Source organism: Vibrio sp. EJY3 (assembly GCF_000241385.1).
Lineage (GTDB): Bacteria > Pseudomonadota > Gammaproteobacteria > Enterobacterales > Vibrionaceae > Vibrio > Vibrio natriegens.
On sequence record NC_016614.1, the window covers coordinates 862923 to 920593 of the forward strand.

At 43.6% G+C, this 57671-nt stretch carries 51 protein-coding genes and 1 pseudogene (1 of these 52 only partly in view); 32 read left to right on the forward strand and 20 right to left on the reverse strand.

Annotated features, from left to right (window positions below; genetic code table 11):
* Nucleotides 1-47: 47 nt before the first annotated feature.
* Together VEJY3_RS19785 and VEJY3_RS19790 are read right to left on the reverse strand one after the other, a co-directional pair.
* Nucleotides 48-1751: an FAD-dependent oxidoreductase gene (locus VEJY3_RS19785; RefSeq protein WP_014234194.1), complete on the reverse strand. Its 1704-nt coding sequence runs from the start codon at nucleotides 1749-1751 to the stop codon at nucleotides 48-50.
* Nucleotides 1752-1813: 62 nt separating this feature from the next.
* Nucleotides 1814-1999, reverse strand: a complete 186-nt coding sequence (locus VEJY3_RS19790) for a DUF2892 domain-containing protein (RefSeq protein ID WP_014234195.1) — start codon at nucleotides 1997-1999, stop codon at nucleotides 1814-1816.
* A gap of 177 nt (nucleotides 2000-2176) precedes the next feature.
* On the opposite strand from VEJY3_RS19790, the gene VEJY3_RS19795 reads away from it, so the two are divergent.
* The 5 genes from VEJY3_RS19795 (at nucleotide 2177) to VEJY3_RS19815 (ending at nucleotide 7833) form a co-directional block, all read left to right on the forward strand.
* Nucleotides 2177-2485, forward strand: coding sequence for a metalloregulator ArsR/SmtB family transcription factor (locus VEJY3_RS19795; protein WP_014234196.1), 309 nt, complete (start codon nucleotides 2177-2179; stop codon nucleotides 2483-2485).
* Between the two features lie 72 nt (nucleotides 2486-2557).
* On the forward strand, nucleotides 2558-2977 hold the full coding sequence (locus VEJY3_RS19800; protein WP_014234197.1) for a YeeE/YedE family protein: 420 nt from the start codon (nucleotides 2558-2560) through the stop codon (nucleotides 2975-2977).
* 10 nt (nucleotides 2978-2987) lie between these two features.
* Complete coding sequence (locus tag VEJY3_RS19805; protein ID WP_014234198.1) at nucleotides 2988-3443, forward strand: YeeE/YedE family protein; 456 nt, start codon at nucleotides 2988-2990, stop codon at nucleotides 3441-3443.
* A 29-nt stretch (nucleotides 3444-3472) separates the two neighbouring features.
* Nucleotides 3473-6781, forward strand: coding sequence for an efflux RND transporter permease subunit (locus VEJY3_RS19810; RefSeq protein ID WP_014234199.1), 3309 nt, complete (start codon nucleotides 3473-3475; stop codon nucleotides 6779-6781).
* Entirely contained in the window at nucleotides 6778-7833 is a 1056-nt protein-coding gene (locus VEJY3_RS19815) for an efflux RND transporter periplasmic adaptor subunit (RefSeq protein ID WP_014234200.1), read from the forward strand. The genes VEJY3_RS19810 and VEJY3_RS19815 overlap by 4 nt, the downstream gene beginning before the upstream one ends.
* A gap of 52 nt (nucleotides 7834-7885) precedes the next feature.
* Here the strand turns inward: VEJY3_RS19815 and VEJY3_RS19820 are convergent, their stop codons facing one another.
* Nucleotides 7886-8758 (reverse strand): endonuclease/exonuclease/phosphatase family protein, encoded by an 873-nt coding sequence (locus tag VEJY3_RS19820; protein ID WP_014234201.1) that lies wholly within the window; start codon nucleotides 8756-8758, stop codon nucleotides 7886-7888.
* Nucleotides 8759-9067: 309 nt separating this feature from the next.
* Between VEJY3_RS19820 and nrdD the strand changes: the two genes are divergently transcribed.
* Together nrdD and nrdG are read left to right on the forward strand one after the other, a co-directional pair.
* Nucleotides 9068-11188, forward strand: a complete 2121-nt coding sequence (gene nrdD, locus VEJY3_RS19825) for an anaerobic ribonucleoside-triphosphate reductase (protein ID WP_014234202.1) — start codon at nucleotides 9068-9070, stop codon at nucleotides 11186-11188.
* A gap of 80 nt (nucleotides 11189-11268) precedes the next feature.
* A complete protein-coding gene (nrdG, locus tag VEJY3_RS19830; protein ID WP_014234203.1) occupies nucleotides 11269-11739 on the forward strand; it encodes an anaerobic ribonucleoside-triphosphate reductase-activating protein in 471 nt (156 codons plus the stop codon).
* A 96-nt stretch (nucleotides 11740-11835) separates the two neighbouring features.
* On the opposite strand, the gene VEJY3_RS19835 is transcribed toward nrdG, so the two are convergent.
* Nucleotides 11836-13221 (reverse strand): MATE family efflux transporter, encoded by a 1386-nt coding sequence (locus VEJY3_RS19835; protein ID WP_014234204.1) that lies wholly within the window; start codon nucleotides 13219-13221, stop codon nucleotides 11836-11838.
* 158 nt (nucleotides 13222-13379) lie between these two features.
* Here VEJY3_RS19835 and VEJY3_RS19840 point away from each other — a divergent pair, with 158 nt between their 5' ends.
* The 3 genes from VEJY3_RS19840 to VEJY3_RS19850 all read left to right on the forward strand — a co-directional run bounded on the left by VEJY3_RS19840 (nucleotide 13380) and on the right by VEJY3_RS19850 (nucleotide 16266).
* Nucleotides 13380-14234 carry an AraC family transcriptional regulator gene (locus VEJY3_RS19840; protein ID WP_014234205.1) on the forward strand — a complete coding sequence of 285 codons (855 nt, stop codon included), beginning with the start codon at nucleotides 13380-13382 and terminating at the stop codon, nucleotides 14232-14234.
* Nucleotides 14235-14391: 157 nt separating this feature from the next.
* A complete protein-coding gene (locus tag VEJY3_RS19845; RefSeq protein WP_014234206.1) occupies nucleotides 14392-15579 on the forward strand; it encodes an amino acid aminotransferase in 1188 nt (395 codons plus the stop codon).
* Between the two features lie 12 nt (nucleotides 15580-15591).
* Nucleotides 15592-16266: a RimK/LysX family protein gene (locus tag VEJY3_RS19850; RefSeq protein WP_014234207.1), complete on the forward strand. Its 675-nt coding sequence runs from the start codon at nucleotides 15592-15594 to the stop codon at nucleotides 16264-16266.
* 65 nt (nucleotides 16267-16331) lie between these two features.
* Here VEJY3_RS19850 and VEJY3_RS19855 read toward each other — a convergent pair whose 3' ends face one another.
* Entirely contained in the window at nucleotides 16332-16868 is a 537-nt protein-coding gene (locus tag VEJY3_RS19855) for a hypothetical protein (protein ID WP_014234208.1), read from the reverse strand.
* 257 nt (nucleotides 16869-17125) lie between these two features.
* Here VEJY3_RS19855 and VEJY3_RS19860 point away from each other — a divergent pair, with 257 nt between their 5' ends.
* The 4 genes from VEJY3_RS19860 to modC are packed head-to-tail and all read left to right on the forward strand — an operon-like array spanning nucleotide 17126 to nucleotide 21196.
* Nucleotides 17126-18577 carry a cobyric acid synthase gene (locus VEJY3_RS19860; protein ID WP_014234209.1) on the forward strand — a complete coding sequence of 484 codons (1452 nt, stop codon included), beginning with the start codon at nucleotides 17126-17128 and terminating at the stop codon, nucleotides 18575-18577.
* A gap of 59 nt (nucleotides 18578-18636) precedes the next feature.
* On the forward strand, nucleotides 18637-19398 hold the full coding sequence (gene modA, locus VEJY3_RS19865; RefSeq protein ID WP_014234210.1) for a molybdate ABC transporter substrate-binding protein: 762 nt from the start codon (nucleotides 18637-18639) through the stop codon (nucleotides 19396-19398).
* Between the two features lie 2 nt (nucleotides 19399-19400).
* The gene (gene modB, locus VEJY3_RS19870; RefSeq protein WP_014234211.1) at nucleotides 19401-20090 is read left to right on the forward strand and encodes a molybdate ABC transporter permease subunit; all 690 of its coding nucleotides are present in this window, start codon (nucleotides 19401-19403) and stop codon (nucleotides 20088-20090) included.
* On the forward strand, nucleotides 20087-21196 hold the full coding sequence (gene modC, locus VEJY3_RS19875; protein ID WP_014234212.1) for a molybdenum ABC transporter ATP-binding protein ModC: 1110 nt from the start codon (nucleotides 20087-20089) through the stop codon (nucleotides 21194-21196). Before modB ends, modC begins: the two co-directional genes overlap by 4 nt.
* Nucleotides 21197-21270: 74 nt before the next feature.
* Here the strand turns inward: modC and VEJY3_RS19880 are convergent, their stop codons facing one another.
* Complete coding sequence (locus VEJY3_RS19880) at nucleotides 21271-21708, reverse strand: DUF3069 domain-containing protein (RefSeq protein ID WP_014234213.1); 438 nt, start codon at nucleotides 21706-21708, stop codon at nucleotides 21271-21273.
* A gap of 184 nt (nucleotides 21709-21892) precedes the next feature.
* Here VEJY3_RS19880 and VEJY3_RS19885 point away from each other — a divergent pair, with 184 nt between their 5' ends.
* A complete protein-coding gene (locus VEJY3_RS19885; protein WP_014234214.1) occupies nucleotides 21893-22852 on the forward strand; it encodes a diguanylate cyclase in 960 nt (319 codons plus the stop codon).
* 109 nt (nucleotides 22853-22961) lie between these two features.
* On the opposite strand, the gene VEJY3_RS19890 is transcribed toward VEJY3_RS19885, so the two are convergent.
* On the reverse strand, nucleotides 22962-24224 hold the full coding sequence (locus VEJY3_RS19890; protein WP_041170404.1) for a GGDEF domain-containing protein: 1263 nt from the start codon (nucleotides 24222-24224) through the stop codon (nucleotides 22962-22964).
* Nucleotides 24225-24468: 244 nt separating this feature from the next.
* Between VEJY3_RS19890 and VEJY3_RS19895 the strand changes: the two genes are divergently transcribed.
* From VEJY3_RS19895 to VEJY3_RS19935, 10 genes are all read left to right on the forward strand, one after another.
* Nucleotides 24469-24825: a late competence development ComFB family protein gene (locus tag VEJY3_RS19895; protein WP_014234216.1), complete on the forward strand. Its 357-nt coding sequence runs from the start codon at nucleotides 24469-24471 to the stop codon at nucleotides 24823-24825.
* A gap of 74 nt (nucleotides 24826-24899) precedes the next feature.
* The gene (locus VEJY3_RS19900) at nucleotides 24900-25181 is read left to right on the forward strand and encodes an HlyU family transcriptional regulator (RefSeq protein WP_014234217.1); all 282 of its coding nucleotides are present in this window, start codon (nucleotides 24900-24902) and stop codon (nucleotides 25179-25181) included.
* Between the two features lie 439 nt (nucleotides 25182-25620).
* Nucleotides 25621-27177 carry a Re/Si-specific NAD(P)(+) transhydrogenase subunit alpha gene (locus VEJY3_RS19905; protein ID WP_014234218.1) on the forward strand — a complete coding sequence of 519 codons (1557 nt, stop codon included), beginning with the start codon at nucleotides 25621-25623 and terminating at the stop codon, nucleotides 27175-27177.
* Nucleotides 27178-27186: 9 nt separating this feature from the next.
* Nucleotides 27187-28563 (forward strand): Re/Si-specific NAD(P)(+) transhydrogenase subunit beta, encoded by a 1377-nt coding sequence (gene pntB, locus VEJY3_RS19910; RefSeq protein ID WP_014234219.1) that lies wholly within the window; start codon nucleotides 27187-27189, stop codon nucleotides 28561-28563.
* 192 nt (nucleotides 28564-28755) lie between these two features.
* Nucleotides 28756-30174 carry a sensor histidine kinase VxrA gene (vxrA, locus tag VEJY3_RS19915; RefSeq protein WP_014234220.1) on the forward strand — a complete coding sequence of 473 codons (1419 nt, stop codon included), beginning with the start codon at nucleotides 28756-28758 and terminating at the stop codon, nucleotides 30172-30174.
* Nucleotides 30149-30817, forward strand: a complete 669-nt coding sequence (gene vxrB / locus VEJY3_RS19920; RefSeq protein WP_014234221.1) for a response regulator transcription factor VxrB — start codon at nucleotides 30149-30151, stop codon at nucleotides 30815-30817. Before vxrA ends, vxrB begins: the two co-directional genes overlap by 26 nt.
* 6 nt (nucleotides 30818-30823) lie before the next feature.
* Nucleotides 30824-31705: a DUF2861 family protein gene (locus tag VEJY3_RS19925; protein ID WP_014234222.1), complete on the forward strand. Its 882-nt coding sequence runs from the start codon at nucleotides 30824-30826 to the stop codon at nucleotides 31703-31705.
* Nucleotides 31706-31764: 59 nt separating this feature from the next.
* Nucleotides 31765-32892, forward strand: coding sequence for a conjugal transfer protein TraF (locus VEJY3_RS19930; RefSeq protein WP_014234223.1), 1128 nt, complete (start codon nucleotides 31765-31767; stop codon nucleotides 32890-32892).
* A gap of 42 nt (nucleotides 32893-32934) precedes the next feature.
* The gene (locus VEJY3_RS25060; RefSeq protein ID WP_014234224.1) at nucleotides 32935-33099 is read left to right on the forward strand and encodes a YoaH family protein; all 165 of its coding nucleotides are present in this window, start codon (nucleotides 32935-32937) and stop codon (nucleotides 33097-33099) included.
* Nucleotides 33100-33967: 868 nt separating this feature from the next.
* Nucleotides 33968-34360 (forward strand): universal stress protein, encoded by a 393-nt coding sequence (locus VEJY3_RS19935; RefSeq protein ID WP_014234225.1) that lies wholly within the window; start codon nucleotides 33968-33970, stop codon nucleotides 34358-34360.
* A 76-nt stretch (nucleotides 34361-34436) separates the two neighbouring features.
* On the opposite strand, the gene VEJY3_RS19940 is transcribed toward VEJY3_RS19935, so the two are convergent.
* The 7 genes from VEJY3_RS19940 to VEJY3_RS19975 form a co-directional block, all read right to left on the reverse strand.
* Entirely contained in the window at nucleotides 34437-34658 is a 222-nt protein-coding gene (locus tag VEJY3_RS19940) for a hypothetical protein (RefSeq protein ID WP_014234226.1), read from the reverse strand.
* A gap of 379 nt (nucleotides 34659-35037) precedes the next feature.
* Nucleotides 35038-35259 (reverse strand): hypothetical protein, encoded by a 222-nt coding sequence (locus VEJY3_RS19945; RefSeq protein ID WP_014234227.1) that lies wholly within the window; start codon nucleotides 35257-35259, stop codon nucleotides 35038-35040.
* A gap of 569 nt (nucleotides 35260-35828) precedes the next feature.
* On the reverse strand, nucleotides 35829-36155 hold the full coding sequence (locus tag VEJY3_RS19955) for a helix-turn-helix domain-containing protein (RefSeq protein ID WP_041170407.1): 327 nt from the start codon (nucleotides 36153-36155) through the stop codon (nucleotides 35829-35831).
* Between the two features lie 364 nt (nucleotides 36156-36519).
* Nucleotides 36520-36831 (reverse strand): stress response translation initiation inhibitor YciH, encoded by a 312-nt coding sequence (gene yciH / locus VEJY3_RS19960; RefSeq protein WP_014234230.1) that lies wholly within the window; start codon nucleotides 36829-36831, stop codon nucleotides 36520-36522.
* Between the two features lie 4 nt (nucleotides 36832-36835).
* Complete coding sequence (locus tag VEJY3_RS19965; protein WP_014234231.1) at nucleotides 36836-37216, reverse strand: DUF3319 domain-containing protein; 381 nt, start codon at nucleotides 37214-37216, stop codon at nucleotides 36836-36838.
* A gap of 114 nt (nucleotides 37217-37330) precedes the next feature.
* Nucleotides 37331-38320, reverse strand: coding sequence for a D-alanine--D-alanine ligase (locus VEJY3_RS19970; RefSeq protein WP_014234232.1), 990 nt, complete (start codon nucleotides 38318-38320; stop codon nucleotides 37331-37333).
* A gap of 149 nt (nucleotides 38321-38469) precedes the next feature.
* Nucleotides 38470-39039, reverse strand: a complete 570-nt coding sequence (locus VEJY3_RS19975; protein ID WP_014234233.1) for an SPOR domain-containing protein — start codon at nucleotides 39037-39039, stop codon at nucleotides 38470-38472.
* A gap of 243 nt (nucleotides 39040-39282) precedes the next feature.
* Between VEJY3_RS19975 and VEJY3_RS19980 the strand changes: the two genes are divergently transcribed.
* Complete coding sequence (locus VEJY3_RS19980; RefSeq protein WP_014234234.1) at nucleotides 39283-41916, forward strand: bifunctional acetate--CoA ligase family protein/GNAT family N-acetyltransferase; 2634 nt, start codon at nucleotides 39283-39285, stop codon at nucleotides 41914-41916.
* A 113-nt stretch (nucleotides 41917-42029) separates the two neighbouring features.
* On the opposite strand, the gene VEJY3_RS19985 is transcribed toward VEJY3_RS19980, so the two are convergent.
* The 3 genes and pseudogenes from VEJY3_RS19985 to VEJY3_RS19995 form a co-directional block, all read right to left on the reverse strand.
* Nucleotides 42030-42917: a LysR family transcriptional regulator gene (locus tag VEJY3_RS19985; protein WP_014234235.1), complete on the reverse strand. Its 888-nt coding sequence runs from the start codon at nucleotides 42915-42917 to the stop codon at nucleotides 42030-42032.
* Nucleotides 42918-43501: 584 nt separating this feature from the next.
* Nucleotides 43502-44521 (reverse strand): UDP-glucose 4-epimerase GalE, encoded by a 1020-nt coding sequence (gene galE, locus VEJY3_RS19990; RefSeq protein ID WP_014234236.1) that lies wholly within the window; start codon nucleotides 44519-44521, stop codon nucleotides 43502-43504.
* A gap of 65 nt (nucleotides 44522-44586) precedes the next feature.
* Nucleotides 44587-46507 (reverse strand): annotated as a pseudogene (locus tag VEJY3_RS19995) (diguanylate cyclase domain-containing protein).
* 289 nt (nucleotides 46508-46796) lie between these two features.
* On the opposite strand from VEJY3_RS19995, the gene VEJY3_RS20000 reads away from it, so the two are divergent.
* The 3 genes from VEJY3_RS20000 to VEJY3_RS20010 are packed head-to-tail and all read left to right on the forward strand — an operon-like array spanning nucleotide 46797 to nucleotide 49167.
* Nucleotides 46797-47552, forward strand: coding sequence for a 5-oxoprolinase subunit PxpA (locus VEJY3_RS20000; RefSeq protein ID WP_014234237.1), 756 nt, complete (start codon nucleotides 46797-46799; stop codon nucleotides 47550-47552).
* Entirely contained in the window at nucleotides 47552-48235 is a 684-nt protein-coding gene (locus tag VEJY3_RS20005; protein ID WP_014234238.1) for an allophanate hydrolase subunit 1, read from the forward strand. The genes VEJY3_RS20000 and VEJY3_RS20005 overlap by 1 nt, the downstream gene beginning before the upstream one ends.
* Entirely contained in the window at nucleotides 48232-49167 is a 936-nt protein-coding gene (locus VEJY3_RS20010; protein WP_014234239.1) for a biotin-dependent carboxyltransferase family protein, read from the forward strand. The genes VEJY3_RS20005 and VEJY3_RS20010 overlap by 4 nt, the downstream gene beginning before the upstream one ends.
* Nucleotides 49168-49191: 24 nt before the next feature.
* Here VEJY3_RS20010 and VEJY3_RS20015 read toward each other — a convergent pair whose 3' ends face one another.
* From VEJY3_RS20015 to VEJY3_RS20025, 3 genes are all read right to left on the reverse strand, one after another.
* Nucleotides 49192-50625, reverse strand: coding sequence for an FAD-dependent oxidoreductase (locus tag VEJY3_RS20015; RefSeq protein WP_014234240.1), 1434 nt, complete (start codon nucleotides 50623-50625; stop codon nucleotides 49192-49194).
* Nucleotides 50626-50968: 343 nt separating this feature from the next.
* On the reverse strand, nucleotides 50969-53425 hold the full coding sequence (locus tag VEJY3_RS20020) for an ABC transporter permease (protein WP_014234241.1): 2457 nt from the start codon (nucleotides 53423-53425) through the stop codon (nucleotides 50969-50971).
* Complete coding sequence (locus VEJY3_RS20025) at nucleotides 53425-54117, reverse strand: ABC transporter ATP-binding protein (RefSeq protein ID WP_014234242.1); 693 nt, start codon at nucleotides 54115-54117, stop codon at nucleotides 53425-53427. Before VEJY3_RS20025 ends, VEJY3_RS20020 begins: the two co-directional genes overlap by 1 nt.
* Here VEJY3_RS20025 and VEJY3_RS20030 point away from each other — a divergent pair.
* The 3 genes from VEJY3_RS20030 to VEJY3_RS20040 all read left to right on the forward strand — a co-directional run.
* Complete coding sequence (locus tag VEJY3_RS20030) at nucleotides 54116-54718, forward strand: arylesterase (RefSeq protein ID WP_014234243.1); 603 nt, start codon at nucleotides 54116-54118, stop codon at nucleotides 54716-54718. The genes VEJY3_RS20025 and VEJY3_RS20030 overlap by 2 nt on opposite strands.
* An 82-nt stretch (nucleotides 54719-54800) precedes the next feature.
* Nucleotides 54801-56000, forward strand: a complete 1200-nt coding sequence (fabV, locus tag VEJY3_RS20035; protein WP_014234244.1) for an enoyl-ACP reductase FabV — start codon at nucleotides 54801-54803, stop codon at nucleotides 55998-56000.
* A gap of 189 nt (nucleotides 56001-56189) precedes the next feature.
* On the forward strand, nucleotides 56190-57671 hold the 5' portion of the coding sequence (locus tag VEJY3_RS20040; RefSeq protein ID WP_014234245.1) for an EAL domain-containing protein. 441 nt of this gene lie beyond the right edge of the window; only the first 1482 of its 1923 coding nucleotides appear in the window; its start codon is at nucleotides 56190-56192; its stop codon lies off the right edge, out of view.

Sequence of the window (57671 nt, forward strand, 5' to 3'; positions counted from 1 at the left end):
CAGCCGTTTGTTTTTTTACTTACTCGTACTCGCTATTGACGCGTCAATTAAGCTTTAGCGAACTTGTAAGTGCGGTAACCACCAATCAGGTTACGTGCTTTAAAGCCATTGTTGACGAGCTGACGGTACGCAACGTTACCACGCAGACCAACTTGGCAGTAAATCACAATCTCTTTGTCTTTTGGAAGCTCATCCATGCGGTGACGTAATTGATCGACAGGAATGTTGATAGCATCTTTAATAAAACCAACACTTTCAAGCTCACCCGGGTTACGTACATCAAGTAACACCTGGTCATCAGTCAGTGAATCCATCTCATCGTAATGAATCGCGGTAGCATCACCTTTGATGATGTTATTGGCAACAAATGCTGCCTGGTTAATTACGTCTTTCGCGCTGCCGTAAGGTGGCGCGTAGGTCAGTTCTAAGTGCTGTAACTGTTCAACCGTCATGCCAGCGCGCTGAGCCACTGCCATCACGTCGATACGTTTATCGATACCATCTTTACCTGCGGCTTGAGCACCTAAAATTTTGCCTGATTTTGGTTCGAACAGCATTTTGAACGACACCACTTCTGCGCCAGGGTAGTAGCTCGCGTGGCTTGCGGTATGAACGTACACTTTGTCGTAATCAATACCCGCACGTTTCAGCTGTTTCTCATTTTTACCGGTTGAAGCAACAGCTAAGTCAAAGATCTTACAAATCGCCGTCCCCTGTGTACCTTGATAGGTTTCACTGCGACCTAACATGTTATCTGCAGCCATGCGGCCTTGACGGTTTGCAGGGCCAGCTAGCGGCACCAATGTTGGTTCGCCAGTGACAAAATCTTTTTCTTCTACTGCATCACCAACCGCGTAAATTGAAGGATCGCTGGTTTGCATGTATTCATTGGTAGAGATACCACCTAGGGCACCGATTTCTAAGCCAGCTTCTTGGGCAAGCTTGGTCTCAGGACGAACACCAATCGCCATGATGAGAATATCAGTCGTTAACTTCTCACCATTATTAAGTGTTAGCTCCAGTTCGCCTTCTAAGTGTTGGTGCTTTTCACTTTCACCGGAGTCAAAGCTGGCAACATGTTCGTTAGGTACGAACTGAACAGACTCAAGTGCCACACCAAGTTTCAGATCGATGCCTTTATCTCGAATTTCAGCGTGAGCAAATCCCGCCATTTCACGGTCAACGGGCGTCATGACTTGGTCAGCCATCTCAATCAGAGAAGTTTTGATACCTAGCTGATGGAACGCTTCCATCATCTCTAAACCGATGAAGCCACCGCCTACCACAGTCGCATGTTCTGGTTTGTTCATTTGGATCGTTTCAATAATGCGATCCATATCTGGAATATTACGTAGCGAGTGAGTGAGATGATTATCAAGGCCAGGAATTGGCGGAACGATAGGGCCTGCGCCTGGGCTAAGCAGCAAGAAGTCGTACGATTCTTCGTATTCTGAACCATCAATTAGGTTCTTAACCACGATGGTTTTATCCTGACGGTTTACCGAGACTACCTCATTCATCACGCGAACATCGACATTGAAGCGCGCTAGGAAGCTTTCTGGCGTTTGTAGTAAGAGTTTACTGCGTTCTTGGATATCGCCACCAATGTGGTATGGCAGGCCACAGTTTGCAAAAGACACGAATGGACCGCGCTCAAACATGATAATTTCTGCGTCTTCACTCAGACGACGAGCGCGCGCTGCTGCAGATGCGCCACCAGCGACACCACCGACGATTAAAATCTTAGTCATTATTAACTCCAAGCTTTAGGATGAGCTGACTTACATTGTAGAGCCAGCTCGAAACATCTAGGTTATCTAAAACCAAATTTCTTTAAAAAGTAAGCGGCAGGACAAATTCCGGTATAAGCACTCTGAATTAGGTTAGCGCCAATAAACACAGTAAACCAAATGAAGTTACTGTGAACGAATACGGTGAGTAAAACCGAAACTAAAATCATAGTGCCGGCAAATACTCTTACAGCATTTTCTAACGTCATAACTCTTCTCCTTAGAACTGTTTAACTGAAACAGCCATCCTTTAATATGCTCACTATAAACATCTAAATTAGAATTGTCTAATGTTAATTTAACTAAATTCACAAAGGCTAATTTAGTGTTGACTAAATATTATTATTTAGTAATATCTAATTTAGTTTTTAATGTAGAGGTGAGTCATGAGCGATACAGCAATGGACATAGCGGCGATGAAAGGCAGCGCAGTTGAAGCCGCAGATCTACTTAAAGTAATGGCGCACCCGGAAAGGTTGATGGTGTTGTGCCAATTGACCCAAGGAGAGGTTGGTGTAGGGGAGTTACAAAAACACTCCTTTTTGAGTCAATCCGCCTTTTCACAACACTTAACGGTGTTGCGTAAACACAATTTAATCAGCGCTCGGAAATCATCACAGCAGGTGTTCTACTCGTTAGCTGAACCGAGAGTTGAGTCATTAATTAAAGCACTGCATGGCGTTTTTTGTAGTTAAGTCGTTAAACGCCTTTTCGGTGGTTAATCAACTAAAATCAATAAATTAAATGAAAATCTATAGAGGTAAGTAATGTTAGACGTTATTCCATGGGAATCGTTGTTTGGTGGCATTTTATTGGGAGTTTCTGCCACGGTTTTGTTGTTGGTTAACGGCAAGGTTGCTGGTATCAGTGGAATTATGAATGGCATTATGTCACCGAAGAAAGGGGATTATTCATGGCGACTTCTGTTTGCAGTTGGCATGATTGTCGGTGGCTTTGTGAGTGTTTTATTACTCGGCGTAGCAGTACCAAGTACAGCAAATCTTTCAATGGGTTTGGTATTAGCGGCGGGTTTATTTGTTGGTATTGGAACCAGACTAGGTAACGGATGTACCAGCGGTCATGGCATTTGTGGCATTGGGCGTTTGTCTAAGCGCTCTATCGTTGCAACATGCGTATTTATGGCTGTTGCTGGCTTGACCGTTTTTGTTCGACTTCACCTAGTTTAAGAGAGATTCCATGAACAACACTATTTTTCGAATTACTGCTTTGGTAAGCGGTATTTTATTTGGCATGGGTATGGCTGTTTCTGGGATGATCGATCCCGCGAAAGTTATTGGATTTTTAGATATTTCAGGAAACTGGGATCCAAGTTTAGCTTTTGTGATGGGCGGCGCACTGGCAGTGTTTATGCCAAGCTATTTTTTACTTATCAAGCCGAGAAAACAATCAGTTAGTGGTGCAGAAATGTGCACTCCTACGAACACAAAGATCGATGCTCGATTGTTGTCTGGAGCTGCGATTTTCGGCCTAGGTTGGGGATTGGCTGGCATTTGTCCTGGTCCTGCCGTGGCGAGTTTGGCATTAGGTAACGTCAGTATTGTTTTGTTCTTTGTTGCAATGCTGGCAGGCTCAATGTTTGCGAAATTGGTCATCAATGCTCGCGAAGAGAAGATGAAAACAGCCAAAGCATAAATTATGTAATCTAAATTGGAGGGAAAAGGATGCCCGGAAATAAAGAGCGAAGCTTTGTTCAGTCTGTCATGAACAGCTTTTTCCCTCCGATCATGATCCTACTGGCCTTTATGGTCGGCGCGGCGGCGTTGTGGCTCACGCCAAAAGAAGAAGATCCTCAGATAGTGGTACCCATGGCCGATGTTTTGGTATCCGCGCCGGGCTTGAGTGCTTCACAAGTCGAAAATCAAATCACCGAACCGTTAGAGAAACTTGTCAGCCAGATCGATGGTGTGGAATACGTTTATTCCTCGTCGATGGAAGGATCCGCGCAAGTCATTGTCCGCTTTTATGTGGGTGAAAATCGCGAAGACGCGTTAGTTAAGCTCTACAACAAACTTTACTCCAATCAAGATAAAGTCCCATCGTCTGTAGCCAGTTGGTTAGTCAAACCAGTCGAAATCGATGACGTGCCTATCGTCGTTGCAGCGCTTTATTCGACGGAGCCTTCGACGCTAGATCGTCATCAACTTAGAAGAATCGCGGATCAAGCGACTTTGGGCATTAAATCACTTGATGCGACCAACAAAGTCGAGGTTATTGGCGGAGAACCTAGAAAAGTTCAGATTGAACTTGATACCGTCGCAATGGCGAATTTTAAAGTCACTATTGACGATCTTGAGCAAGCCATCCAATACAGCAATGCGAAAACACAGGGTGAAAATATTCGGGTTAATGGTCGCAATTTCACTTTAGAATCCGGACAATTTCTTACCAGCTCAAAGGACGTTGGTAATCTCGTCATTGCGGTGCTAAATGGCAAGCCTGTTTACTTAAAAGACGTGGCGAGAATTTATGATGGTCCGGGAGAGGCCACATCCGATACCTGGTATAGAGATAAAAATAGCGGCCAAGCGTTACCTGCTGTCTTTATCTCGGTCGCTAAGCAAAAAGGTTCTAATGCGGTTCACGTCGCTCAAGCAGTCAATGATAAATTAGCTCAGCTTGAATCTGATCAGTTCCCACATCAAGTTCAGGTCGCCATCATTCGCGACTACGGTGAAACCGCAAACGCAAAAGTGAACAACTTGGTTTCCAGCCTTGGTATATCAATTTTAACCGTTGTGGTATTCGTCGGCTTATTCCTAGATTGGCGAAGTGCACTGGTTGTCGGGATCGCAATTCCGATCAGTTATGGTGCCGCGCTGGGGATGGACTTACTTTTTGGTTACTCCATCAACCGGGTAACATTGTTTGCATTGATCTTAGCGCTCGGTTTGATCGTTGATGATCCTATCGCCAGTATCGATAACATTGAGCGTTACTTAAAGCGTAAGGATTTAACCCGCACTAAAGCAATTGTTCTGGCCATGGCTGAAATTCGTAGCGCGCTATTAATGTCTACCGTGGCGATTGTTATTGTGTTCACGCCAATGTTTTTTATCACAGGAATGATGGGGCCGTACATGGCGCCGCTCGCCTTCAACGTACCAATCAGTGTGATGTTCAGTACGGTTGTGGCGTTTATGATCACGCCTTGGCTTGCGAAGAAAATACTTACTGGCGCTCAGGACAGCGGTCATTACGATATCCAATCGTCGACCATGTATCGTTTATACCGTGGAGTATTAATACCGTTATTGGAAAGCCGTAAAAAAGCCTGGGCTTTCCTTGGATTAGTTGCGTTTTTGTTTGCACTCGCCGCGTTGTTACCTGTATTACGTTTGGTGCCACTCAAACTGCTTCCATACGACAACAAAAACGAATTCCAGCTAGTGTTAAACATGCCAGAAACGTCAAGTTTTGTTGATACTTCCAATGCGCTATCCAGTTTTTCTGACTATCTGATGACGGTGCCTGAAGTGACCAGCGTGTCTGGTTTTGCAGGGACGGCTTCACCAATGGATTTTAACGGCATGGTTCGCCATTACTTTATGCGCAGCGAGCCATACCAAGGTGAACTGCGCATAGTATTAGCGCCGAAAAAACATCGTTCTATGCAGTCACATGAAATTGTTACTCGTCTGCGAAGTGATTTAGAACAAATAGCGAAACGCTTTAACGCAGACATTCAATTAGTAGAGGTACCGCCAGGTCCTCCGGTTATCGCGACTATTACGGCTGAAGTTTATGGCGACGAAACTACTTCTTATGACGAGTTGATGGTACAGGCGGAGAAAGTAGCGGATCGCCTACGTAAAGAGCAGTTAGTATCAGAGGTAGATACGAGCGTTCAGGGTGACTTAGAAACGTGGCAGTTTGTGGTCGATCAGGAGAAAGCTGCGCTATCCGGTGTGTCTGTCGCTGAGGTGAATAACACGCTAATTACGGCGGCGAATGCTAAAACTCTTGGTCACATTGCTGATGGTCGGGAATTAAATCCTTTGCCGATTGAAGTTCAGCTTCGTCGTGAAGACAGAGACGATTTAAACCGATTAGAACAACTGTATGTTCGTGGAAGACCTGGGATTGCAAAAGTGGAAATGGGCGGCGCGGTGGTGGATGCTCCGCAACCCGTTGTTCAGCTCTCAGAAATTGGTCAATTTGTTAAACGTCCAGCGGATAAACCGATATTCCATAAAAACCTTAATCCTGTTGTTTATGTGTATGCCGAAGTAGTAGGGCGTGTGCCTGGTGAGATCATCGCAGATGTCATCGCGGATCAAGATACTGATCATTCCAGTGACGCACATGTTAATTGGCAGGATCGCACATACTTAAACAACGGTGCTGGTGTTGCCTGGAGCGTTCCGGAGAACATTAATGTCGTATGGAGTGGAGAAGGTGAATGGAAAATTACGGTGGATGTATTCCGCGACCTTGGCATTGCTTATGGTGCAGCGTTACTGGGCGTATTCGTGGTTATGTTGATTCAGACTGGTTTACCTGCGGTTTCTGGGATCATAATGCTGGCTATTCCATTGACGGTTATCGGTATTATGCCGGGATTCTGGATATTAAATGTCTTAAGCAATGACATTGGCAACTACCCGAATCCTGCGTTATTTACAGCCACGGCGATGATTGGGATGATCGCACTAGCCGGTATTGTTGTACGGAATTCATTAGTGCTTATTGAGTTTATTCAGCAATCTCTCGAATCTGGCAGCAGTTTGCACGACGCACTAATCGAATCTGGTGTGGTTCGTATGAGACCGATACTGTTAACGGCGGGCACCACGTTGTTGGGTAACATCGTTATTACGCTCGACCCGATTTTCAATGGCCTCGCCTGGGCAATCATATTCGGGATTACGGCCTCAACAGTGTTTACTTTGCTTGTTGTTCCAGTGGTATATAACCTCGCATACCAGAATACCAAAGGACATGGATTGCCTCAGATGGAGGAAGAACAATGAAATTAGATAACAAATTGCTGGGCATTATTTTAATTATCTTGCTCGCGCTTCTTTTTCTTTATATGGCTGGCTTTTTCTCCGAAAAGTTACCCACTGAGCATTCTGCGAAAACCAACGTGATTGATGTTAATTCTGTACAAACGCATGAGATGATACTGACCAGCGAACCAGTTGTTCGCGAGTTTCCGGGCATCGTTGTCGCAGATCAGCAAGCTGATATTGCCGCACGATTGACCGCCTCAGTTGTTGAAGTATTGGTTAAAGTAGGTGACAGAGTGAAACAGGGGGATGTATTAGCGCGCTTAGAAAGTGACGACTTAGACGCACGAGTTCGTCAGAGCGAGCAGGCGTTGTCTTCTGCACAAGCGCAGCTTAATGCCGCTCGTAAAGAGTTCTCACGCGTTAGAACGCTGTTAAACAGAAAACTGATACCACAGTCGCAGTACGACCAGGCAGAAAGTACATTGCAAACCGCACAAGCCAACTTCAACCGCTCTCAGGCTGCCGTCTCTGAAGCCGAGACGACCTTCGGGTACAGTATTATTACTGCGCCATTCGACGGTTTGATAACGCAGAAGCCGATCAATAAAGGGGATACCGCCACACCCGGGTCACTTTTGCTCTCGATGTACAATCCTGACTCGCTTGAAATAGAAGTTAACTTTGCCGAGTCAGTCATGCCTTACGTGAACTACGACAAGCAGGTGGAAGCCGTATTTCCTTCTTATGATGTGACGGCTTCGGCGACGATCAAAGAAGTGACACCGTCTGCTGATGCGAATTCACGCAGTTACACAGTCAAATTGCAATTTGAATCTCCGACCTCTGTGTACCCAGGTACTTTTGCAAAGGTTGCACTGACCTTAACGGACGACGTGGTTCTAAGAATACCGAAAGACGCCGTGTATCAAGTTGGCCAGTTGGATTATGTCAAGGTGTTGCAAGACGGTGGTGAAGTCGAAACGCGTTTAATTCAGTTGGGCGAGTTGGACAGAGTAAGGACAGGATTGAAACAAGGCGATGTCGTCATTCTCAATCCGAGACAGCTGTAATTTTTGTTATAACTAATACGCCCAGCATTTTTGCTGGGCGTTTTTTAGCTGACTAATTTGCAGAGAGTCGCACTTGCGTACTGATTGGACAATGGTCACTTAGATGGTAATCCAGAACATCTTGCGACTTAAATGTCACCTGTTTGGCTGGTTGCGATCCTAGACTATCGCTGACAATGATATGGTCAATGATAGAACGGAACTGATGCGTTTTATTCGGGTTACGATTCGAACGCACCTTACATTCTGCTTGAGTGTCTTTTGTGACTAATCTAGCGCTGGTATTTGAAGTCATTGTCGACCACAACCAGTCACCTTGATAAGCCAAGTTGTGGTTAAAATCACCTAAAATGGCGTACTTTTCTTGGCTCTTTTCACGCGCCGTTATCCACTTTGCCAGAGCTTCGCCTTGCTGCTTGAGCGTCTTGCATTCGCGACTGTTTTTGTAAGCGCCACTGCATCCCGCCTTTAGGTGAACTGAAAGCAGGTGAATTTCATCACGCTTATTCGGATTTAGAACAATATAGCTCGCAAAGCGTAACTTGCTATTGCCTCGAGTGATTGAAAAATCGGAGGGATCCGATACCGGGATTCCTTTACGCACGGCAAACCCTGTGTACTGGTTTGTGTCTGAGAACTGCAAATGTTTATTGCCGGACCGAGCTCTATCCGAAAAGTAAATATCGTAGCCATTTCCCACGACTTTCCTAATCGCGGCTTCACTATCGACTTCTTGAAATGCTAATACATCAGGTTGCGAGTTACCCACATATTGATTGAGTTTGGCAAAATCGTTCTCGGTTCTTGATACTTTTCCACCGTTCATTGCTAGCCATTCAATATTCCAACTGGTTAGATTGATTGAATTTTGAGCAAATGAGGCGGAACAAAAAACTAACATGGCTGTAGCAAAAAGTGATCGCATATTGGCTTATTTCACTCCCGTTTTAGTGCGTGTCCCTTTGTAACCTTTATCCTATAAGACCTCTAAAAAAAGCAAGTGTATTACGTACCAATTTTGCAATTTTCATTGATTTCTTTTTAATAAAGGGCATCAGCAATAAGATCGATTTCTTCTTATCCGCTACCCAGTTTTTGTTGATCAAAATCAATGTTTTCGACTGGTGCTTCTCGTTAAATACGCCACAATATATTGTGGCTAAAGAATAATAAATCACCCCATATAGTGTGTTTGTGGATAACTCTGTGAGTATGCTGGGGTAAGGAGAAGAAAGTGAAACCAATCGTAATCAAGCGTGACGGCTCAAGAGCTCCGTTCAACAGGGATCGTATTCAAGCAGCAGTCGAAGCCGCGGCGGAAAATAAAGATAAAGATGTCGCCATTTATGCTCTCAATGTTGCTCTTGCTGTCGAGTTACAGCTCAAAGATCACGATGAAGTTCACATCCATGAGATTCAGGATTTGGTTGAAAATGAACTCATGCAAGGTCCTTATAAGTCTCTGGCACGTTCTTACATCGAGTACCGCCATGATCGCGATATTGCTCGTGAGAAACAAAGCTTCCTAACTCGTGAAATTGAAGGTCTGATTGAAGAAAGTAATCTCGACCTTATCAATGAAAACGCGAACAAAGATGGCAAAGTTATCCCGACTCAACGTGACTTGCTGGCTGGTATCGTTGCGAAACACTACGCGAAAACTCACATTCTTCCTCGCGATGTCGTACAAGCGCATGAAGTGGGTGATATTCACTACCACGATTTAGATTACGCGCCGTTCTTCCCGATGTTTAACTGTATGCTGATCGACCTGAAAGGCATGCTGACACACGGCTTCAAAATGGGAAATGCGGAAATTGATACGCCGAAATCGATATCCACAGCAACCGCAGTCACGGCGCAGATCATTGCACAAGTTGCGAGCCATATTTACGGCGGCACAACGATCAACCGTATCGATGAAGTATTGGCCCCTTACGTAATGACAAGTTACGAGAAGCATCTAAAGATTGCCAAAGAGTGGGACATTGCAGAGCCGGAAGAGTTTGCAAAAGCGCGTACAGAGAAAGAGTGTTACGACGCTTTCCAATCGCTTGAGTACGAAGTAAACACGTTACATACCGCAAATGGGCAAACGCCATTCGTTACGTTTGGCTTCGGTTTAGGTACAAGCTGGGCATCTCGTTTGATCCAGAAATCGATTCTAAAAAACCGCATTGCGGGGCTTGGCAAAAATCGCAAAACGGCCGTGTTCCCAAAACTGGTATTCGGTATTAAAGACGGTCTGAACCACAAAGCTGAAGATCCAAACTACGACATTAAACAACTTGCGCTTGAGTGTGCCTCTAAACGTATGTATCCAGATATTCTGAACTACGACAAAGTGGTTGAAGTGACGGGGTCATTTAAAACGCCGATGGGTTGCAGAAGTTTCTTGGGTACTTATGAAGAAGACGGCGAGCTAATCCATGAAGGTCGTAACAACCTTGGTGTTGTGAGCCTGAACCTGCCTCGCATTGCCATTCGTGCCAAAGGAAGCGAGAAGAAGTTCTACGAGCTACTTGATGATCGCCTTCGTTTAGCGCGCAGAGCGTTAGAAACTCGCATTACGCGCCTGGAAAACGTCAAAGCACGCGTAGCACCAATCCTTTATATGGAAGGAGCATGTGGTGTTCGTCTGAAAGCGGATGACTCTATTGCAGAGATCTTCAAACATGGTCGTGCTTCAATTTCACTGGGCTATATCGGTGTGCATGAAACGATTAACGCACTGTTTGGCAACGAAGCGCACGTGTATGACGATGCGGTCTTACGTGCAAAAGCGGTTGAGGTGATCAAACACCTAAAAGACGCAGTAAATCAGTGGGCAGACGAAACAGGCTATGGTTTCAGTCTATACGCGACACCGAGTGAAAACTTATGTAGCCGTTTCTGTCGTATTGATACTAAAGAATTCGGTGTGATCGAAGGGGTGACAGATAAAGGCTACTACACCAACAGCTTCCACTTAGATGTCGAGAAGAAGGTAAACCCTTACGATAAGATTGACTTTGAAATGCCGTATCCAGAAATCTCCAGCGGTGGTTTTATCTGTTACGGTGAATTCCCGAACATGCAGCGTAACGTGGAAGCGTTAGAAAACGTATGGGATTACAGCTATACCAGAGTGCCTTATTACGGCACTAATACGCCTATCGATGAATGTTACGAGTGTAGCTACACTGGTGAATTTGAATGTACCAGCAAAGGTTTTACCTGCCCAAGCTGTGGCAACCATGATTCAACTAAAGTATCGGTAACACGCCGTGTATGCGGTTACCTTGGTAGTCCTGATGCACGTCCGTTTAACTTCGGTAAACAGGAAGAAGTGAAGCGCCGAGTAAAACACCTTTAATCAGTAACTGAAACTGCATACAGAAAATCAACCTGTTTCGGGTTGATTTTCTGTTTTCACAAACCTAATGAGACACGACAATGAATTACCACCAATACTATCCAATTGATGTTGTAAATGGACCGGGTACGCGCTGTACGCTGTTTGTTTCTGGTTGTATTCACCAGTGTCGCGGTTGTTATAATCAATCGACCTGGCGTGTGGATTCTGGGCATGTATTTACTCAAGAACTTGAAGACAAAATCATTGCTGATCTCAATGACACGCGAATTAAGCGCCGGGGTTTGTCGTTGTCGGGGGGAGATCCGCTCCATCCAGAAAATGTACCGTACATCCTAAAATTGGTTAAGCGTGTAAGAGAAGAGTGTGCGGGTAAAGATATCTGGGTTTGGACAGGTTACACTTTGGCCGAGCTTGACGACGCACAAAGAGAAGTAACCAAATACATCGATGTGCTTATCGATGGTAAGTTTGAGCAAGATAAAAAAGATTTGAATTTGGAATGGCGCGGCAGCTCCAACCAAGTCATACACCATTTTGATCATGCTTAAATAAGAGACAAACTGGCTGGAAAATAGAAAAGGCACATTCATGAGTTGAAAATGTGCCTTTTGGGTGAGTTCTTTGTTGGCTGTTGAAATCTTTGGTTACGCTGTCACCATATCCTCGTCATCAACCATATTGTTTATCCAGCGCTTAGACTGAATACGATAAGTCGTCAGTACACCTTTTACAAGTTCTTCGACAATCAGAGACATCAGCACGTAATGTAGAGGCAACCCTAGAACCATGCCTGTGTAATAGGTAAGAGGGATACCAATTGCCCACTGTCCAAAGGTGTCGATAAAAATACTGTACCGAATATCGGCGCCGCTTTTAAGAACGCCACCAATTCCCACCATATTGAACACGCGAAAAATCATTCCTAGTGCCATAACAAGGCAGACGTTAAGCGCCATTTCTTTGTCGGAAAGTGGAGTAAATTCCAATAGCCCGTATATCCACGGCGAACAAATCCACACTAACAGATACAAGATTATCGCTAACCCTGAGCTGGTTAATACATACCACCATGCGGTTTTCTCAACTCTGTCGTACTGTTTAGCTCCGATGTCGTTTCCAAGAAGTACTGATGCGGCGACGGCAAATCCCATAAACGCGGATATCAAAACGCCTTCAATTGGCGACAGGAATGAGACAATCGCCAGCTCAGACACACCTAATTGACCATACAAGACGCTGTAGACAATCAGACCACCAGTCCATAATGCATCATGGATGAGCGTGGGTAGTGAAATTTGAAAATACTTTTTACGGTACTGCTTAAGTGCACTTTGAGCCCAATCGAACTTCGTCGGAAGGAAGTGCGCGTAGTGTTTGATAAAGTAATACACCAATACTGCCGTTTGAAAGACGCGTGCGAGAAGCGTTCCTATTGCGGCACCGAACACGCCCCACTGTGGGAATCCCAACAAACCAAAGATCAATACTGAATTGAGAATAACGTTGACGATGATGGCTAATAAGCTGACCTTCGTCGCCAGTTTCGCTTCTCCAACTGATCGAAGTACGGATTCAATAGGCACAACGATCGCCGTCGTAATCAAGCTTAATCCATTAACTACAAGATAGTCGCGAGCATAGTTAACATACTCAGGGTCCTTGGACATGAACGAAACAATTTCTTGATCAAATATCACATAAAGGATGATAAACGGAACCGTGACCAAAATAGAGATAAACCACGATTGCGCCAGAGTCCTGCGGATTCCGTTAAATTTACCCGAACCATAATACTGGGATGCTAAAATCGTTACTGCACCACATAGACCAAAGATCACGGCAAGGTTAAAGAAAATAATACGATTAACCACACCAACGGCTGCAATGGCTGACTCGCCTAACTGGCTCACCATAAAAATGTCGACAATACCCAATAAGGCAAACAACATAGATTGCAGCGAAACAGGAAGGGCAATACCGTACAGTTTTTTCCAAAATGCTTTGTTTATGTATTCATGTGTTAACAGCATCGCATTTCTCCTTTAAGAATAATGCGAGTAGTTTATCCCCATGATTTCGCGTTGTATTTTTCAAAGGCATCCAATAGTTTTGCAAAACTCTCAAGTAATTTGAGCCGTTATATCTAATGTTGCCAAGACGCAATAAATACAGTGTGAGACATCGAAATATGGAAGAAAAACAAGAGTGTTACTCCATTTCCGAAAAAACGTATCAGGAGATGATCGACCACACGCGTGTTTTAGCATTAGAAGAAAGAGGCATCGTGCAATGCGGCATCGCAACCTGCAGAGATTTCTTTTCGGTGTATAGGAAAAACCAAAAAAAGCACATGTTGCTTTATACGGTGAGAGGAAAAGGCTGGTTGGAAAGTAATGCCACTCGCTATGAGTTGGAGCCGGGATCTTTAATCATTGTTCCCGCAGGCGTTGAAAATGGATTTGGTATGGGGGATGAAACCTGGCAGATAGCATGGGTTTTTCTTTCACAGAACACGGATTGGTCAATCGTAGAAAAAGATATTAGCTACCAGCTAACATCCGCACCAGAGGTAATGTACGCCTGCATTCAAACTCTGCTCCGCAGTATCAACTTGCCGATAAACTATGGTGGTGCGGTCGGTGCACACAGTGTCGCTCAGCTGGAGTTGATGCTAAACATGCCTCAATCAGAATCCCTTTCCCGTCATCAGTTAAAGCTGCGCCGCGTTTTCGATCTTGTCCAAAGGCAATTACATAAAGAGTGGACCGTGGAGCAATTAGCAGCCCTGTATCCTTGCTCGGAAGCTCATCTGTTTCGATTGAGTCAACAACAGTTTGGACAAAGCCCAATGGCACATTTAACGCGTATGAGAATGGAATACGCGGCCAGGTTATTACGCTCCACAGAATGGCCGATTCAGCACATTGGTGAGATTGTCGGTTATCCAACCAGCGCAAACTTCAGTACACGGTTTCGAACTTGGTCCGGTATGACACCGAGAGAGTTCAGACAAAATGGGCATCTTGAGATAGATATCGAGTAGTGATTTGCTTTCTTTGTAACCAACCAAGTGCACAAAGCACCATTGCATACAGAATTTTGTCCTATAATTGACGAAATTCGTAAAAAATCATTTCGTCATTTCAAATGATAATGTTACCGTGAAGTCCGTACTTGAATTTCAAAGGGTTGTGACTTTCATGTTTTCTAATCTACCAACTCCCGTATTAGATCCTATTTTATCTCTATCCGTTGCATATCGCGGCGATGAACGTCCAAACAAGGTCGACCTTGGTATTGGCGTGTACAAAAACAGCGCTGGTGAAACACCAATCATGAAAGCCATTCAGATGGCGCAAGACGTTGTTGTAAAAACTCAAAAAACCAAAGCTTACGTTGGCCTTGCTGGCTGCGAAGAGTTTAACCAAAGCATGGTTGATCTTTTGTTATCCGGAACCTCCGCAATGGATCGTGTTGCGGCAATTCAAACTCCAGGAGCGAGTGGTGCTTTGCGTATGTTGGGCGACTTAATGAAAGTTGCACAACCAGATACGACTGTATGGATTTCTAACCCAAGTTACGTGAACCACAAACCGGTGATGGAAGCTGCAGGTCTGAAGGTAAGGTTCTACCATTACTTCTCTCCAGAAACCAAGCAAGTTGAGACCGCTAAAATGCTAGACGATTTGTCAAAAGCTGGCCCTTCTGATGTCGTGCTACTCCACGGTTGTTGCCACAATCCAACGGGTGCAGATATCGACTTCGCCGCTTGGCAAGCAATTACAGAGCTATCACAGAAGAATGGTTTCACCCCTTTTGTTGATATCGCCTATCAGGGCTTTGGCGATGGTCTGGAAGAAGATGCGAAAGGCCTTCGCTTTATGGCAGATAACGTTGAAGAGATGCTAATCACGACGTCTTGCTCGAAGAATTTTGGTCTTTACCGTGAACGTACAGGTGCTGCGATTGTCGTCGGTAAAAATACTCAAGATGTCACTAACGCAAAAGGTAAACTATTAACGTTGGCTCGTTCTACTTACACTATGCCGCCAGATCATGGTGCTGCACTGGTCAAAACGATCCTTCAAGACGCGAACCTAACTTCAGTTTGGAAGCAAGAACTGAGCGAAATGCAGCAGCGTTTGGTTAGCCTTCGTCAAAACTTGTGTAACGAATTGAGAAATAACCATAATACAGATCAATTTGACTTCATTGAGAGTCACAAAGGCATGTTTACTGTGCTAGGCTTTACTGAAAAGCAAATGGCGCACTTACGTGAAGATTATGGCATTTATGGTGTTGGAGATGGCCGCATTAATATTGCCGGTCTGACCGAAACACATATTCCTTACGTAGCTGACGCGATAAATAAAGTCTCTCAACTTTAATTCGGAGTGTGGATGAAAAACTGGAAACTGATTCTGCCGCTTGTGATGAGCGGTAGTTTAATTGCTTGTACGTCAACGCAAACGACGACGGAGCCTGTTGAGCCAGAAACGCCTGAAATAGAACAACCTGTCGTGGTAGAACCAGAAGTTAAACCAGAGGTTGAGCCAAAGCCAGAAGTAGAACCAAAACCGGAAATAAAGCCAGAGCCGAAACCTGAGCCAAAACCAGAAAAGCCAGTTAAGGTACAAAAAACGCCTGACGGTATGCTTATTCTTGGCTCGGAAGAGTGGGTTTACGCACCGGGTATTGATGAAACGTTTAAAGCACGTGTAGATACTGGCGCAACGACATCGTCAATCAGCGCGTTAGATATCGTACCATTTGAACGCGATGGTAAAGACTGGGTTCAGTTCAAAATCGACCTTGGCGATAAGGCGAGTAAAGAATTTAAAGCACCAGTAGAGCGTTGGGCTAAGGTAAAACAGTCCTCATCGGACGAAGTCAATAAACGTGCTGTTGTAATGGCTTACATTCAGGTTGGTGATTACAAAGAGAAAACGGAATTTACCTTGGCTGAAAGAGGCCATATGAAGTTCCCAATGCTTTTGGGAAGAAGCTTCTTCAGAGATATTGCTGTTGTCGATGTATCGAAAAAATACGTTCAAGACAAACCTAGCAAGAAATAGTAACAGTACTAAAACTGAAATGGCCTCCACTTATGGAGGCCATTTTTTATGCTGGTTTGGCTTGCTTAGAATCCAAAGCGGGCAGACATCACGAGTTGCTGTCCGTAAACCCCGTTATTTTTGAAATCGGCACCAAGTGACAATTGCTGAGTCGAATGGAATCGAGCTCCCAAATTGTAAACGGTGTGGGAATCATCATTGTCCATTAATTGACCTAAACGCGCGTGAAACTCAACGTTTTGCATCAGCCAGACACGAGTACCAACATTAACTTCTGCGTGCCACTCATCGCCGACTTTGTCACTGCTGTTTTTCTTAATATTGTGCAGCAGCATCTGGCCATAAATATCAGCAAATTGTCCAGCAGGGCCATTGAAGCCAATACCACCTGCGACATCCCAGTCACCACTGAATTCGCTATCAGCGCGACCAATGAAGTGGGTGTTTTCAGTAAAGTAGCTTGTAATTTCCCCACCAAAGGTTCCTGGGCTGGTGCCCATACGGACTTCCAACGTATTGTAGTTAAAATTATTGGCATAAGAGGAAAGTGGCAGTATCGCGCACAAACCAAAGGCCGTAACCTTTAGCGCTTTACCTAGCATGGTAACTCCAGACAAGATCATTAAAATTACACACAGCAAAGCAAAAATCAGACCATAAATGATAATAGTATCACTTTTAACCAGTATCGCTTCTTTTAACCCGCGAGTAACCCGCGAGCGACTATTTACAACCCTCTTTCCAGACAGGGCAAGTGGAACAAATGTGACGATAAACTTTGATATTCGGTTCATTTGCTTGAGTAACCTGCAACGATAACGTTATGATTGCTCATCTATTTCTTCTCTTACGAATATTCATGAAATCAGCAATCCCTTCTTTAATGGTTCAAGGCACCACATCGGATGCCGGAAAAAGTGTACTTGTGGCAGGTTTATGCCGTGTATTAGCGAGAAGAGGGATTAAAGTTGCCCCTTTTAAACCGCAAAATATGGCGCTTAACAGCGCGGTCACCAAAGATGGCGGTGAGATAGGGCGCGCTCAGGAAGTTCAGGCGCAAGCTTGCAATATCGAATCCACGGTTCATATGAACCCGGTGCTTATAAAACCAAACAGCGATACGGGTGCGCAAATCATTCTGCAAGGCAAAGCGTTGTCTGATATGGATGCTGCGGGATTTCATGACTACAAAAAAGTTGCGATGAATACTGTACTTGATTCCTTTTCGCGACTGACCCAAGAGTACGACTCGATTATGATTGAGGGAGCAGGCAGCCCGGCAGAGATTAACCTGCGAGAAGGGGATATTGCCAATATGGGATTTGCAGAGGCGGCTGATGTCCCGGTGATTATTGTTGCTGATATCGATCGAGGCGGGGTTTTTGCTCACTTATACGGGACGTTAGCGTTACTTTCTGAATCAGAACAAGCGCGCGTAAAAGGTTTTGTCATTAACCGCTTCCGTGGTGACATTCGTTTGTTGCAATCAGGATTAGACTGGCTTGAAGAAAAAACCGGTAAGCCGGTCCTGGGAGTATTACCGTACCTTCATGGATTCAACCTTGAAGCCGAGGATGCGATCACTAATCAGCAAGAGTTAAACGCACAAGTCAAACTCAATGTTGTGGTACCGGTTTTAACCCGAATCAGCAATCATACCGATTTTGATGTCCTTCGTCTCAACCCCGACATTAACTTACGTTATGTGGGTAAAGGCGAGAAAATCGATAAAGCTGATTTGGTTATCCTACCCGGTACAAAGTCCGTCAGAGACGATTTAGCGTACTTAAGAAGTCAGGGCTGGGACAAGGATATATTGCGCCATATTCGCCTGGGTGGAAAAGTCATTGGTATTTGTGGCGGCTATCAGATGCTAGGTAAAACCATTGATGATCCAGAGGGTGTTGAAAGTGCAGCGGGCAAAAGTGAAGGTTTAGGGCTGCTTGACGTTCACACGGTCCTTACCGGTAGTAAGCAACTGACAAAGACACAAGCTGTCGTGAGCCTAAATGGTAAACGTGCTACCGCAAAAGGCTACGAAATTCATGTTGGCCGAAGCGAAGTGACAGGCGTTCAGCCACTTGAACTCACCAATGGTGTTTTTGATGGCGCGTTAAGTGAATGTGACCAAATTATGGGAACCTATTTACACGGTTTCTTTGATGAAGTGGAAGTGTTAAATCTCATTGCCGAGTGGGTAAATGGCTCTCAAATTAAGCAACAAAATTTTGAAGAAATTAAAGAGCTTGGGATTAATCGTATTGCAGATGCGATAGAGCAACACATGAACTTAGATTTTTTATTCAAATAAAACACTCAGTTGATGAACGTAATATCAGTCTAAAGCTTGTCTCGTAAAGGAGCCTATTAATGAAAATATGGAAAACACATGTTTGCTTAACGGCATTGTTAAGCGTTGTTTTTTCTGCCCATGCCGCAGCCGATCTCAAAGTGTACGCTGCGTCCTCTATGACCAATGCGATCAACGAAATTAGCGAAAATTTCTCAGGCAAGTTCGATGTAACCGTCACACCAGTTTACGGTGGTTCCTCGTCTATTGCTCGTCAGATAATGAACGGAGCTCCCGCCGATGTTTTCATCTCAGCAAATACCAAGTGGATGGACTATCTTGTGGATGAAAAGGTTATTTTACGTGACAATGTCACCAATTTGGTGGGAAATAGTCTGGTCTTGATTGCTCCCAAGCCGTCTAACACGAAGAGTTTTAATTTTTCAGATAGTAACGCGTGGCTAGCTGCGTTGAATGATGGACGTCTTGCACTGGGTAATCCGACATCTGTACCTGTGGGGATGTACGCTAAAGAATCACTGACTACACTGGACGTATGGAAAAATATTGAATCTAAAGTTGCTCCTGCCAAGAATGTTCGTCTCGCGTTAGCTCTGGTAGAGCGTGGAGAAGCGCCATTAGGTATTGTGTACAAAACCGACGCATTGCTGACAGACAAAGTAACAATAGTAGACGAGTTCTCGAGCGACACGCACTCTGCCATTGTCTATCCGACGGCAATGATCAGTGACTCAACGGAATCGAAGCAGTTTTTCCAATACCTGAATACAGATGAAGCCAAAACTGTCTTTATCAAATACGGTTTCAGTAATAAGGAATAAGCGTGACTGAACTGGAATACCAAGCCTTAATCTTAAGTCTCAAAGTAGGCGCGTTCGCGGTACTTTGGCTTATCCCTTTAGGTGTTTTACTGGCGTGGTTACTTTCTCGCAAAACCTTTTTTGGCAAGTCTGTCCTCGATAGCCTGATTCATTTGCCTTTGGTCTTGCCACCGGTTGTTATTGGTTATTTGCTACTGCTATCCCTTGGACGACAGGGGGGCATGGGCAGTTGGCTGTATGAGCATCTTGGCTTGGTATTTAGCTTTGATTGGAAAGGAGCGGTTGTCGCTTGTATTGTAGTCGCGTTGCCTCTTATGGTTCGCTCTGTTCGTTTAAGCCTGGAAAGTGTCGACCCCAAACTAGAACATGCCGCTTCGACGCTTGGTGCCTCTCCATTTAAAGTATTTATGACGATTACGTTGCCGCTCACAATCCCCGGAATAATCACCGGAACGATGTTGTCGTTCGCACGCAGCTTAGGTGAGTTTGGCGCAACCATCAGTTTTGTGTCCAATATCCCTGGCGAAACGCAAACCATACCACTCGCAATGTACAACTTTATAGAAACGCCCGGGGCAGAGATGCAAGCGGCGCGTCTTTGTATCATTTCTATCGCGCTTGCGTTATCGACGTTAATGGCCTCTGAGTGGATGAACCGAAAAGCGGCTCGTCGATTGGGAGCGAAGCAATGAGCATTAAAGTTCAATTTAAACAATTACTTGGTGAAAGTGATTTTGATGTCGATCTTGAGTTACCGTGTCACGGAATTAGTGCGTTATTTGGGCGTTCTGGTGCAGGTAAGACAACGCTCATTAATGTAATCAGTGGATTGGTCACGCCGACACAAGGTAAAGTCAGTATTGGCGAACACGTCTTATTTGATAGTGATAAGGCAATAAACTTACCGACGCACAAGCGAAAGATTGGTTATGTTTTTCAGGACTCACGCCTATTCCCACACTATTCAGTACAAGGGAATTTAATGTATGGCATCAAAGAGAAGGATACTAAGTACTTTGATGAAGTGACTGAGCTTCTCTCTATTAAGCCACTCATGAAGCGTTTCCCAGTGTCGCTCTCCGGCGGCGAAAAGCAACGAGTGGCGATAGCACGTGCATTGTTGTCTAAGCCCGATTTGTTGTTGATGGACGAACCATTAGCATCACTGGATATGCCCAGAAAACGGGAAGTCATGCCGTTTCTTGAGGACCTATCTGAAAAAGTGAACATACCAATTGTGTATGTGACACACAGCTTACAAGAAATCATTAGATTGGCTCAGAATTTAGCAATTATTGAGAACGGCAGTATAGTGACATCAGGCAAGCTGGAAGAGGTCTGGGCTTCTCACGCAATGAGACCGTGGCAGTCATTTTCAGAACACAGTAGCTTGTTTGAAGGAAAAATCGCCGCTCATCATGAGCACTATGCGCTGACGTCTGTAGAACTTGGCCAAAACGCTTCGCTCTGGGTACAAAAGATTGAGGGCGAGCCTGGAACGCCAATTCGACTTCAAGTGCGCGCTAGCGATGTATCTATTGCTTTGGAGCGTCCGGTAGCCACCTCGATTCGAAATGTTTTGCCTGCGACTGTCCAATCAATCGAGCAGGTGAATGTCGGAGAAGATAAGCAAAGCATTACCGTCTCTTTGCAACTGGACGCGAATTGCTGCTTGTGGGCTAAAATTACCCCTTGGGCACTGGATGACCTCAACTTAAAGCCCGGTGACTGTGTCTATGCACAAGTCAAAGGGGTGAGTGTGACTCAACGCGATATTGCCTTTGCACCACACGCTTAAAAAGACTGATGCAAAGGTTACATAACTAAAAAGGGCTGCACAATGCAGCCCTTTATTCACTTCGTAAGTCAGCTTTACTTCGCAAATACTTCTTTGAATTCACGTTTTAGTAGAGGGTCACGACGCGCTTTTTTCATTTGTTTAACCATGTCTTTCACGCAGTTGTGAAGAACATTGTCTAGTAGCTGTGCTCGGTACTCTTCTTTATCTTCATCTGTCATGTTTTCTGGCAGATTTAGAGTAGGGAATTCTTCCATTACGTTAATCCCAGCGAATGCTTGGCCTACTGAAACTAGAGCATGGAACTGTTCAAAGTTATCCAGAATGTTTTGAGCACTTGCTGGCATTTCGTCCCAAGACGCGCGAACCGCTTCTTCTGACACTTCATGGATAGAGGTAACCATTTCGAACATTTGCTCTGGAACTTCGTCGAATTCAATAACTTTACGTAGTTCAGGAGAAATGGTTTCTAGATCGATTTTTTTGCTTTCGGTGTTAGTTGCTTCTGACATGCTGTGTCTCTCATTACAAAAAGGCGGGAATAGTAATATCAAATGTTTCAAATATCTACCATTATAGTCTTTTGATTACGCGACAATTAAACAAAAATATAGCACTTAAGAGCTGGTACGATGCAACGAATCGTTGAATATGATATATGGTTAAGAAAGATAAAATAAGATAGTGGAATACCTTATGCAGCCTAAAGGGACATCAATGCGCATTCTACTGGTTGACGATGTTCAATTAGACAGAATGCAATTGGCTATTCGTTTGAAACAACTGGGGCATATCGTTAAGACAGTAGGCAGTGGTGCAGAAGCATTAAGTATTTATGAGAGTTTCGACCCTGAATTGGTCTTGCTCGATATCTCTATGCCAGAAATGAACGGTTTCGAGCTTTCATTATCAATCAGAGAAGCTTTTCCTGACTGGATTCCCATCATCTTCCTTAGTAGCCATGAAGAACCTGAAATTATTGCTAAAGCGATAGAAGCAGGCGGCGATGATTATCTTATTAAGCCCGTTGATAAACTCGTTCTAAATTCCAAGCTCATCGCCATGCAGCGTATTGCTCACATGAGGCGTGAGTTAAAACAAGCGACAGCGCAGCTAGAAAAAGTGAATCAACTTCTAACCCAGCAGGCGAACGAGGACGGGTTAACGAAACTTTATAATCGCAGATACATTGACCAAAAGCTTGAATCTTTGGTTGCGTGGCACGGCCGCCGCCATATGCCAATGGCGATGATTTTGTTAGACGTCGACTTTTTTAAAGCGTTTAACGATAACTATGGCCACATAGAAGGGGATCGATGCTTGCAGGCGATCGCAAGTCAACTCAAAGCGACCTTTTGCCGTTCTGGAGAGTATGTTGGCCGTTATGGCGGAGAGGAGTTTGTGGTACTGCTAAGCACTACTGATGGACAAATGGCAGAAAGAGAAGCCGAGCGTATCCAAGAAGTGATCGCTTTTCTTGACTATCCTCATCAGTATTCAAGCATTTCAAGTAGAGTGACAGTGTCACAAGGTGTGTTTGCTTTTCAGGCTACGGGCAAAGAAAAAAAAGCAGATTTGTATGAAATCGTCGATCGAGCACTCTACACATCAAAATCTAGAGGTCGCGATACACATACTTTAGTCAATCAAAATTGACTCTGATCCTGCATTCCTGATTTGAGTGACGCTGTCACAAATAGAGCTCCTTTAAACAATCGATTGGTAATAGCGCTTTAAGTAGGGGTACAAGTTGAGTCATAGATAATCACGAAGCACGCGACCTGAACTCATTCCTGAAACATTTTATACAATTTCTGCCAGAGTCTTTTGCTTGATACAAGGCTTCATCTGCGAGTGACAGAACCTCTTCTGGATCTGAAGCGTCTCGGCTATCAGCAACGCCAATACTCACCGTAATTGATACCGACCGTCTTTTAGCTCCGTGTCCACGATTTAATTGGCCTTGCTTATTGTCGTCTGGACGAGATGCTGAATCACGCAAGACCATTTTATAATTCGCTATTGATTTATGGACTTCCGTTAATTCTTTTAAACAGTCTTCAGAGTACTTACCTTTAAATAGGATAGTGAACTCTTCACCACCAAAACGATACGCCTTAGCACCACCGCGTGTTTTCATTAGCAACGTTGCGACAAGTTTAAGTACATTGTCGCCGGTATCATGTCCGTACGTATCATTAAAATTTTTAAAGTGGTCAACGTCTAACATTGCGATGGTGTACTTACCATCCATATCTTTAAAATCAAGATCGAGTGCCCGGCGGCTGGGGATAAGAGTCAAGCTGTCAGTAAAGGCAAGATGATGGCTTGCACTAGTTGAATACACAATCATAAGCAGGCCTGCCAGAGTAAACATAGTGCTTGATATGTATTGAACATCGAAAAAGATAAAGGTCGTCGAAGCTAAAGCCATCGCAGAGTAGGTCATGGCGTGGATGATTTTGTTGGTTCTTAATACCAAAATTCCCAGAAAGCCGACGATGCCAAGACAGTATAAGACGAGAATAAACGGGAGCTTGGAAATACTAGGTATGATGAACAAAATACCGTTTGTCCAATCCTCAAACCGGCCTTTAATGTGGAATCTCAGTGTAATGTAAGACCACAACAAAAAGATCGCCAACATCAACACATAGACAAACATGGCTTTTGAGTTTGCACCGTCTTTACTGAATAGAAACACGGCCAGAAAAGAAATCGGCAGCAATGTTGCTAGCATCGTTAACTCAATCAGCGCCGTTCCACTAGTGAGGGGCACCTGAAGCCGCTGTTGGATAATAAAGTAAGCCACTAGCATTGAGAGGCAGACCATAGACTCCCGCCCTTGCTTAAAGGAATAGCAAAGCAGCAGGGCACAACCCAACAGTATGTAAGGTAAATTCGCGGCTATTCCCCAGTTTGACTTAGTCATCTGAATAATACTATTCATGCCGGATATCGCGAGTCCCAACAGTATTATTGGGAAAACGAATTTAAAGCCTGATGATGTCATTAAAGATGAGGACATTTGAAAAAATTGCCTACAAAATTAGTTAAATACATAAAAAGGTCACAATACGCATCTAGTTGATATTATCATTGTAGATTATATGCTTTCAGTATCTTAGCAATTTTCCATAATAAGTACACAATAAAGTGGTTAAGTACCAGTTATGGGAGATAGAGCAACATTTATAAAAGCCGCCAAATCAACGCATTACTACCGCTGACTATGACTATACTTGTTTTATATCAGACAAAGGAGAGTCACCATGCACATCAGTTCCGAAGTACATAACTATATGGAAACCTTCGTCGGTCAAATCCTCTGCACAAACAGATACAACGGGCAGTTTGACAGTAATCAGTTGGCTGATATCGCTTGCTTAGCTTTGATACAACTTAAACCCCTCTACATTCGACACGACGTCGACTTTCTCTCTTCGCTACCTGAACGCAAGCTTAACCAGCTTAAACAAAGCGCTGAGATAGCGGTTGAGAACGCAGTCGTTATGCTCCAAAACGATAGACGAAAAAATCGTAACAATGATCTGCCTGTTATTTTTTCACATACCCGTTATGATGAGCACAAAGAGCTGGATTGGTATGAAAAACCAATTCTTAAGTAAACATAGGTTATGAATGCTCAACACCGTATCTATGCTATGTAAGTATAGAAGTTGTGTTGGCCCAAGGAGGAATTGTGGGATTCTTTTCTCGTTTGTTTGGCGGTAGTGAGAAATCTGTCGAAGTAAAAACCGTAGAGCCAGTGGAATACAAAGGCTTTCAGATATACCAGGAAAGCGTTGCTGAAGGCGGTCAATTTCGTATTGCTGGCCGAATAGAAAAAGAGATTGATGGGGAGATAAAGACTCATCGTTTCATTCGTTCAGACTTGTTGGGTTCGGAACAAGATGCCAACGAGCTTATGTTGAAGAAATCACACATGTTCATCGATCAAATGGGTGACAAGATCTTCGATTAACAAATCACTGTAATTTGATGCGAATCATCTTAATAAGAGCCATTAGTATATATGCTGATGGCTCTTTCTTTTTTTAAGGCTTAAATACCTGTTAATTAAGGAGTTAGTGATGCTCTGGTTGGACCTCCTGTCTAGGGGCGATAATTTTCGTATTTATTGAGTTCAAATAGAGAAAATTTGATTACTTAAGGTTATATGTAATGAAATTTAGTGTTTATATAACAAAACACTTGCAGTCACAGCACGCCTTAGATACAAAAAGAATATAACAGGGCTGTTGAACAAGATATGACGATGCAAATAGGTGGGCCCAAACATCGGTGTTTTATTTGTATTTATCTTGTGTAGTTAAACAGAAAGAAATAAAAAAGAATTAGAGTAGAGCACGGCTCTTTTTTTTGGGACTAATTAATTGATATGTATACAAGGAGTATGCGTTTTGCAAATCGGTGTACCTAGAGAGATACTCGCGGGTGAATCGCGAGTAGCTGCATCACCAAAGTCGGTTGAGCAGTTAATTAAATTGGGGTTCGATGTCGCTATCGAATCTCAGGCGGGGGTGCTAGCGAGTTTCGATGATGCCGCTTATGAAGCTGCAGGTGCGAAAATCGTTTCTAGTGACGAAGTTTGGACATCAGGTCTGATTCTTAAAGTAAATGCGCCACTCGTAGATGAAGAAAAAGGAATCGACGAAATTGCATTACTACAAGATGGTGCAACTCTGATTAGCTTTATTTGGCCTGCACAAAATGCAGAGCTAATGGAGCAGCTTTCAAGTAAGAACATTAACGTTCTGGCGATGGACTCAGTTCCTCGTATCTCTCGAGCTCAAGCATTAGATGCGCTGTCTTCAATGGCGAACATTGCTGGTTACCGTGCAGTCGTTGAAGCCGCTCACGAGTTTGGCCGTTTCTTTACCGGTCAAATTACGGCAGCAGGTAAAGTTCCACCGGCTAAAGTTCTTGTGGCTGGTGCTGGTGTTGCGGGTTTGGCTGCGATCGGTGCTGCAGGTAGCCTCGGGGCGATTGTACGTTCATTTGACGTACGTCCTGAAGTAAAAGAGCAAGTTGAATCGATGGGCGCCGAATTCCTGACTGTGGACTTCCAAGAGGACTCAGGCTCTGGTGATGGCTACGCGAAAGAAATGTCTGATGACTTCAACAAGAAAGCGGCTGAGCTATACGCTGAGCAAGCGAAAGACGTTGATATCATCATCACGACGGCTCTGATTCCTGGCAAGCCTGCACCGAAGCTGATCACTAAAGAAATGGTCGACAGCATGAAAGCGGGTAGCGTGATTGTAGACTTGGCAGCTGCAAACGGCGGTAACTGTGAATACACAGTCAAAGATCAAGTTATCATGACTGACAACGGCGTGAAAATTGTTGGTTACACCGACATGGTAGGCCGTTTGCCAACGCAATCTTCTCAGCTTTACGCAACAAACCTTGTGAACCTTCTAAAACTTCTTTGTAAAGAGAAAGACGGCAACATCAATATCGACTTCGAAGACGTTGTACTTCGTGGCGTGACTGTCGTGAAAGAAGGCGAAATCACTTGGCCAGCGCCACCTATTCAAGTTTCTGCTCAACCTCAGGCTAAGCAAGAACCCGTGGTTAAGAAAGAGCCAAAAGTTGAAGAGCCAACTTCGCCAACGAAAAAACTTATTGGTTTAGTGGCAGCTGTTGGTGCCTTTGCATGGGTTGCTTCGGTTGCGCCTGCGGCGTTCCTTTCACACTTTACAGTATTCGTATTAGCGTGTGTTGTAGGTTACTACGTTGTTTGGAACGTGACGCATGCACTGCATACTCCGCTTATGTCGGTAACTAACGCTATCTCGGGCATTATTGTTGTGGGTGCGTTACTGCAAATTGGACAAGGTAATGGGGTCGTATCCTTCCTTTCGTTCATCGCCGTGTTGATTGCAAGTATCAACATATTCGGTGGTTTCACCGTCACCAAGCGTATGCTTGAAATGTTCCGCAAAGATAAATAAGGAGTCACAATGTCTGCAGGATTAGTACAAGCAGCTTACATTGTTGCTGCATTATTTTTCATCATGAGTTTGGCGGGGCTTTCTAAGCAAGAGTCTGCGCGAAATGGTAACTACTACGGCATCGCAGGTATGACGATCGCGCTGATCGCAACGATCTTTAGCCCGGATGCTCAAGGTTTTGGCTGGATCATTATCGCGATGGCGATCGGTGGTGCGATCGGTATTTTCTACGCTAAGAAAGTAGAAATGACCGAAATGCCAGAACTGGTTGCGATTCTTCACAGCTTCGTAGGTTTGGCTGCGGTTCTGGTTGGTTACAATAGCTACCTGGACGCACCTGAAGCGGCAACGCACGCGGAACACGTTATCCACCTTGTTGAAGTATTCCTTGGTGTGTTTATCGGTGCAGTAACCTTTACTGGTTCTATTGTTGCATTTGGTAAGTTACGTGGCGTGATTTCTTCTTCACCGCTTAACCTTCCTCATAAGCATAAAATGAATCTGGCTGCGATTGTTGTGTCTACGCTACTTATGATTTACTTCGTAAAAGCAGACGGCAGCATGTTCGCTCTTATCGTAATGACACTGATTGCATTCGCGTTTGGTTATCATTTGGTAGCATCAATCGGTGGTGCGGATATGCCAGTAGTCGTTTCAATGCTGAACTCTTACTCTGGTTGGGCAGCGGCAGCAGCAGGTTTCATGCTTGCAAACGACCTATTGATCGTAACAGGTGCTTTGGTTGGTTCTTCAGGTGCGATTCTGTCATACATCATGTGTAAAGCGATGAACCGCTCGTTCATTAGCGTTATCGCTGGTGGCTTTGGTCAAGAGATCATCATTTCTAGTGATGAAGAGCAGGGCGAACACCGCGAAACTAACGCCGAAGAAGTGGCTGAAATGCTGAAGAATTCAAAATCAGTCATCATCACTCCGGGATACGGTATGGCAGTAGCGCAAGCTCAATACCCTGTGCATGAAATCACGGATGCACTTCGCTCACAAGGTGTTGAAGTTCGTTTTGGTATTCACCCTGTAGCGGGTCGTCTTCCAGGTCACATGAACGTATTGCTGGCAGAAGCGAAAGTTCCTTATGATATCGTTCTTGAAATGGACGAAATCAATGATGACTTCCCAGAGACAGATACCGTACTTGTTATTGGTGCCAACGATACAGTGAACCCAGCAGCGCTTGAAGATCCAAACAGCCCAATTGCAGGCATGCCTGTACTGGAAGTTTGGAATGCGAAAAACGTAGTGGTATTCAAGCGTTCAATGAATACTGGTTACGCCGGCGTACAAAACCCGTTGTTCTTTAAAGAAAACACGTCAATGCTATTTGGCGATGCTAAAGAAAGCGTAGAAAATATTTTTAAAGCGTTATAATCCTAAACTGCTTTAAAATTACTCAGGGCCAGCAATCGCTGGCCCTTTTTTGTTCTGGTTCAATGTTATAGTAATGCAAATCCTGTAGTTACCTGATGTCAATTGATTCTAGATTGCTGTATAGTTTGGCGTAATCTAATAAGTAACGGTAACAGTTTGATTAACAAGATTTTGCTCGGTTTAGCATCTATCATGCCGGTTTTTTCGGCAACTGCAGCAGCCGATTCATTACCAGAGAGAATAGATACGTTTACAGAGCTATTTAACTACGAAGTAGCTCTTAAGTCGTATGATATTCGTATTCTGCAATCAAATTATCCTACTAAGTTACTTGCGCCTGATTCATTACTTCCGCAAACGTCAGACTATCCGCTGAAGGACATACAGCAGCTTTATAGTTTAGATAAGACTTGTCGTGGTAAACTGCCACTCAGCCCGTTGATTACCGAACCTCTTGTGTTTACTCGAGCTATCTGTAAAGGCACAGAGCTTACTCCACGCTGGTTTTCTCGCAGTGGACTCATTCACCCAGGTGGTGGAACTTACGCTGCTCGCTATGTCGATAAGCATCCCGATCTTAGACCAAAGCTCGCTCAATACATGCATATTAAGGAGCGCGGTAACGAAGAGGGTGATGAGTTACTCGAAAGCTTGCAAAACATGAACGATGACGCCATAAATGCACTGATCGCCGGAGCAAGCATGTTCATTGAAGGTAATGAGCTGTGGTTACGTCGAGGCGATCGCTATTTTGTGTTCGAAAGAGAGTTATGGCAGGAAAACGTCGCGAATGCAGGTTTGTCCTATTCACTGGCGTCAGAAAACAAAAGCTGTTTCGTAAAACGAGGCAATATTTGCTGGGACGTTGAAGATCATTCACAGATTCTTCGTATCAGTATGATTGTTTTGGTCATCGCGAACATACTTCTCGTGATCGGATGGGCGGTATACCGCTGGAACAGTAAGCGAGAAGAATTGCGCAGCCGTATGTTGGTATTGCAAATTTTAACTCATGAATTGAGAACGCCAATTGCGTCTCTGTCTATGACCGTTGAAGGGTTTCGTCGAGAATTTGAGCACTTACCAGAAAGTGTATATGACGAATTCCGCCGGCTGTGCGAAGATACACGTCGATTACGCCAATTAGCGGAGGCGAGTAAGGATTATTTGCAATCTGATAACCAAATGCTTGCAACGGACTGGGTTCCATCTGTTGTCGAATGGTTAGAATTTAAGATTGAAGAAGAATTTGATAATGCTGTACTTCTCAACGTAGATGAAGACGTAGCGGCTAAAGTTAACGTGTACTGGCTTGGTACCTGTATTGATAACTTGTTACGTAATGCACTTAAGTATGGCGTTCCACCGGTTGAACTTCATGTTCAAACGAGTGAAGATAAAATCGTTTTCCAAGTCCGTGATGCTGGTGACTTGACCGCTAAAGACTGGACTAATTTGAAAAAACCGTTCGTAAGTAAGAGCGGGTTAGGACTTGGACTAACAATCGTTGAATCTATGGTAGGCCGCATGGGCGGAAAAATGTCCCTTATAGGACCACCTACAACCTTTATATTGGAGATACCTTGTGAAACAGACACTGCTTCTCGTTGAGGACGATAAAAACTTGGCTGATGGCCTGTTAGTAAGCCTGGAACAAGCAGGATATGAGTGTTTACATGTGGAGCGTATTGCGGACGTTGAATCGCAATGGAAGAAAGCCGATTTAGTGATTCTCGATCGCCAGTTGCCTGATGGTGACTCTGTACAACATCTTCCTGAATGGAAAAATCTCAAGGATGTACCAGTTATTCTGCTGACTGCTCTTGTGACAGTAAAAGACAAAGTGGCAGGACTTGATTCAGGTGCAAACGACTACTTAACTAAACCTTTTGCAGAGGCTGAGTTATTCGCACGTATTCGTGCACAATTGCGTGCTCCAGATTCGGGAGAGCAAGACGGTGCAAGTTCAGATAAAGTGATCACAAAGGATTTGGAAATCGATCGCTCTACTCGTGAAGTTCTGTTTAAAGACGAGTTAATCACTCTGACACGTACAGAATTCGACTTACTATTGTTCTTAGCGTCTAATCTGGGCCGCGTATTTACTCGCGACGAGTTGCTTGACCATGTTTGGGGTTACAACCACTTCCCAACAACACGAACTGTTGATACGCATGTACTGCAGCTACGTCAGAAACTACCTGGTTTAGAAATTGAGACACTTCGTGGTGTCGGATACAAAATGAAAGCTTAAAGAATAATGAAAATACTACTCCCTGTAGTTTTGTCATTAGTGTTAGTGAAGCCAGTCCAAGCTATGGACTGGTTTCGAACTAATACGCCTCTAACTCAGGCTCATCAACATCTGCTTGAAGATGATCTTTCAGGAATGTTCAATACTTTAGTTGAACTATGGCAGACAGAACCCAGCCGCGATTTAACCTCACACTTAAACGATCTGCTTGGTCAGTCTTTGACTAAGGATTGTGGAAAATCACTGACGGCCGTCACTTTACCAGAGTGGGTAAGTGGCGTTAACGTCATACGCCAAACCATTCAAAGCCCAGGTCGCGATACGTTCCGTTTAGTCGTTAAAGTAAGAGCAACGACTGAAGTGGAACAAATCACATTCAAACGTTGGGTTGATAGCTCAATTTCAGCTGATAGCTCATTTGCTGTAGAAGAAACGCCAAATGGGGCTGAAATCGCGAACGAGCGCAGTTTTCTCAAGCGTTACAACCTAACTGGTCAACTTGAATCAGGTTTGTATCATTTAACCGTTGTTGCAAAAGATAAACCTGAGTATCGAACGTGGGTCATTTTGGGCGACTCTAACTCCAGTCAGTACGTTCGCTGGACGTCTAAAGAAAACTGGAAAGTTGAAAAGAGTGCGCTGAGAAATCCTCATTGTCCATTACCACAGCTTGAAGTGGGGCTTTATGACTACATCGAAGGCCAGTATGAACAAATGTGGAAAAAAACGTATGAGTCGAATTATCCTGAGTCACTAGAACTTGCTGGCGTACCGAATGATCGCTACGTTCTTGCGGTAAGCATTAATAGTCGTCGTTGGCAGGGTGACATCATTGTTGAGCAAGCTCAAACAATAAGCCGTACTTATGATCTTTCGCAAGAAGATTAACTAAAGAAATTACATTTGTGCCGATATAAGTTCAGGAAGAACTAAATCACAAGTGTAGTATGAAAACTCAATTCAAAATATTATCAACCGTCATCACCGCAGCACTGTTTTCCAATGTGGCTTCAGCTGCTAACTACTCAATTGAAGCCCGCAGTGATGCGATGGGCGGTGTTGGCACTGTCTCCGCCAGTTACCTTACCGCACCATTTTTTAACCCTGCTTTAAGTGCAATCTATCGCCGCAACGATGACGCGGGTATCATTGCCCCAAGTTTTGGTATTAGCTTTGATGATCAATACGATTTGATTGATGAAATTGATCGTATCAGCAAGCTTAATGACGATGCCGAAATAGAGAGTTCATTGAATGCACTTGCTCAAGGTAATCAAAAATTAAACTTTGACCTTGGGGGTGTCGTTGCTGTTGGTATCCCTAACAAATTTTTATCAGCAACGGTTTACGGAAAATTATACACAGAATCTTTTGTACAGCCATCTATTGATACCTCTGGCGCTAACCCAATGGACAATACTTATGTTCAAGGCGTGAGTATTGGTGTTGCGGAAGCGGGCATCTCATTGGCAAAATACACCAACTACATGGGCCAGCACCTCTCTGTTGGTATCACACCAAAACTTCAACGCATTTACACTTATTCATACGCAACAAGCTTCAATAACTTTGATGCCGCTGACTTACGTGAAAATGAAACCGCTGAAACGATGTTTAATTTGGACGCAGGTGCACTTTGGTTTTTTGGGCCCTACCGTTTAGGTATTGCGGCAAAGAACTTAATCGGAAGAGATGTAGAAACTAAGTCGTTTCAGTACAACAGTAACTCCATCGAGTCCTATCAATACAGCATGAGACTACTTTATACGATAGGCGCAGGCTTCGTTGCAGATTACTTTACCATGAGTGTCGACTACGACTTAAATGAAGAAAAACGCTTTTCATCCTTTGATGATAATACGCAAATGATTCGCGCCGGTGTTGAATTTGATATTCTGCGCCAAATGGCACTGAGAGCTGGTTATATGAAAAACTTAGCTCGAAGTCATGATGATGGGACGATCACCGCGGGAATAGGGCTCTCGCCACTTAACTTGCTTGAGCTGGATATAGCAGCTCGTTATACAAATGAAAACGCGATGGGTGCGTCAATTAATTTTCTTGCGACCTATTAAACGAATCGTTATAGTCGGCTCCTCTAAATGAGGAGCTTTTTTATGTTTGACGATCTACCCCCTCTATCTCACGAAGAACAACAACAAGCCGTGGTAAAGATTCAAGAGCTAATGTCTCAAGGCACAAGTACGGCTGAAGCAATAAAAATTGTTGCTCAAAATATTCGAGCTGAGTACGCAGCTAAACAGCAACAAGACGAAGAATGAACAAAACGATAAGCAAAGAAGCAGGGCAGTAAAACGCTCTGCTTTTTTTGTGCCTGCTCTACATGCCACATACTAATTATTAAAAGCGTAACTGTGTGACATTGTCACGTCATGTGGGTCACTAAACGCAACACAAGGTTAGAATCGCCATGATAAATGCTAGGTAAAATTTTACTAACTAAACTTTATTAGCTCGGACTAGAGCCTTTAGAAGTTAAGGTAAAATTAAGAGTTTAGGAAATATTCTCAATATATCAATAACATAAAGTAGAACATTAGTCTGAGTGGATGGTAGCTACCACTTCCGGCTGTAATTATATTACAGGTCGCTTCATAAGTGCGGATGTGGCCAGTCGTTTATGCTGAAAATTAGTCTTAGCTACGTTGTCACGTTAATATCGCCAGATTAAAACCATGTAAACACATGGGGTGTAGAAACAGTAAGTGCTTGCATATTTTGAAAACGTGTTGTTGTGCCCGTATGAATTACACTAACCAAAATTTTCTCGTTTAACGGTTCTTTACTCGTAGACGGTGCTTTTTCACAAGAAGTTAAAACTACAAGCTTTAGTTACGGTGTCACACGGAAGTATTTTCGTATAATCCAAATACAACGTGTCAAAACCATTAGTTTAGGAGTGGGCGAAAGGTTCAATCACTGCAATCAGGCGGAAGTTCTTTATAATTAAAAAATCAAAAGGTTAGAGGTTATAGTTGGATTTTTACTCGGGCGTGATGTTTCTTGGTGATAGGTTCAGGTTAGATAGATTTATGAAGATTCTTATGTTTTGGTGCAACGACTGCGTTGAATTGCCTTGATTGAACTAGACTTAATGTAAGTCTATGAAAACTAATCGGGAGAAAAGTAATGAGCTACACGCATATATTAGTCGCGGTTGATTTATCTGATTCCAGCAAGACAGTTATTGATAAAGCGATTAGTCAGGCAACGGACCCAAACTGTAAACTTTCCTTCGTGTATGTAGATGTAGATAGAGTAGTCTTAGAACCTAAAGAAGAAGAGGAATACAACAGAAAGTTACAAGCACTTGCATCAGAGTGTAAGTATCCGGTTTCTGACACCATGGTCGTAATAGGTGATCTTCATATCAAATTGCAAGGGCTCGTCAAACAACAAGGTATAGATTTGGTTGTGTGTGGCCATCACCATAATCTGTTAAGTCGTTTTTTCTCCTCAGTGCCTAAACTCGCTAACTCAGTAGAGGCTGACTTGTTGGTCGTTTACCTTCATGATGAATAGCCCAACTCAAAAAGCCGAGCTTAATTAGCTCGGCTATCAGGTCACGGTCTTTTAATTTATTTACGTTATGAGGGCGTTAGCGAGAAATACGAGGGATGATTCTAGTCTTTTTAGTCAAGATATTAGCCGATTCAGCATTCGAGTTTAGATCGAAATGCACATTAACTTGAATACCTTCTCGCTCAAACGTTACATCATCAAAATCAGTCATCGCGATCTTAAAACCGTTTCTAGCAAAAAGGCCAGTAACCATGGTCCGCTGTTTTATTTGTAATGCAGACGTCAATAGTTTGTCCATGGTAATTCTCCTTTTGAGTTGTGGGGATATATAACAACCATACCCCCTACAGTATATGAAATCAATTTAATAAAAATTGTGTCGTTTGAGCGTCTTCGCGAGCATACTCTTCCAACATCTCCAAACAACATGAAACAACGCTTAATTAATGTGGCTGTTAATAACTCATGACGTTTTATGTGATAACGGCATAGAAAAGTGCAAATGCTGCCGATTAACATAGATACTTATTGTTACAAATTATCGCTCATACCAAGACACTAAAATGAACATGAAAACGAAAAATGAGTAGAGACTGTCGGGTTGTCTATCTTCCTTGGGGATCAAACAGCAAAAAGCCGAGCTATTGTTGCTCGGCCTGACAAGCGAGTAGGTTAAGCTAACGAGAACTACTTGGTAACATGTTGGCGCTTCGGGTCAAAATATCAGCCGACTCAGCATTCGAATCCATATCAAAATGTACGTTAACTTGAACGCCTTCTCGTTCGAATGTCACATCATCAAAATCGGTCATTGCGATTTTAAATCCATTTCTAGCGAATAAACCTGTGACCATTGTTCTCTGTTTTATTTGTAATGCAGACTCGAGTAGCTTATCCATAGCACTAATCCTTGTTATTTATAGGGGAATTAAATAAAAGTAGTACTTTAGGGTGATAAGGTCAATTAAGGTTAGTTGATGACAGTTCCAAATAACTGAAACTCTTACAAATCAGTCATGATTTAAATCCAAAACAGACCGCTGCAAATGTGCAGTTAAACTATTGTTTTAAGAGAAATAATTGCGCACATAAAAAGTAGGGAAGTCAGATTTTGATTGTTCTTGATATCAATACGTTATGAGTACAGCTCTTAAATATTGTGACTATGTAACTTAGGATAAGCTCGCATCATATCGACTATGTGTGAACTGTTAATAGCCAGAGTGCTTATCACTATATAACGCCACCGGTTTACCATGTTCATTAAGGTATTCTCGCGTTGCGACCATATAGTCGAAGGCGGATTCGGTCTCGCTAAAACGCAGGTTCATCAGGCGACCGGTCACGTCATCGATGAAAACCTGCAGGCAACACTTGTCGCTGCGTCCTTCAAACCAGTCACGGCGTTAAAGAAGCTGATAAACACGGGGCTTACACTGTGAATGTGGTACCCAGATACCATCGGTAATCATCCATTGACGGAGAGTTTCAAGTGATACATTTCTGTTAACTTTGCATGCGCGAACGTGGGACCAAAGTCCGGATACCGCTCTGAAAGGATGTTCAACGCCTGGGCTTTTACTTTGTCATCGATTCGATTGGATGAAGGTTTGCCTCGGTTGCCGTGTGCCAAAGAAGCCGCACCGAACGTGAGAAAAGACTTTATCAGCCGGGAGAGTTGCCGATAACTGATACCAAGAATTCGCGACGCATCTTGACGAGAAAGATTACAGTGCAAGACATCTTGGATGACAGAAAATCGTTGTAGTTCGCGATCATTCATGGCTATTAGCATCCTTAAACCTACAAGCGAATATAGTACAAATTCACCTGGTAATATTAGGACATTATTGCTTTGTGTTTACAAAATAAGTGCGCATTATATGTGTTATGTTAAATGCAATGCAGTGCTATTTGAAATCTTATCCTTTTAAGTCTCCTATCCCTCTCAGATTTTAAATTTGTGGTCACAGGTACTTGTAAGGTTTTAGAGCTCTGATTAAACATAATGGCTATTTACCATAAAATAGCTAATATCGATATATCAATCTGCGATTGCTCAATCTTCAATTAGCCGTTAACAAGAATGCAGATGACTATACGTCGAAAAACAGATGTAAAAAAGCGTCTCTAAAGACGCTCTAATTCAATCTGGATTCTTAACCGCCAGCTAGTTTAACGGTCATGCCTTTCTTTTCCAGGTGTGCTTTGATTTTGTCTCGCGCATCACCTTGAATTTCTATGTTACCGTCTTTAACTGAACCACCACAGCCACAGACTTTCTTGAGTTCTGCTGCGAGTAATTTTAGTGGTGCGTCATCAAGATCTAAGCCTGTAACGATACAAACACCTTTACCTTTACGGCCTTTTGTTTGGCGTTGAATACGCACGATACCATCGCCTTTAGGGCGAGCAATTTTCTCTTCTTCCGGTTTGATTCGGCCGGTTTCCGTTGAATAAACTAAGGACATACTGTTATTTCTTGTGTTGTTGGGTCTGCAATGCTTTTTTCTTAGCAGCTAAATAAGCTTCGATATGACGTTGAATGGCCAACTTACCGCCTTTGATTAGTTTACCATTAAACATGCAATACCATTCATTCGGCTCACCCGAATCATTTTTTAAAGTATAGCCGTTAAAAGCAACTGATTGTGTTGCTGCGGTGCTTTGCCTGGTCTGTGCAAGAGAAGCAAACTCTTTTGGATCGATGATTGAAGCAGTATCGCACCACCAGTCAATACTTTTTTTAACTGAGGTCAGATTACCTTGCAAGACGTGGCTTTTGATCTTAACCTTCCAAAGACTGCCATCCAAACTGGATTTTAAATTAAAGCCTCTATATGTCGCAACTGCCATAAATGCCCCATTTTTGTATCAATTTCAGTCGTCTAAGAGAATTTAATGAGCATCCATACAGTGAGATGCTCAGCACAAGCACTTCTAACACAATCTATTGTTAAGTAACGTTATTTACTTTGCACTATTGATGCAGTCTTGAAGAAACTCGTGGAATTTGTGGCCATTGTTTTGAAGCATTTTTGGGAACATCGAGATTGGTGTCATACCCGGGAACGTATTCACTTCATTCAGGTAAATCTCTCCATCTTCAGTAAGGAAGAAATCAATACGAGACAAATGACGTAGGTTCATCTGTTTAAATACGGTCTCTGACTCTTGCTTGATCGTCTCTATCTGTTTTGGTGTAAGGTTTTTTGCTTCAACTTCCGTCAATGAGTGGCTGGCACTGCTGTATTTTTCATCGTACGAATAAAATGTACCATCAGGCGCGATAACTTCACCAGGTTTCGTCACATAGAGTTCGCCATTCATTTCATACGCGGCAACTTCTAATTCTCGAGGCTTAACTGACTTTTCTACTAAAACTTGATCAGAGTAACCAAAAGCAGCATTAACCGCGTCAGAAAGCATCTCTCTTTCCGTTACGCTGTAACAGCCAACTGAAGATCCTTGTCTTGCCGCTTTAACGAATACTTTGCCCCACTTATCAAACGCTTGCTGAGCTTGAATATGAGCTTGCTCATTATTTTTAGTCAGGAACAAGTATGGTGTGTTCGGTATACCTAGAGCGTCGTACCAAAGTTTCGATGTGATTTTGTTGAAACTGTTACTGCTTGCTTCTGGTCCGCAACCCAGATAAGGAATGCCAGCGATTTCAAATAGAGATTGAATATCGCCCGTTTCACCAGGGAAACCATGAATACAAGGTACGATGAAGTCAATTGTCTGATTTGAGTCGTTAGAACATAAGCATTTGGTATTGAGGTCCAAGTAAACCAATTCGCCTTGATCGGTCATCCAACCTTCGTTTTTGATCTCTACACGCGTTACCTTGATGTTCTCAATGAGATTCAGTTGTTGTTCGACAAAGTTAGCAGACAGCAATGATATCTCGTGCTCTGAAGAGCCACCACCGCATAATAGAAGAATATTTTTAATCATGAATCAATCTTTCCGTGACCTACAAAAGATACTTATTGTTATGATAACCCTTTGAGAAGTGACGTACAGTTATTTTACTGTGAGGCGTATCGTTCGGGTACGATTTGAACAAATTAAAAAGGGAGCGATATGCCCCCTACTTAATTTGATCAGTTTAGTTTATTAAGCGTCGGATATGCCGAGTTTTTAATCGCATCAATGCTTTTGACAAAAGGCTTTAACTGACGCAATTGAGCTGGAAGCGTTGCGATCGCCTTTTGTGCTTCAGCACTTGTCGCATAATCTCCGTATAAAATGGAGTACCATTTGGTGCCATTGACTACTTTGTAGTTAGCCCAAATCGGCTGCTCACTTTGCGGTAGTTTGTTGGTGAACTGAGTCACTTTATCTTCACTACCAACAGCGACAACTTGAATGGTGTATCCGAAACGTTGAACTGCTGATTGATCGTTGCTTGGTGGCATGATCTTAACCGGTTTTACCTGATCGTTTGGAGTCAGTTTTATGACCTTCTTTTCTTCAGGTTTAGGTGTCATTTTCACCACTGTTGGTGCTACATCTTTCTCAACGACGGCATTTTCAGACGCCATAATTGGTTTTGATATGACATCTGAAGAATAGTCCTCGCGAAAACTCTCTGAGGTAACATCCGTAGTGTAGGTTTCAGATGCACAAGCGGAAAGAAGAAGGGTTAAGCCGATGATTGCGGTCTTTTTCATGAATAACAAACGCTCTGAACAAATATTACGATAAATCATGCCGATAGGAGGCTCGATTATCAAGCATCAAATACAATAAACTGCCTTTTTGATGTGATGAGTGACACAAACTCTACAAGCTTCGTACAGTTTTTCTCCGTTGTTTATCTCTGGCATGTTTTCTCTAAGAAGTATTCGTTTATGATTATTGATATCCATCCAGTAAAGCTCTCAACAATATCGTGTTAAAGGCAAGGAATCTGCATGAATAAACTACATAAGCTTTTTAAACCTGATTCAGTTGCGGTAGTTGGCGCATCACCGAGAGAGTTACGCGCGGGTCACGTGGTCATGCGCAATCTTCTTCAAAGTGGTTTTGGTGGCGCGATTATGCCAGTAACGCCAAAACACAAAAGTGTATTAGGCGTTATCGCTTATCCTGACATTGCTTCCCTGCCCTTGACTCCAGATATCGCGATTCTTTGTACTAACGCTTCTCGTAATGAAAAGCTTCTCAAGGAATTAGACGAGCGTGGAACTCAGTTCGCTATCGTAATCTCTGATGACACTCAAATCGTCGATGTGTCTTCGCTTAATATTCGGGTATTGGGTTCCAATAGCCTTGGCATTATTCTCCCTTGGCATAACTTCAATTGTACGTTTTCACCGGTTGCTGCCAAACCCGGCAAAATTGCTTTTATTTCTCAGTCAGCCGCCGTTTGTACAACTGTTCTGGATTGGGCGAACGACAAAAATATCGGCTTTTCGTCATTTATTTCGATTGGACGAGGTCAGGATATCGATTTTGCCGATTTACTTGATCATTTGAGTATGGACGGACATACCGAGGCCATCTTGCTCTACGTTGACTCGATCAGTGATGCTCGCCGCTTTTTATCAGCGGCCAGAGCGGCGTCCCGAAATCGACGTATTCTTGTTTTAAAAGCAGGACGGTCGAAAGAGATGAATACGCTTGAGCAGCAAGACGGCGATACCTTAGACATTATTTATGATTCTGCGATCCGCAGAACAGGTATGTTAAGGGTTAGCAATACTCATGAGTTATTTGCAGCGGTAGAAACTCTAACTCACTCAGTGCCCCTGCGTGGAGAACGATTAGCGGTCATTACCAACGGCGGTGGGCCTGCAGTGATGGCCGTGGATACGCTTTTCGAACGTGGCGGTAATTTAGCGACGCTTGATGAAGCTTCGACCGAGCAATTGAGAGCCGTTCTGCCGCCAAACTGGCGAGAAGTGAACCCCATCGACCTCTCTGGTGATGCGACCAAAAAGCGCTACGTCGATACCATAAATGCTTTAATGAACAACGATTGTGCGGATGCAATTTTGATTATGCACAGCCCTTCTGCTGTTTCTGATCCACTAGATACGGCGTACGATGTGATTGAAGCGATTAAGTCCCATCCGAGGCATAAGCACTTTAACATTCTGACTAACTGGTCGGGAGAACAAACGTCTCGTGAGGCTCGTCTTGCTTTCACTCAAGCGGGAATACCGACTTATCGAACACCAGAAAGTGCAGTTGTTGCCTACATGCACCTTGTGGAATACCGCAGAAACCAAAAGCAACTGATGGAAACACCAACAACGGCAGAACCGTTACACTCGGGAAGCATCAATTCTGCTATGGAATGGGTAAATGAACGACTACTGGATAAAAATACAGTATCACTAGATACACACCAAACTAGCCCACTTTTTAAACTGTTTGGTTTCAATGTGCTGCCAACGTGGATCGCGTCCGATGCAATAGAAGCGGTACATATGGCGGAAAATATCGGCTATCCGGTAGCGGTAAAACTGCGCTCTCCTGATATTCCACACAAGTCAGACGTTCATGGTGTTGCCCTCAACCTGAGAAACAGTAATGAAGTCTCGAGTGCATCAAATTCTATTTTAGATGCTGTCAAACTTAGCTATCCATCTGCTAACGTCCACGGCCTTTTAGTACAAGGTATGGCTAAACTTGGCAGTGCTGAAGAAATACGAATCAGTATTGCTGTAGACAAAGTATTTGGGCCGGTGATATTGCTTGGTCAAGGTGGTTCTGAATGGAATATTGCTCAAGATGCCGTCGCCGCGTTACCGCCATTAAACATGACTCTGGCGCGTTATTTAGTCGTGGTTGCTTTGAAATCAGGCAAGATCCGCTTGCAAAAGCATAAAGATGCTTTCGATATTACCGAACTGTCGAAATTCTTGGTTCGTATTTCGCAGATGGCGGTTGAGTTACCAGAAATACACAGACTGGATATCCATCCAGTACTCGTATCTGGGAACGATTTGACGATCATTGATGCGGATTTGACGTTAACAAAATATGAAGGCGATGCTCAAACGCGTCTTGCTATCCGCCCTTTCCCGGCAGAGTTTGTTGAAACGGTCACTCTGCGCGACGGTCAACCAGTCTTACTTCGTCCTATCTTGCCTGAAGATGAGCCTCTACATGCTCAATTCATCAATAACGTATCCAGAGAAGATCTTTACAAGCGATTTTTCTCCGAAGTTGGTGAGTTCAACCACGAGGCTTTGGCTAACTTTACTCAAATCGATTACGACAGAGAAATGGCATTTGTTGCCGTTGCTTTTGATAAAAGCGGCCCATCAATTATTGGCGTAGCTCGCGCTCTCATCACGCCCGATAATAGCGACGCTGAGTTTGCTATTCTCATTCGCTCTGATCTAAAAGGAAAAGGCCTCGGCAAGGTATTGATGAAAAAAATCATTAGCTATTGCCAAGTTAAAGGCACTAAGCAAATATCAGGAATGACAATGCCGACTAACCGTGGAATGCTGATGTTAGCGCAAAGCCTCGGGTTTGATATTGATGTTCAATTTGAGGATGGTATTGCAGATATGGTCTTAGCGTTAAACTAGAATGAAGGCCCAGCTTTCGACGTTTTCTACATGGATAGAATCGTTCAAGCTGGGCATTGTCTTGTCTGGAAATAAATCTTAGTGCTGAAAAATCCAATACTTTTGTGGCAAGGTCACTTTAACGTCCAATTTTTTTTCAAATATTGAATACACCAGGATTTAGCCTCTCCCATTGTATTTCGACGCCACGCGAGAATGACGTCCATAGGTATTGGCTCCGTACCTTCGATCAACTTGAGCTCTCCACTTTCAATCAGCGGCTGAGCTATTTGGCTTGGCAGTGTTCCGATACCTAGCCCTGCTCTGAGTGCATCAACCTTCGCTGTAAAATTGGTGACCGTTAACCTTGGTTGCTTTTGAATAATATTCATTGAAAGCGCTGGTTGTTCTCGAGCCGTGTCTGCGATCGCAATAATACGATACTTTTCTCTTGCCGCTTCATCAAAATCACCGCTGCGTTTATGCACATAGTGGTTTGCAGCGGCGACCCAAAGCATGGTCATCTTACCTATTTTTTCTGACTTCACTTCTTGAGGAAGCGTGTCCAGGGATGGACAAATCAATAGATCAGAACGGCCTGTGTTGAGCGATTCCCAACCACCTGCCAAAATCTCTTCTTGCAATCTGACTCGGGTAGAACTGACTTCAGATAGCGCATCCACCATAGGAAAAAAGTTACAAACAGGAATAATGCCGTCGAATGCAACGGTGATATCTAATTCCCACCCATTTGCCAATACCGTAGCGTCGTTTACCAGCTTTTCGCTGGCTTTCAATATATCTCGCCCGCGTTCAAGGATGAGTTTACCAGCTTCGGTAAAATGAGCTTTATGCCCTGAGCGATCGAAAATAATGATATCTAAGTCTTGCTCAAGTTTTTGAATTTGGTAGCTAAGAGACGAAGGAGCTCTGTCTAATTCATTGGCGGCTGCAGCAAAACTGCCTCTTCGGTCTATTGCATCCAAAATATGGAGCGCTTCTAAAGTGATCGGGCTGTGCACATTAACTTCCTTTACCTGATGTATACCACACGAGTGATGCCTTATCAGACAGTTAATAAATCAAGAAACAACAATATAACACATTGATTAGTAATGACGAGAAATGCCTATTTTGCAACGTTTTCCTGATTATACGATCGTCAGTTGCTGGTTAGCCATGTTTGAGTTGGGTCGAATCTAGGCGGTTTGGAATTAAAGATACGGTTAGATGAGTAGAATCAGAAGGAAATTTAATTAAAAATGATGACTTAATCCTTAGATACAACAAAGCCAGCTAAATGCTGGCTTTATATCAAATTTTCATTTCTAAAAGGTAAAGAAAAGTATGGAAAATGAAAATTTACTGCTGTGCCATCTCTTTTTTCACCATTACAGCTGCTGCTACGATGAAAGCGATGATTAGACCGAGTTCCATGAACTACCCCAGTGATTATGAGAAAGAAAAGACCAAAACTTGAAGTCGGGCTTAGTTTAGCACGTCTAGGATTCGTTGCTAGCTTTTAACCTCAAATTTACGATTTTTACGATTTAGATCAAAAAAGGCGCAAAACTGCGCCTTTTAGGTTATAAACTTGTTAAATGTATCAGTCCAGCTCAGGATAACCTTGCGGATTTTGAGATTGCCATCTCCAAGTATCACTCGTCATTTCTTCAAGCGTGCGGGTTGCTTTCCAGCCTAATTCAGTAGCCGCTTTACACGGATCCGCCCAACATTCCGCGATATCGCCTGGGCGACGCTCAACCAGCTTGTAGGGCACTTCTTTGCCACTCGCTGCTTGGAAAGCCTCAACCATTTCAAGGACGCTATAACCTTTGCCTGTACCTAAGTTATAAATATGCAGTCCTGATTTGTTACCTACTTTCTCTAACGCTGCTACGTGACCGTCAGAAAGATCCATAACATGGATATAGTCACGAACTCCTGTACCATCTGGAGTTGGGTAGTCGTTTCCAAATACCGACAGGAACTCACGACGGCCAACGGCAACTTGTGAGATAAATGGCATCAGGTTGTTTGGAATCCCCTGAGGGTCTTCACCAAGCTCACCTGTTGGATGAGAGCCAACTGGGTTGAAATAACGTAACAGAGTGATACTCCAATCTGGGTTCGCTTTTTGAAAGTCTGTAAGACACTCTTCGACCATCAATTTACTGCGACCATATGGATTGGTAGCACTTGTTGGAAAATCCTCTGTAATTGGCACTGAAGCTGGATCACCATAAACTGTTGCTGAAGAACTAAATACTAATGACTTAACACCAGCTTCACGCATTGCATCAACCAATACCAAAGTACCGTTTACGTTATTATCATAATACTCTAGTGGTTTCGCTACGGATTCACCAACGGCTTTTAAACCAGCAAAATGAATAACCGCTTCAATATCATTGCTTTGCAGCGCATCAACTAGCGCTGCTTTATCGCGAATATCAGCCTTAATGAACTTCGGACTTACTCCGCAAACTTTTTCAATGCGGTGTAATACGGCAGGATTACTATTATATAAGTTGTCTAAAATCACTGGTGTCATACCAGCTTCAATCATTTGAATACAAGTGTGGCTTCCGATATAGCCCATACCGCCTGTAACAAGTACTTTCATTTTATGTTCCTTCTGACGCGAATAAGGATAGTCTAAAGCTTTAACGCTTTAATTAAAACTGTCTCTTACAACTCATATCCCATTAATATTGCTCGCCCTTTTCCGGATTTTTTAGCTTGGTACATCGCTGTATCCGCACTTTTCAAAACGCGGGCGGCATCTCGCTCATTGATACTCACCAGCTTCACTCCAATGCTTACGCCTACTTGTAGATCATTTTGACCATATTGAATCGGATTACATATTGCAGTCAGTAACTGTTCCGCAATACGTGTGACGATTGTCTGATTAGCTGGGTTGACCAGCATTGCAAACTCATCACCAGACAGCCTGGCGATCAAATCACCGTGTCTTGTTGCGGATACAAGTCGTTTGCTCACGATTCTCAGCACTTCATCGCCAGCGTCATGCCCGTAGGTGTCATTGATTGCTTTGAATCCATCCAAGTCTAAATAAAGTACCGCAAATTCGTCTCGGACGTAGGCTGATCTTTGTACCAGATCTTCTAACTCTGCGTTGAATTTAGCACGATTCGCTAATCCGGTCAGCGGGTCATGATGCGCCAGGTATTCTAAGCGTTCCATCTCTTTTGCATCAGAAAGGTCGGTAAGTACAATCACTGAATCGTAAAGGCTGTTTCTTTCGCATTTTACAATACAGTTTACTTTCGCAAACATCGGAATAAGCTTGCCTAGGCGATTCTCCTCTAAGATTTCCCCCCTGCCAAATACCATAATTTGTAAGGGACTGGACAATATGTGGAACCATTCTCCTCAGTTTTAAATGGCGAATATTATTAATTAACGGCTTTCCAACTAACTGGTCGTTCGCTACCCCCATCAACTTTGAAGCCGCAGGGTTAATCATTGTTATCACCCCTTTATGATCGAGAACGATTAGGCCATCCTGACTACTTTCAAACACTCGCCCAGCAATGTGTTCCCGACTCAGTGAAGCCTCTAACTCTGTAACGTCCCGAACCTCGAACAACATACAACTTTGGTCTGAAAGGTATCGGCTTGATACATTAAATTGACGGCTACTATCCACATCCGTTAGTGTCATCTCATTGCATTGCGAGGATTTTTCTAGAAATTGGGCGAGCTCACGGCCTGTTTTTGTTTTAATGAGATCGCGAACATGCGTTTGCAATAAGTGATGGTTATTGCGATTAAAAATTTGATAAGTCGCTGAATTACAGTGAATGATCATTCCTTTACGGTCTACCGTAATCAGGGCGTACTGTAATGATTCAATAACATCTTGAAGAAAGCAGTTCTCTTGTTTCAGGGATTCTAGGTTATGTTGGCGCTGTTTATCACGTTGTCGATGTTTCGTTACCATACTTTCAAATGAGCAAAGTAACTCGTCTATTTCATCGCGTAAATCATGCCCTCTTTCTACCTTAAACTGATGGCCAGAGCCGAAATCGTCTACCGCAAGTTTAAGATCCAGTAATGGTTTAAAAGCTGAACGATCTGTAAGGGCTCGTAAAAGTACGCCAACCAGCAGCAAGATAAGGGTTCCTATTATGCCATCTGTTACCAACATCAGAACGCTCGGGTTAGTTAACTTTACTTCTATCAATGCCACAATAGAGCCGTAATGGGTAATGGCAACTTCTATATACTCGTATTCGGATTCCGCATTGCTTCCTGAGCTTTTCATTTCATTCAGTTGAGTAAGGGTTACTCCATCTTTACTTAAAAAAGTGATTGTCCGCTTGTCGCTGTCTTTTAATTGAACGGCTGCAATGGCGGATTGCTGCAGTAGCTCAGAAAGAATTGATTCAACCTTTTGCTTGTCGTTTACACTAAGCGCATCTTTAATTGAATGTGAGGCGATGTTAATTAAAAGCCGCGTGTCTTCAGCAAGTTTGACCTTTGACGACAGATGCACGGCATGATAGATGTAAACTTTACTGATGACGAAGATGGCAGCGATAGAAACTAAAGTTGGCCAAATAAGTTTTATTCGTAATGACATTTAATGCCCCGTAGTCAGATAACAATCAAACAACCGAAGATGAATATGCAACCCATTCCTTATTTAGGGCGCAAATCGTAACACGGTGGTGAATAAAATCATCGACAACGGCATAAAAAATGAATTGAAATAGAATGAATTACCTAAATATTCGAATCAATTCAAATAATCTAAAGTTAATACTGTAACGAGACTTACCTCGTTTAACTGTTTAAATAATGAACTTAATCACTGAAGCCAGGCGTATCTTCCTGCATCGTCAGTTGATTGCTTGAGTAAAATTGAACGTATGACACTGAATAAACAACAACTCACACTAAATTGCGATATGGGCGAAAGCTACGGCTCTTGGAAAATGGGGGCCGATGAAGACGTAATGCCTCATGTTGATATGGCCAATATCGCCTGTGGGTTTCACGCATCCGATCCAAACGTGATGCATGAAACCATCACTCTTGCCAATATGAATGATGTCGAAATTGGTGCTCATCCGGGCTATCCCGATATACAGGGTTTTGGGCGTCGTTCATTGAGTATGACGGGTGATGAGATCACGAACATGGTTGTTTATCAGGTTGGTGCGTTACAAGCACTTTGCCGCGCTCAGTATACTGATATTGGCTATATCAAGCCCCACGGTGCGCTGTATAACGACATGATGAAAAACGATGCTGTTTTTCGAGCTGTTGTTAAGGCTGCTGCTTTATTCAAAGTGCCGTTGATGATTCTTGCATCGCAAGAGAACGAAAAATACTTAGAAATTGCAGATGACTTTGATGTGCCATTGCTGTTCGAAGCATTTGCAGACAGACTTTACCAAGACAATGGCATGCTTACGCCAAGAACGCAGCCAAATGCAGTCTTAAAAACTGAACATGCCATTCTCGAACAAGTACGCATGTTAGCGGAATCAGGCCGTGTAAAAACCGCATCGAGTAATTATATTCTTCTCGAAGCCGATACAATTTGTGTTCACGGAGATAACGAAGAGTCCATTGCTTTGATTAAAAAAATTCGTCAGAGCCTGTATTCTGGAGGGAATTAATGCAACAGGAAACGTTTAATATTTCAGCTGTCTCGGAATCCAGTATCCTTGTAAGATTTGAGGAGTGCACTCATGAGGAGCACATCGGAGAAGTAGCTCGCCAAATAAGGGAACATCTGGCCAGTGTTACCATGAATGTTATTCCTTCTTATAGAACCGTCTTAATTGACTACCTGCCCTTTAGAATCGATGAAAGCACTCTGATTGATAAAGTAAACCATATTCTCCGCCAGTTCGATCCTGAGTTGTATGACCGCCGACAGCCAAACAATATTTCGATTCCTGTTTATTACTCAGAAGAAACCGCATTAGATTTAGAACGATTTAACAATGGTGGTTTATCCTTGCAAGACGTAATAGACCTGCATACTCAAACGGTCTATAGCGTCTCTGCTATAGGGTTTGCGCCAGGTTTTGCCTTTCTATCCGATGTTTGTGACAAGCTTGTTATGCCAAGACTCACCACCCCTAGAACCCGAGTTCCTGCCGGTAGCGTAGGCATTGCTGACAGTAAAACGGCGGTCTATCCATCGGATAGTCCGGGCGGGTGGAATATTATTGGCCGAAGTCCGCTCGCTTTATTTTCTGATACTCCTCCCTTCATTCCGTTTGATGTAGGTGACAGGGTGACGTTTTCTGCAATTACTAAACAGGAATTTATCGACTTAGGAGGAGTTTTATGAGTGACGCTGGATTGCGAGTAGAAAAGCCAGGACCACTTTCATTGATTCAAGACTTTGGTCGTTTTGGTTTAGCGCATATTGGTATTACTCAAGGTGGCCCTGTCGATGATTACGCGTATAGTTGGGCAAACTACCTGCTCGGCAACCCAGTAAATTGTTCTACCGTCGAAATTACATTAGGAAACGCGACGTTTGTTGCGTTACATAATTGTCATCTCGCTATCTGTGGTGGTGATTTGAACGCAAAAGTTGACGGAGTACCAATTGCGAATTGGTCTGACTTCATACTAAAAACAGGCCAGAAACTTCACTTTGGCATGCCTAAAAATGGATTGCGCGCTTATTTGGCCGTGAAAGGCGGATTCGATATTGCAGAACATCTTGGAAGCTCATCAACGGTTTGTAGAGAGTTACTTGGTGGTCTGGACGCTAAAGGTAGTGCGCTGCAAACTGGTGATGTATTGCCGTTTACCCCTCATCGATTACCCCAGCATAAACCGAGACAAATGACCTTTCGCTTTAAGCCCGACTACAACTTACCCGTTAAGTTAAGAGTGATAGAAAGCTACCAGTATGATGACTTTGATGTCGAAGCGTTAGATGCCCTTTACTCAAGTGAGTTTACCATCTCACCGGATTCCAATCGCATGGGATACCGGCTACAGGGCGACACAATTACACCGCCGTACGATGGAATACTGTCTGAAGGTATCGCTCTTGGCGCAATACAGGTGCCCAATGATGGCAATCCGATTGTACTGTTCAACGACCATCAAACCATAGGTGGTTACCCGAAGCTTGGATGTGTAGCAAGAATAGATTTACCAAGACTGGCGCAAGCAAAGCCCGGTCAAAAAGTAACGTTTGTAAAAGGTGATAGATTGAGGTTGCAAGACTTGTGGTGTCAATGGGCTCAGTTTTTTGGCTACTGAGCCCAATTACTGCAAAGAACAGGATTACATGCCGTAACGTTCAGCGAGCGACTTTGGATAATCACGTTCTTGAGTCAGTTGTATTGCATATTTCTCGACATCTTGCTCACTCCAATGAATGGCAACTGGGTGTTGTAACTCGACATCTTGTTGCGGTTCGATATCAAACCAATGATGCAGTATCTTTTGTGCGGCCAACAAGGTAGAAGACGCTTTTACGATTTCCACTCGCGCATAGTTGTTTTGTTCAAAAGTAACATCCGCAGCTCTTAATACAGGATCACTTCCCGGGATCTGCTGGGCACCGAATAGTGCTTTACCACCTTTCACTGCGGTGTGATATGCAGGGATAAACTGAGCCATGTGCTGGATGGCATTGTTTGTTCTCGCCTCTAGCGCTTCTTCTTTCCAACCCAGACGGATTTTTGACAATAGAAGATTAGGTAGTTCTGGTTGAGCTGAGGTGCTTGTGCTTGCAACCAACCCATCATCAAACAGCGTGATGCCTTTTGTCATACCGTGCAGTTGGAAAATACCATCTCCATATGGCGTTAGCTGTGCCATTCCTTTATCAGTACCGCGAGGGCCATGAAAAATGACCTCTGGCCATTGCTGATCACACGCTTGCCATTGAGTGATGTAAGCGGCTTTAAACTCAACCAATCGGTCACGTTTGGCGCCAACAGCATTATCAACAGAGCCAGTTTCGAAACCACAGGCGTTCACCAGATAGTCACAATTTAACTCACAGTCCGACCCATTGTGCTGATAGTTCAACTGCCAGTGATCGCCCGCCCATTCCGCTCGTTTAAGTTCAGCTTGCGTGAGTACATCTGCATTAGGTAACTGCTCTAAGGTAAGAGATGCAATTGCAGCCAGTCTGAACACGCTCCAACCATACTCTTGGACGGATACCACGGGGTATTTCAACGAGTCTAAATCAGCGTGTTGAGCAAACGGTATGGTCCAGTCATCAAAACTGATCGGCTCGGCGGGTTGAGTGCGTTTCGAAAGTTCGATTAAGTCTTCTTTCGAGTACAGTTTGTAATATTCACTAGGTTCGCCAAGTACTCGGTTACGTTCATCCTTATCCACCAACGTTTGGTACGCGCTTTTAATCACCTCAAGACGCGGGATAAGAGTGGAAGGATCACCACCATCAGAATGCGGAACTGCAATAATAGTTGGGCGGATATTCAGTGACAGTGGGTACAGCCTAATGGTATCAATCGATTGAGAGAGCAAGTCTAAACATTGTTGCTCAGAGATCTCTCGATATAAGTTACCGCCAGCGTGCAGATGACAGATTGGGGGCCCATTCACTAAGGACACACCCTTTTCAATAACGGATACTTTAAAGCCTAGCTCTGCAAAATGAATGGCTGCTGTAGATCCGGCTACTCCGCCACCAACGACAACGATGTGTTTTTCTTTATAACTTGGAAACTCAGACTTCATTGCTTCACTGAATGTTTTATAAGGGAAATTCTTTACTTGTGGTTAATTCTACTCGTCTTTGAGCATGATTAAAATCACAAAAAGTTCATGGGTTTGCATAGACCTCAAAACGTGTTTTTAAAAACAAAAAAAAGTGCGAAAAAGTGCTTGACTGCGTTCTATGTAAAAGCAAATTTTAGCCTGGTGTGAATAAGATATTTACCACAACACCCACGGCATAAAGCCTGTCGAAATACCCTACTTTTTGCACTCTTCAGTTATCCCAAAAGTTATCCACTGTTTTTGTGGATAACTACAATAAAAGTGTCATGGATGAGTTATCACTGTTTGAGAGCTTTACTAATTAAGTGTTTATTGGTGTTAACAATCTTTTTAGTAAACTCATGACAACCAATGCTAACGTTGCAAAGGTTGCAAGTGGTAAAGCTATCCACAGTTCTGGGTGTATCTGGGCATTAAGTTCAAGTCCATACGTCATCACGGCAGCAACACAAAGTTCCGCTGCAAATACAGCCACACAGCTAGCAATTAACGCCATGATTCCATACTCTGCCCACAATGTGGTGCTGATACGTTTTTTGCTGGATCCTAACGTCCGATACAAGCGAATTTCCTGCTGACGCTGTGATAGGCTTAAACGTAATAACGTGAAGATAAGTAGCAACCCTGCAACCACTCCCAACAAGGCAAGAATCGTAATTGCAGATACGATTTGTTGAATCAATGCTTGAATTTTTTCACCCATAGTGCGGATATCTAAAACAGATACCGTCGGATGTGCTCGCGACATCGAGGTCAACAACGCTTGGTTATCCTCTGTGATTCGATAACTTATGAGATATGAACCTGGCAAACTCTCCATAACGTCTTCAGAGAAGATAAAGTAGAAGTTTGGCTTCATATCTCTCCATTCAACGTGTCGAATCGTATCGACTGTCACATCAAAGTTTTGGCTGTTGATAACAAAACGTAATTTGTCACCTAACTTTAGGCCGAGTTCGTTTGCTACTTCAGATTCGACAGAAACGCTCGCTTGATTCGTCCAGGCTCCTGCTAGCACTTCATTGTACTCTGGTAAGCTATCTCCCCAGGTTAGATTAAGTTCGCGACGGATTGCATCAGACTCTTCGCCTTCGTACTCGATGTCTTTCACATTTTGACCGTTAATTTCGGTCAAACGTCCTCGAATGATAGGAAAAGCTTGTGACCGGGTAACGCCATTCTTATCCAGCGTTTCCAGATAGTCCGCGAGTTCATACTCAGCGATATTTAAAGCAAAAACATTGGGCGCATCAGCTGGTAGCGTCCTTTCCCAATCGGCGAGTATATCGCTGCGTACTAACCAGATAATGGATAACAACATAAGCGATAGAGCCAAAGCACCGAATTGCAATCCACTGGTGACTGGTGTTCGGTTGATCCGGCTAAGCGCCAGTTTCATGGCTGGTTGTGTCGAGACGCTTGCAAATAACTTAGTTAGCGAGACGCTCACTAAAGCCAGAACAACAAACAGTGCTGCGATACCAATCAGAACAATCCAAACTAAGGTATTGTTTGCATATAAGATTAACAAAGGGATGACTGGCACTAAAACAAGCAACATTCGCTTCCATGAGCGTTGCGCTTTGCCTTGCTGAAGCACTTCTAATGCGGGTGTTTTAATCAGCCCTAACAATGGTATACCCAGTGCAGGAATGGTGATCAACACCGCGGAGATGAAAGAGACGAGAAATGGAGTGACACCGTAACTAGGTAGCGGATCAGGTAATAAATCTTTCAATGGAATTCGTAACAGGTACTCGAGACCACTTCCCAATATCAACCCAACCAAACTCGCACTGATGAGCAAAATAGCCACTTGGATAAATAGCCATTTTTCAATCCAACGTCGGCTTGCTCCCAGACTCTTTAACATGGCGATAGTCTGAGTTCGGCTGTTTACATAATTCTGGCAGGTCAGAACCAACGTCGTCGAAGCCATGATGATCACAATCGCAACCGTAAGTGATAAATACTGAGTTGTCCGTTCGAAGATTTCGTTACTGCGGCTAGAACTGTCCTGAGTTCGCCATCGATCACTCGGTGATAATTCAGTGGTATCTTGTAGATTTTTAAGTGTGTTGTTGTCTGCTTTGATAAACAAACGATATTGCACTCGGCTGCCGACTTGTATCGCGCCTGTTTTCGCAACATCACTTTGATGTATATACGCCGAAGGCATTTGTTGAAAAGGATTAAAGCTTAAGCCTGGCTCCATCAGAACAGCGCCTGAAACGATAAAATCCGCATCACCAATGGTGACAGTGTCACCCATTATTACATCTAACTGTGCCAAAATTCGTTCGTCTAGCCATAACTCTCCTGCTTTAACACGCCCAGAAGGATTGTTAGTCAGAACTAAGTCGCCCATGAGTGGATATTGTTCATCGACCGCTCGCACGGAGATCAACTGCATGCCGTTATCACTAAAAGCCATGGTTGGAAACCGAGTCATTTGGGAGGTTTCGAGCGATTCAGTCGCACTCAGAATGGATTCAGTTAATGGGTTGGCAGAGACAAATACCGCATCAGCGGTCAGCGCATCTTTGCCTTGTTTTACGATCACCTGCTCCATCCGTGATGCCAACGCAGAGAGTGCAAAAATACTGGCGATAACGAGTACAAGCGCCACACTTATCGGCCAAAGGCTGCCTTGTTTGATTTCCCCTAGACTCCAACGAATTAAGCTTTTGGTTGAAGAGTGTTTCTGGGCGGCACTCTGCTCTGCTGAGCTCTGGTTACTTGAAGATAATGCAGACATTATATCGCCTCCTTAAGCTCACCCGCCTCCATGCGATAAATACGGTCACATCGATCAGCTAAATGACTATCGTGAGTGACCAAAATGAGCGTGGTGCCATGCTGTTCATTGAGATCAAATAATAACTCAATCACTTTATCAGCGGTTTGGTGATCTAAATTGCCTGTTGGCTCATCCGCAAATAGGAGTTCCGGTTGCGTCATAAATGCACGTGCAAGGGCGACTCGCTGCTGTTCTCCACCAGAAAGCTGGCTAGGAAGGTGGTCAAGCCGTTTCTCTAGCCCAACGGCTTTAAGTAATTCTGAAGCTCTTAATTCATCTTCGACGTCCCCACGCAGTAAGCATGGCAGAGTCACGTTATGCAATGCCGTAAGACTCGGTATTAATAAGAAACTCTGAAAAACAAAGCCCAATGAATCTGCCCGAATCTTCGCACGCTCTTCATCGTCGAGCTTGGATAGTTCGTTACCGAGTAAAGTAATTTCTCCAGATGTCGGCGTGTCAAGGCCAGCAAGAAGCGTCATTAACGTCGACTTACCCGCCCCCGAAGTGCCAACTATTGCAATTTTTTCTCCTTTTCTGATGTCAATATTTACATCTTTAAGGATTGTTAAACGTTCGTTATTAGTAGAGACTTGTTTAGAAACTAAATTCGCTTGAACAATAGGTGCTTTGAGTACAGGTGTTTGCATGATTCGATTACTTTCCTTAGTTCTCTTTTTTTGTTTTTCTGTTACGGCGTTCGCTAACGAAAAACTGCTTGTTTTAGGTGACAGCCTAAGTGCTGGCTACAATATGCCGATTGAGAAGAGTTGGCCTAGCTTACTCCCTGACGTTCTTTTAGAACATGGTCAAACTGTAACAGTTATTAATGGCAGCATCTCAGGTGATACCACTGGCAATGGTCTGGCCCGCCTTCCTCAACTTCTTGAACAACATTCACCATCCATTGTTCTCATTGAACTGGGTGCAAATGATGGCCTTCGAGGTTTCCCGCCTAAGCTTATTACGTCAAATCTCTCCAAAATGATTACTATGATCAAAGATTTTGGTGCGGAAGTCATCATGATGCAAATTCGTGTGCCGCCAAATTACGGCAAACGTTACAGTGACATGTTTTACGATATCTATCCAAAATTAGCAGAACATCAGCAAGTGCAATTAATGCCTTTCTTTCTGGAGCATCTGGTTACGAAGCCAGATTGGATGATGAATGACGGCCTTCACCCTAAGCCGGAAGCGCAGCCATGGATCGCTGATTTCGTTGCTCAAGAATTGATTAAACATTTGTAGTTTTAATGGTCTAGCTCAATAAGTGTTATCTAACTTTAGGTTATTCTGAACACGATTTCATTCATCGAGGTTAGATAACAACATGCGAATAGAACCTTTAATTCAAGGTGTTGTTGCTCGTTCTGCACATCCATACGGATGTCATGCATCAGTAAAAGAGCAAATAGATTACGTAAAACAAGCACCGCAAATCAAAAACGGACCGAAACGGGTTTTGATTATTGGTGCCTCTTCTGGTTTTGGGCTTGCCGCTCGCATTGCGCTTACTTTCGGTGGTGCAGAAGCCGATACCATTGGCGTCTCGTTTGAACATGGTCCATCGGAGAAAGGCGTTGGTAGTGCTGGCTGGTACAACAATATCTTTTTCAAACAAGAAGCGAATAATGCTGGTCGTACTGCAATCAATATTGTCGGCGACGCGTTCTCAGACACTGTACGTACTGAAGTCATTGAGGCTATTGAGACCTATTTCGAAGGTGAAGTAGACTTAGTGATTTACAGTCTGGCGACAGGTATTCGTCCAAAACCAAACAGTGATGAGTTCTGGCGCAGTGTCATCAAGCCGATTGGTGAACCGGTCACTGGCGCGTCTATCATGCTGGAAAATGATCAGTGGGTAGAGAGCACTCTGCAGCCTGCAACCGAAGAGGAAGCAGAAGCTACCATCAAAGTGATGGGCGGCGAAGACTGGGAAAGCTGGATTGATGCGTTAATCAATGCAGAGTCACTTGCTGAAGGTTGCCAAACCATCGCATTCTCATACATGGGGCCAGAACTCACTCACCCTATTTACTTGGACGGTACTTTAGGCCGTGCAAAAATCGATCTTCACCAGACCAGCCATGCATTAAACCTCAAGCTGGCTAACTTTGGTGGTGGCGCTTATGCGACCGTTTGTAAAGCGCTCGTTACCAAAGCGAGTGTGTTCATCCCCGCCTTATCGCCTTATTTACTGGCACTTTACCGTGTTATGAAAGAAAAAGGCACGCATGAGCGATGCATTGAGCAGATGCAACGCTTGTTCACCACCAAGCTGTACAGTCACACAACTGTTCCCGTGGATGGCGAAAGGCTGATCAGAATCGATGACCTTGAATTAGACCCACAAGTACAGCAAGAGGTAAAACAACTTGTTGAGCAAATGAACGGCGATAACTTCAAGCAGGTTGGCGACTATCAGGGTTTCAAAGATGAATTCATGAAGCTCAATGGCTTCAACTTGGCTGATGTCGACTACTCTCAAGACGTTTCAATCGAAGACCTAGCGTTACTTAAACCTTAAGTGTCATTTCGCGCGTTTCAAATCTGAGACAACTTGCAACTATTAAGAGTCCTGAATCATTTTCAGGACTTTTTTATATCTCGCGCTGACCCACCTCTATACTTAATGAGTATAAGCAGTGATATAAATAACGAATGCCACAATAGGCTTCAATTCACAGGATGTGAAACTACAGTAAAGGACGACAATATGGGGAGAATTCAGACATTAGATTATAAAATCCCTGACTCCATGCAAAAAAGTTGGCAAGAGATAGTCAACCTGCTTGCTCAAATAGGTGAAGTGCCGACCACACTTATCATGCGTGCCCACCAGGACTATCTTGAAGTAAATACCTCAAGCAACACGCCAGGAAACCCTTACAAGTCCGGAGACAAGGAATCACACGGCAGCGGTTTATATTGCGAGTATGTAATTAATAACCAGCAGGAGCTGATAGTTCCTTACGCCCCAGAAGACGAAGTGTGGTGCAGCAACCCCGATATAAAACTTGGAATGGTATCCTATTCTGGCCTTCCGTTACTTTGGCCCAATGGTGAGGTGTTCGGGACTATTTGTATGCTTGATTCTAAAGCTAACAAGTTCAGTGAAACGTATCTTCAGTTAATGAGCACGTTCAAAGACTCCATTGAAGCTCAGCTTGCGGTGGTGTTTCAGCAACACAAACTATTGCGCCTGAACCATGAACTACAGAACCGTGTAGAAAACAGAACCACAGACCTTGCGCAACTAAGTTATTCATTAACCAAAGAAATCGATCGGCGCAAAGCTGCAGAGAAACAAGTAAGCTATCAGAAAACTCACGATCAAGGCACGGGATTCTTAAATCGGTCCGCTTTAGAGCAGGTAGTTGAAAAATATCTTCAAGCGCTTAAAGATGATATGCAATCTCTCGTCATCATCAATATCGGCTTTAGTAACGCGAGAAGTATACAAACACGATATGGATTCGAAGCCTTTGACGAAATACTCAAAGAATTTCATTCGCGCCTTTCCGAACGTGTTTCCAGTTTTGTTACAGGAAGACCGAGTTCTAATGACTTGGTGCTGTTAGTCTCTGGGGATGATGTAGAGGGCAAGCTCAATCAATTACTTGAAGAGATTTCCAGCGTAAGCGTGGGCAACTTTTACAATAATAGGACTGAGGTTTACTTACACTCCTACATCGGTGTGGTCAGGGCCCAAAGAAATAGCAACGCCAAGCAACTGCTGCAAAACGCCTGTTATGCCATGCTGTTGTGTAAAGAATCTGGGGAAGCATACCGATACTTTAGTGAAAGTCATTCAAACGACCTTAACAACCATAGCCAGCTAGAAGGCTATTTATTACAAGCCGTACGTAATGATGATCTCATGCTCTATTTTCAGCCAAAAGTTAGCCCCACCACGCACGAATGGGTTGGCGCTGAAGCCTTATTGCGTTGGCGGCATCCGGTATTAGGTGACGTCTCCAACGAAGCATTGATCCGAATGGCCGAACAGAATGGCTTAATATTTGAAGTCGGATTATTTGTTCTTCGTACCGCGATAGCAAAAGCCAAGCAATGGTCAGAGATGACGGATAACTTTAAAATTGCGGTTAATGTCTCTCCTATCCAATTACAAAACGTCAACTTTGCCGACCAGGTTGAGCACCTTCTAGAAGCGTTTCATCTCCCACCCCGGTTTATC

Bases quoted from the DNA above. Each gene is read 5' to 3' on its own strand.
- galE (WP_014234236.1), bottom strand. From the start codon at position 44,521: ATGAAAGTACTTGTTACAGGCGGTATGGGCTATATCGGAAGCCACACT.
- VEJY3_RS20005 (WP_014234238.1), top strand. From the start codon at position 47,552: ATGCAACAGGAAACGTTTAATATTTCAGCTGTCTCGGAATCCAGTATC.
- VEJY3_RS19790 (WP_014234195.1), bottom strand. From the start codon at position 1,999: ATGACGTTAGAAAATGCTGTAAGAGTATTTGCCGGCACTATGATTTTA.
- VEJY3_RS19840 (WP_014234205.1), top strand. From the start codon at position 13,380: ATGGAAGAAAAACAAGAGTGTTACTCCATTTCCGAAAAAACGTATCAG.
- VEJY3_RS19965 (WP_014234231.1), bottom strand. From the start codon at position 37,216: ATGGCAGTTGCGACATATAGAGGCTTTAATTTAAAATCCAGTTTGGAT.
- VEJY3_RS20015 (WP_014234240.1), bottom strand. From the start codon at position 50,625: ATGAAGTCTGAGTTTCCAAGTTATAAAGAAAAACACATCGTTGTCGTT.
- VEJY3_RS20020 (WP_014234241.1), bottom strand. From the start codon at position 53,425: ATGTCTGCATTATCTTCAAGTAACCAGAGCTCAGCAGAGCAGAGTGCC.
- VEJY3_RS19810 (WP_014234199.1), top strand. From the start codon at position 3,473: ATGCCCGGAAATAAAGAGCGAAGCTTTGTTCAGTCTGTCATGAACAGC.
- VEJY3_RS19935 (WP_014234225.1), top strand. From the start codon at position 33,968: ATGAGCTACACGCATATATTAGTCGCGGTTGATTTATCTGATTCCAGC.
- VEJY3_RS19860 (WP_014234209.1), top strand. From the start codon at position 17,126: ATGAAATCAGCAATCCCTTCTTTAATGGTTCAAGGCACCACATCGGAT.
- VEJY3_RS19945 (WP_014234227.1), bottom strand. From the start codon at position 35,259: ATGGATAAGCTACTCGAGTCTGCATTACAAATAAAACAGAGAACAATG.
- VEJY3_RS20025 (WP_014234242.1), bottom strand. From the start codon at position 54,117: ATGCAAACACCTGTACTCAAAGCACCTATTGTTCAAGCGAATTTAGTT.
- nrdG (WP_014234203.1), top strand. From the start codon at position 11,269: ATGAATTACCACCAATACTATCCAATTGATGTTGTAAATGGACCGGGT.
- VEJY3_RS19955 (WP_041170407.1), bottom strand. From the start codon at position 36,155: ATGCTAATAGCCATGAATGATCGCGAACTACAACGATTTTCTGTCATC.
- modC (WP_014234212.1), top strand. From the start codon at position 20,087: ATGAGCATTAAAGTTCAATTTAAACAATTACTTGGTGAAAGTGATTTT.
- VEJY3_RS25060 (WP_014234224.1), top strand. From the start codon at position 32,935: ATGTTTGACGATCTACCCCCTCTATCTCACGAAGAACAACAACAAGCC.
- VEJY3_RS19895 (WP_014234216.1), top strand. From the start codon at position 24,469: ATGCACATCAGTTCCGAAGTACATAACTATATGGAAACCTTCGTCGGT.
- VEJY3_RS19815 (WP_014234200.1), top strand. From the start codon at position 6,778: ATGAAATTAGATAACAAATTGCTGGGCATTATTTTAATTATCTTGCTC.
- VEJY3_RS19890 (WP_041170404.1), bottom strand. From the start codon at position 24,224: ATGTCCTCATCTTTAATGACATCATCAGGCTTTAAATTCGTTTTCCCA.
- VEJY3_RS19970 (WP_014234232.1), bottom strand. From the start codon at position 38,320: ATGATTAAAAATATTCTTCTATTATGCGGTGGTGGCTCTTCAGAGCAC.
- VEJY3_RS19930 (WP_014234223.1), top strand. From the start codon at position 31,765: ATGAAAACTCAATTCAAAATATTATCAACCGTCATCACCGCAGCACTG.
- vxrA (WP_014234220.1), top strand. From the start codon at position 28,756: ATGCCGGTTTTTTCGGCAACTGCAGCAGCCGATTCATTACCAGAGAGA.
- fabV (WP_014234244.1), top strand. From the start codon at position 54,801: ATGCGAATAGAACCTTTAATTCAAGGTGTTGTTGCTCGTTCTGCACAT.
- VEJY3_RS19855 (WP_014234208.1), bottom strand. From the start codon at position 16,868: ATGCTAGGTAAAGCGCTAAAGGTTACGGCCTTTGGTTTGTGCGCGATA.
- yciH (WP_014234230.1), bottom strand. From the start codon at position 36,831: ATGTCCTTAGTTTATTCAACGGAAACCGGCCGAATCAAACCGGAAGAA.
- VEJY3_RS19885 (WP_014234214.1), top strand. From the start codon at position 21,893: ATGCAGCCTAAAGGGACATCAATGCGCATTCTACTGGTTGACGATGTT.
- VEJY3_RS19785 (WP_014234194.1), bottom strand. From the start codon at position 1,751: ATGACTAAGATTTTAATCGTCGGTGGTGTCGCTGGTGGCGCATCTGCA.
- VEJY3_RS19925 (WP_014234222.1), top strand. From the start codon at position 30,824: ATGAAAATACTACTCCCTGTAGTTTTGTCATTAGTGTTAGTGAAGCCA.
- VEJY3_RS19805 (WP_014234198.1), top strand. From the start codon at position 2,988: ATGAACAACACTATTTTTCGAATTACTGCTTTGGTAAGCGGTATTTTA.
- VEJY3_RS19940 (WP_014234226.1), bottom strand. From the start codon at position 34,658: ATGGACAAACTATTGACGTCTGCATTACAAATAAAACAGCGGACCATG.
- VEJY3_RS19795 (WP_014234196.1), top strand. From the start codon at position 2,177: ATGAGCGATACAGCAATGGACATAGCGGCGATGAAAGGCAGCGCAGTT.
- pntB (WP_014234219.1), top strand. From the start codon at position 27,187: ATGTCTGCAGGATTAGTACAAGCAGCTTACATTGTTGCTGCATTATTT.
- VEJY3_RS20000 (WP_014234237.1), top strand. From the start codon at position 46,797: ATGACACTGAATAAACAACAACTCACACTAAATTGCGATATGGGCGAA.
- VEJY3_RS20030 (WP_014234243.1), top strand. From the start codon at position 54,116: ATGATTCGATTACTTTCCTTAGTTCTCTTTTTTTGTTTTTCTGTTACG.
- VEJY3_RS19850 (WP_014234207.1), top strand. From the start codon at position 15,592: ATGAAAAACTGGAAACTGATTCTGCCGCTTGTGATGAGCGGTAGTTTA.
- VEJY3_RS19845 (WP_014234206.1), top strand. From the start codon at position 14,392: ATGTTTTCTAATCTACCAACTCCCGTATTAGATCCTATTTTATCTCTA.
- VEJY3_RS19835 (WP_014234204.1), bottom strand. From the start codon at position 13,221: ATGCTGTTAACACATGAATACATAAACAAAGCATTTTGGAAAAAACTG.
- modA (WP_014234210.1), top strand. From the start codon at position 18,637: ATGAAAATATGGAAAACACATGTTTGCTTAACGGCATTGTTAAGCGTT.
- VEJY3_RS19820 (WP_014234201.1), bottom strand. From the start codon at position 8,758: ATGCGATCACTTTTTGCTACAGCCATGTTAGTTTTTTGTTCCGCCTCA.
- VEJY3_RS19980 (WP_014234234.1), top strand. From the start codon at position 39,283: ATGAATAAACTACATAAGCTTTTTAAACCTGATTCAGTTGCGGTAGTT.
- VEJY3_RS19975 (WP_014234233.1), bottom strand. From the start codon at position 39,039: ATGAAAAAGACCGCAATCATCGGCTTAACCCTTCTTCTTTCCGCTTGT.
- VEJY3_RS20010 (WP_014234239.1), top strand. From the start codon at position 48,232: ATGAGTGACGCTGGATTGCGAGTAGAAAAGCCAGGACCACTTTCATTG.
- VEJY3_RS19880 (WP_014234213.1), bottom strand. From the start codon at position 21,708: ATGTCAGAAGCAACTAACACCGAAAGCAAAAAAATCGATCTAGAAACC.
- VEJY3_RS19800 (WP_014234197.1), top strand. From the start codon at position 2,558: ATGTTAGACGTTATTCCATGGGAATCGTTGTTTGGTGGCATTTTATTG.